This is a genomic window from Spiroplasma mirum ATCC 29335, assembly GCF_000565195.1.
Classification (GTDB): domain Bacteria; phylum Bacillota_I; class Bacilli_A; order Mycoplasmatales; family Mycoplasmataceae; genus Spiroplasma; species Spiroplasma mirum.
Genome location: NZ_CP006720.1, coordinates 634,386 through 692,056 on the forward strand (window position 1 = coordinate 634,386; position 57,671 = coordinate 692,056).

Genomic DNA, 57,671 nt, shown 5'->3' on the forward strand with positions numbered 1-57,671 from the left:
TCACCGGGTTTCCCCATTCGGAAATGTCCGGATCAAAGCTTACTTCCAGCTCCCCGAACCTTATCGCAGGTAGTCGCGTCCTTCATCGTCTCCTATTCCCAAGGCATTCACCATACGCCCTTTGTAACTTCAAATTTGATCAATCAATTGGTTTAAATAACCAAAGGTTTTTTTGTTTTGAGAATCATTTACAAATAAATAACTGTGAAATTTCAGTTTTAAAAGTTAATTTTAAAAATAACAGAAATTTGATTGTTAATTTGTTATATAAATAAATTTATATAACTAGATGTCTATTATCCAGTTTTCAAAGAACAATTCATAGCAATTTAAAAATACTGTTTGACGAGTATTGATTTTATTACTATCTGAGAGAACTAACCTCTCAAAACTAAACATAACACATCACTAAAGCCTTAATACTTAGAAGTATTTAAACTCCATAGAAAGGAGGTGATCCATCCGCACCTTCCGGTACGGATACCTTGTTACGACTTCACCCTAATCATCAGTCCTGCCTTGGGCAGCTCCCTCCTTGCGGTTAGGATACCGACTTCTGGCATTACCAACTCTCATGGTGTGACGGGCGGTGTGTACAAGACCCGAGAACGTATTCACCGCGGCATTGCTGATCCGCGATTACTAGCGATTCCGACTTCATGAGGGCGAGTTGCAGCCCTCAATCCGAACTGAGACCGGCTTTTTCAGATTAGCTCCCTCTTACGAGATCGCAACTGTTTGTACCGGCCATTGTAGCACGTGTGTAGCCCAAGACATAAGGGGCATGATGATTTGACGTCATCCCCACCTTCCTCTAGCTTACACTAGCAGTCTCGTTAGAGTATCTCAACTTAATGGAGTAACTAACGACAAGGGTTGCGCTCGTTACTGGACTTAACCAAACACCTCACGGCACGAGCTGACGACAACCATGCACCACCTGTCTCAATGTTAACCTCTACTGTATCTCTACAGCTTTGCACTGGATGTCAAGCCTTGGTAAGGTTCTTCGCGTTGCTTCGAATTAAACCACATGCTCCACCGCTTGTGCGGGTCCCCGTCAATTCCTTTGAGTTTCACTCTTGCGAGCATACTACTCAGGCGGAGTACTTAATGCGTTAGCTGCAGCACCGAACTTAGTCCGACACTTAGTACTCATCGTTTACGGCGTGGACTACTAGGGTATCTAATCCTATTTGCTCCCCACGCTTTCGTGCCTAAACGTCAGTGATAGGCCAGTTGACCGCCTTCGCCACTGGTGTTCCTCCATATATCTACGCATTTCACCGCTACACATGGAATTCCATCAACCTCTCCTACACTCTAGTCTAACAGTTTTCAAGGCGAACTGGAGTTGAGCCCCAGTCTTTAACCCCAAACTTGCTAAACCGTCTGCGCACGCTTTACGCCCAATAAATCCGGATAACGCTTGCCACCTATGTATTACCGCGGCTGCTGGCACATAGTTAGCCGTGGCTTTCTGGTAAGGTACCGTCAAACAAATAGCATTTCCTATATTTGCTGTTCTTCCCTTACAACAGACCTTTACAATCCGAAGACCGTCTTCAGTCACGCGGCATTGCTCCATCAGGCTTTCGCCCATTGTGAAAAATTCCCTACTGCTGCCTCCCGTAGGAGTTCGGGCCGTGTCTCAGTCCCGATGTGGCCGATCACCCTCTCAGGTCGGCTACGTATCATAGCCTTGGTAGGCCATTACCCCACCAACAAGCTAATACGCCGCACCCTCATCCATTAGTGGTCCAAACGGACCTTTCAACCTTCAAAGATGCCCCTCCAAAGATATCATGCGGTATTAGCAGTCGTTTCCAACTGTTATCCCCCGCTAATGGGTAGATTAGATACGTGTTACTCACCCGTTCGCCACTGGGTGCAAGCACCCCGTTCGACTTGCATGTATTAGGCATGCCGCCAGCGTTCATCCTGAGCCAGGATCAAACTCTCATGTAAAATAATTATTTTTTCCTAGCTTTAATGACGGATATAATCATTGATTAAATGTATATCATAATTGTTATGTTTAGTTTTCAAAGATCGTTCATGTTTGTTAGTGTCTCTATAAAACACCTTACAAATGATACAAAATTTAGTAATTATTGTCAACATTTTTTTAAACTTTTTCACAATTTTAATTAACTCTTTTGTACATTTGGTAAGCATTTTATACTAATAAATTATAATTCTGCATTATTTTTATTAAGCTTATCGAACACCTTAATAAGTATATAAAATGTTGAGTTTTTTGCAAGTGTTTTTTACAAAAAATTTAATTTTTTTTACTTTTTTTACTTTTTTAAATTCCCTTTAAAATTAAGGGTTTTTAACAAATAAAAAAAGTAACCCAAATGATTAAATATTTTTTTGATAAATACAAGGAAAAAGACTAAGATATTAAAAAATAAAAATCACTTATCAAAGATAAGCAATTAATGCAAAAAGATATTTAAATTATGGTGTGCATATTAATTTTAATTTAATTAAAATTTGTTAAATAGCTAACCCGATCGGCAATAATATCGTTGTAGTAACTCTTATCATCAAAATTATTTGCTTTAAAAGACTGAATCCCCGTCCTTTGACCACAATAATTGCTTTATCCCATAAACTATAACATCTAAATCATCAATATTGTTGGTTCATACTTTGAAATTAACAATATCTTCATCATAATTACCTTCCCGGTTTTTGAAAGGTCGTTGAACCTTTAATAAAAATTTCATTAGTTTGCGTTCTGTCTCTTTTTTGTCATAAACAATTTCATAAAGGCCCTCAACTTGACCAACTTACATTACTTGGTTCACTTCTTTTCATCCTTTCTTAATTAAAATAGCTTTATACTCTTGAATTATAAAAGGAATCACAATAAAAAAGCAAAAAAATTCCCCCGGTGCATAAATTATTTTAAGTAATCTGCTCCCTTTTGAATTTCAACTTTTGATAAATCAGGGTAATCTAACTGGTGCATAACTTCATAAGCCACAATTCCCACCGAAGACGCCACATTCAAACTCCGCACATTCGGATGCATTGGAATTCGAAAACAACGTTCTAAATTATCATGTAAAATTTCGTAGGGAATGCCAGTTGATTCCCGACCAAACATAATATAAATTGGTCCATTATGTTCTTTAAAATTAATGGCACTATGGGGTTGTTTAGCATAGCGTGTTGAACAATATAATACAGCATCTGGATTTAAAGTTAAAAATTGCTGTCAATCATTATATAATTGATAATCACTAACGTGAATATAATTAGCACTACTACGGGTAATAAAGCGTTCATCAAAAAAGAAGCCCAGAGGCTCAATTATATGTAATTTGGCATTGACAGCAACACAAGTTCGAATAATTGCCCCAACATTTTGGGCAATTTCTGGTTCATATAAAACAATATTTAATTTTTTACTTGTTGTCATGCTGCTCTCCTGATTGGGCATACCAATCCATAAATAGTTTGATTGCTTTACTACGGTGCGAATACTGATTTTTTTCATGTAATGATAACTCACCATAAGTTTTATTTAACTCTGGTAGTAAAAAGATCAGATCAAAACCAAAAGCATCATCTCCCCGTGGTTCTAAAGCAATTTCTCCGTTCGTAATTCCTAAAAAAGTTTTGGCAACATTACGCTGACTGTCAACATAACTTAACGCACACACCGCTCTCGCACTGCGGTCCGTTAAATCCTTACATTTCTCTAATAATAAATTATTAACAATCTTATTATCTAAAATGGGAGCAGCTCATCTTTTCGTATAGATCCCCGGAAAATTATCTAATTCAATAATTTCTAAACCCGAATCATCTGCTAAAACTGGGACCTTTAAAAACTCGCTTAAATACTGTGCTTTAATTAAAGAATTTTCTGCAAAGGTTGTTCCCGTTTCATCAATTTCGCTAATAAAGTCAAAATCTAAGAATGATTTAACATTAACATTTAACTGGGCAAATAATTCTTGATATTCTTTAACTTTATTGGCATTATTAGTGGCAATAATAATCTCTTGCATGTTTCTTTCCTCCTTTGGTTCTCCTAAATCATTAATAATATTGTATAATAAAAATGATTATTTTAGAAAAAGAGTTGAGAAGATGAAATTTGAACAAGGTGAAAAATTAAATAAGGGATTAACTAATATTAATTACCGGTGGGGTGAATTCTTTGTTCGTTATGAACAACCCTTTACCCGCTTATTTCTTGACCATGAAAATGAAATGAACGTCTTAAAAGCCTTACAACACCAAAATATTAATTTGAAGGTTGTGGAAACTGGTTATGATAATGATCATTTTTATGTAATCACCAAATATTACCCCAATTGTTTAACACTGGGACAGACCGGGTTGGGACGCAGTAATTTAACACGGGTTAGTTATTTAATTAAAAAACTGCACCAAGTTGATGTGCGCAATTATAATATTAAAACATTTAATCCCCGCTTGTTTTTACAAACCATGAAACAACATATTAAAAAAATTATTTATAATTTAGACCAAGAAGAAAATCTCATTAACCCCGCATTGTACCAACCAATTAATAATGCTGTTCTCTGCCATAATGATTTAACAAGTGATAATTTTATTTTTATTGCTAATCGCTTATATTTAATTGACTATGAATATGCGATGCTAAATGATCCCTTGTTTGATATTGCCAGTTTTGCTTCTGAGACCCTAACGCAGCCAGCAGATATTAAATACTGGTTTGACCAGTTTAATCTAACAACTGCTGAGCATCAACGTGTTGTGGATTGAATGTATTACCAAAATATCTTATGAATCTATTGAGCAAATTATATGTATGAACATACTAATAATGCAATGTTTTTAAAAATTATGGAAGCAAAATACCAAAAATTAAAAATTCCTACTCTTTAACAGGGGGATTTTTTTCTTTTGCCTGGGTTGCTTCAAAATCTTCGCGAAAACCTTCAATAATTTCATCCTCGGGATTTAACACCCGTCCTTCACGTTTTGCTTTTAAATATTCAGCAATATTACAAATTCACACCGCCATAAAAGTTCCAAAGAAAACAGAGAATATTAAAAATGCCATTGCTAATAAACAACGATATAAAACCTTATCTCATCCTCACCAGTAACCAGTTAAGTAAAACCCAAATAAAGTTCATGATAAGGTAATGTTGTAAGTAAACTGGTCAGCTTTATGGAATTTTAAAATAAAACCAAGTAAAGTTAAGAGAAAAACTCCCAGCACATATAATAACCCAAAGCCAATGCCACCCCCTACTTCGTAATGGTCAGCATATGATAAGTCAGGTGATGATAAGAAAAATAACAAAAAAAATGGGGCAATTCCTTCCACAATAATTGCTAATAAACTTTTTCAAAAAATAGTTCGCGTTGAATGAAATTCCAAATGTTCTTTTAATTCTGGTGCTAAATGATTATCATCGGTTGTGTTATTTTCCTCATTATTTTGCTTATCAATGATTTTCACTATCTTCTCCTACTTCTCTTTTATATTTGCTTTATTTTATCATAAAACCACACATTAAAATAAAAAAAAACTTGTTAAAACAAGTAAAAATAATGGAGCGGGTGAAGGGAATCGAACCCTCACAGTCAGCTTGGAAGGCTGAAGTTCTACCATTAAACTACACCCGCATCTTTAATTAACCTAGTAATATAATATATATACCATATTTACATCGTAAGTCAATTATTTTTAAAAAAAAATGGTACCCGAGGCCGGACTTGAACCGGCACAGTTGCGAGACTGACGGATTTTAAGTCCGTTGCGTCTACCTATTCCGCCACTCGGGCACATGGTCTCCTGTAAAGGACTTGAACCTTTGACCCACTGGTTAAAAGCCAGTTGCTCTACCAACTGAGCTAACAGGAGAACTAAATAAATAAATGGCTGGGCTAGCTGGATTCGAACCAGCGCATGAAGGAGTCAAAGTCCTTTGCCTTACCGCTTGGCTATAGCCCAAATGCAATGGTGGAGAGGGAGGGATTCGAACCCCCGAACCCGAAGGAACTGATTTACAGTCAGTAGCGTTTAACCACTTCGCTACCTCTCCATGTAATGGTGCTGGCTAGAAGAATTGAACTCCCAACCTACTGATTACAAGTCAGTTGCTCTACCAGATTGAGCTAAGCCAGCAATAAATGGTCGAGTGTAACGGACTTGAACCGCTGACCACCTGCTTGTAAGGCAGGCGCTCTCCCAACTGAGCTAACACTCGAAAAAATGTATTTGTTTATTGTGCTAAACCTTTTTTATTTTATATAAATCAACTATTTTTGTCAATTAAATTTCCTTTATTTTTTTAAGATTTTGATAATTTCTAACCGCCAGGTTTTTACCATTCAAAAAATAATAAACGAAAGTATTATGATTTTTTTCCAATAAAATAAATTTTTTTCTAAATTATGAAAAAACACTTGTTTTACTCCCTAATTTTAATTAGCATTGGAAATAAGAAAAAAATAATAAATCTTATCAATTTGACAGCTGAATCCCTAAATTAGTATTTGTTATTTTTTCTTGTTTTTAAGGGAGGGATATTTATTTAATGAAGAAGTTAATAGCAATTTTAGGAGCTCTAGGTTTAACAGCAACCGGAGCAAGTTCCGTTGTAGCGTGCAACAATAATAAAAAAGAAGATACAAATGACTTAACAAAATCATTTAAATCAAGTTATAACGCGAACAATACTGGTATTGATCTAGGTAATTATGGAATTGAGTAAAGTGCGGATTATTTCAATTTTACCTTTAGTAAATTACAAACTAATCTTCTTAAAAATATTATTATTCCTAACAAAGAAGCAACGGTGACAAAAGTTGATGAACCATAAATATTACAACAAGCTTCACTCGCTGCCAATAGTAAAATTGCAATTATAGAAGGTATTGACCAATCAAAATTGCATGTGGTCGATGGTATTTTACAAATTAAAATTAATTTGCAACTATACCAAACATTAGCGCAAAAAGATGGGACAATTGCCTACCAACAGCAAAATGAAACCATGATAATAACAATTAATCTAAAAGCAAAATTTAACATTCCCCTAATTGACACACCATCCCAGCAATTAGCAAGGATGAGAGTTCCATGTCCAAAACTACCAACAAGTTACCAAAAAAAGAGTTAGATTTAAGTTTTGCGAATAAAATTTTAGGGGTTGTTCGTCAGTATGTGCCCCGTAAAATTTATGATGATATTAATAATAATGTTGGTGACTTTAAGTGAACATGATATTTTGAAAACCACCAGGAGTTGGAAAAACCCCTAGATTTAACTACTTCAGTGGTATTTTTCATTAAAATATTGTCTGAACCAGCAAATGACCTTTTTAACGAGAGCAATTGATTTTATTAAAATTATGCTTTCCACTGTAAAATAATAAAAAGCAATTAATAATTGCTTTTTATTTTGCTAATTTTTGATAATTCTTGCTTTAAAAAAATAAATTTAACCCCGATTTCTTTAAAAAGTGATTTTTCAATTCTTGATAAAATATCGATTTCCCTAAAAATAAGATATAATAATTTTGTATCTAAAAACGACAACGAAAGGAAAAGTGATAACATGCGCCAACCAAAAAGTTTTGGTTTTACAAGGTTCTGAATTATCTTCTCTAGTATTTTTGGAATTATTGGGGTAGTTATTATGAGCATTGCTTATTTTTACTACTTAGATAAGTTCAATAACGGGACTCTTAACAATGTTGACCCTAATACTGCTGAGATCTTTTTAATGAATTCATATTCATACTTAGGAAGTTTTAAAGTAATCTTATTAATTGCCATTATGTTTACGTTATTCTCAACAATTATTTGTAACATTGGGTTGATCCGTTATGCTGCAAAAAGTACCGATGAAGAACTATGTGCAAATAAATGGAGTTTAGCAGTCTTGTCGCTATCTTTAGGAGGGTTCTTTGCCCCTTTTGCCTTAACATGATTACCAGATACAGATGTTAAAGCAACTAAAAATGCCCGCGTCACAATTGTGCGTTATTTAGGAACATCGTGATTATTAGGAGCCATCTTTAGTATTGTCGCAATTATGGTCTTTTATGCTCGTGCTAACGACCATTCATGGACAAAAGTTGGGGACTACTATCCAGCGAACCCAAAACAAGTTTTTACCGCAGTCATTGCAGTGTTAGCGGTTGCCAGTGCGTTAAGTCTATTATTTGTCCCTTGATTTTACAATCAAAATACTGTGGCCCATATGATTGCCGAAACTAGTTTAGGAAAATGATACCGTTTTATTTCAACCTTATATACAGTAATTGTAACAATGCTATTAATTATTCAAATTATCACCGCGGTGTTAAAATTGATTGAAATTTTTACAAGTATTTTCCAAAACAATCAAGGAGCAGGATCATCCTTTATCAGTATTATGCGTTTCACGATGTCATTAATTAGTACAATGTTTATGATTTATCTAATTGTCAAAGTTATTGCCGGGTTATGAAAACGTTCAGATAATTATATGATTTCAATTCCCCAATACCGGGAAGCTGACCAAACAAGAACAACATACTAGAACTTAAATTTAAAAAGAGTTTTCTTACCAAATAAGAAACTCCTTTTTTGTTATCAATTTAAGGCTAAATTATATAAATGATGAACATCATCAAAGAAGAAATAGTTATTAATATTTTGGGAATTACAATTATTAATATATGTTGTTTTAACATGTCCCGAGTACAAGACACTAACGAGATTTTCTTAATACAAGCATCCGTAATATTAAAACACTGTGCGAAAAATTGTTGTCGGTATTTATTAAAAGCTTTAAAAAGATTGTATGTTTTAATTTTGTGGGGATACTGGTGTTGTAATTTATTGATAATTTGACTTCACGGACTTTTATACTCGGTAGCTAAGTTGGTTGCCGTTTGTTCTAAAGGTGTTTGGTAATAACTAGGAGTTTTCCCCCATGTTGGGAACATTGGTCACAATAATGTGGTCGGCATGGTTAGCAATTAACTTTCTCAAAATTTTTTCTTGACTGCTTAGAGCAGTCGTAATAATTGCTTGTTGGTCATAACTATTTTTTAAACCAATTGCGGCAAACAGATCATTATTACCCCCTTCTACCACAATTAAATCTTGGGGTTGAATGGTATGTTAAAGCATTAAGGTTTATAACTGATTTGCCAGTTCAAATCGATTAGCAAAGAAATATTCAGTTCAGGTATTAACATCCCCAATATCACCACCACCAATGGCATAATTATTCCCATATTGTTCAAAAGTTTCAGTACCCCAAAAGGCGGAATATTTTCAACCCGGATTTAAGGATAAATGAAGTTTATCTGCTAAATATTGAACGGCAACCGTACCAATACTAAAAGAAACATGGTTATAAAAAGAACTGTCAAAAGTAATTGCTTTAATTTGGGGTAAAAACTCTATTTTCCTTTAAAAAGTCTGTTCCAGCCCCGACAAGACCGCCAGTATACGATAAACTATCATCCAAAACATACAGGTGCGAATAAGTTAAATTTCGATAGCTATCGTGATTATAACTACTACTAAAAGGATTTAATAATAGTGGAATCGTTGTAATAATACTTGTTAAGATGAAATGTGCTTTTATCATATTTTCCCTCCTAAATAAATAATTTTTCAAATTTAATAAATAAAAAGTGCCAAAATAACTATTAACTAGGTACTTTGAGCACTCCTTTATTTGTCTTCATTATAACTTAGGAATTTATTAATCGAACTTAATATTATTAAGCGTTGATAATGTTTAAAAAGATTAATCCATTAAACCAGCTTCGTATAATTTTTTAAAACGTCCCTCAACTTTTTTGAGCTCGCTGAAAGTTCCCGTTTGAATAATTCCTTTTCCTTTTTCAAGAACTAAAATTTGGTTAACATTTTTAATTGTACTTAACCGGTGAGCAATAATAATTGTTGTGCGCCCCTGCATTAACTTGTCTAGTTCACCCTGGATTTCTTTCTCCACAATATTATCTAAAGCACTTGTTGCTTCATCTAAAACAAGAATTTCAGGGTTGCGTAAAAACATCCGCGCAATTACTAACCGTTGTTTTTGCCCACCCGAAAGAATAAATCCCCGTTCTCCTAAAACGGTATTAAAGCCCTCCGAAAGTTCTTTAATAAAATTATATAATTCAGCTTTTTTAGCAGCCGCTTCGACTTCTTCATCACTAGCATCAAAGGTTCCATAACGAATGTTATCATAAAAAGTTCCGTATAAAATTTGGGGTTCTTGTTCAACATAACCAACATGGTCTAAATATGATTTTAAATTAACATCTTTTAAATTTTGGTCATTGTTAACATAAATATCCCCACTAGTTGGGTCATAATAACGAAGTAGTAATTTAGAAATTGTTGATTTTCCAACACCTGTTTCCCCAACAAAAGCATATGATTCGCCTTGTTTAAACTCAAAATTAAAATTATGTAAAATTAATTCTTCATCGGGATTATATTTAAAATTGACATTTTTAAAAATAATACTTCCTTTAATATCTGGGAGTGGTGCGGCATTTACATTCGGATTAATTTTTGGCACCTCTTGAAAAATTTCATTAACTCTGGTTGCCGAAGTTGAAGCAGTGGCTAAGTTTCCTAATAACCGAACAATTTGGATAATTGGAAAAATTAATGAGTTAATACTCATCGTAATTGATAACATAACTGTGGGGTCAAGTTTGTTTTGGTTAACAAATATAATCCCGACAATTAAGGCAATGGTATTCATACTTGTTAATGTGGTAATTACAAAGGCAATTACTAATGATTGCACCCGAATGGCTTGCATACTTACTTTGTAATAATCCCGGTGAATACTATGAAAACGTTGTTTTTCATATTCATTAGTTCCTGTTGATTTAATTAACCGAATGGCGTTAATCCGATCATTAATATCCCCATTAACATTTGAAACAACTCTTCGTTGTTTATAAATTAAGCGACGGATAAAAGTAAAACAAAAAGCCGTTAAAATTAGAATTCCAAATGAAACCCCTAAAATAATCCCCGCTAATTCAGCAACAGTTTGAGTACCGTTGATATATTGATTAGGCACAGGGCGAATTCCCCCACCGGGTACATTTTCAAAAACCTGCACTTTATTATCTAATGTGAACATAATTACCACACTACCAATAAAAGTGAAAATAGCATTTAAAAAGTTTTGGGGCACTTGGTAAGCCTGATCACCTAAAATTTGGGTATCAGAAATTAATTTTGTTAAGATATCCCCCATCTTTTTATCATTGTAGTAATTCATATCTAAATCAATTAGTTTATTTAAAACCTTGATCCGAATGTCAATTTCAATTTTTCGTGAAATTGAACCACCAACTCAACTTTGTAAATACAAAAAGATTCCTGAAACAACAAATGTTGTGGCAAAACCAATTGCTCAGTACATTAAAGCTGATCATGCCATTGCCGGATCGTCAATTGACTGACGACTCTGCATTCCCACTGACAAGTTGGTCATTACAATATTTGTTAACTTCGGAATTGCCACGGTAATTCCACAAGTAATCATGACAAAAATAATTAAACATAACCAACGAAATCAATAACGTTGGTAATAAATTGATATTAATTTAAAAAATCCAATTTTTGAAGCCTTATGTTGTTGTTCAGGATGTTTGGTTCCGAACAAATCTGGTTTGGTTCCTTCATGGTGTTTTTTCTCCATTTTTTTTACTCCTTTATCATTCTTAAATTATTGTTAAACATTTAACTAAATATGATTATATCTGTTTTCTTTTGAGTTGCAATAATAAAAATAAACTTTTATTTTTCACGGGCTAAACTGTTTAGACTTAATATCAATGTGGCTAAATCTTGTTCCAATAAAAGTTTTCGTTCTTTGGTAATTACTTGTTCGATATAAAGTGATAATTCATTCATCAGTCTCATAATAATTGGTTGAATTTTTTGTCATTTGGCAGTTGGTTTTAAATAAATAACTTTTTTATTATCTTCGGGGTGGTAACGATCTAAATAACCTTTTTCCGTTAAGCGCTTTGATAAAATAGTAATATTGGTGCGAGACTGGTTAGCAAGATTAGCAAGTTTATTCAATGTTTGGTGGGGATAATGTTCAACTAATTTTAATAACCACATATTACGGATTTGGAAATCATCAAAACCCGCTTTCTTTAACCGTTCTTCAACATAGCTACGACAAATTTTATTGGTATAAGCAATTAAGCGCAGAATATTCCAAGTTTGGGGATTTTTTCAATCCATATTATCAATATCATTCACTTTGCGTCACCACCTTATCACTTTATTTACTAAAATCATAACATAGATATTAACAAGATTAAAAAAAGAACATTTAATTAATAATGTTCTTTTTGATTATTAACCAAGAATTTAACCAAATTGTTAAATTATCATTAGTTGTAACTGATAAACTATCATCGGTTTTATTGCTAACATTAAATTGTAAATTTTCCCCACTTGCAGTAAGATCTTTCGCTTGCATAATATCATCAATTGTTTTAGCTGGTTGTCAAGTTGTCCCATCGGTTGTTATTAATACTAATAATTTTCCGTGTAATAATTCAACATTTGCATTTTCTAGGTGGCCTCTAGTCAACCCCTAATTAATATTGGAACAATTAAATTGCTTAATAAAGACATTGGTAATGGAATTTCCTGATCAATTTTAAAAGTTAAAAGTTTGCCTTTCACTTTAACAGTTAAATTACCATTTGCATTAATTGATCTCATTTTTGCTGATCATCTTTGCTTGTTAAATTAGGGTCTGTTGGAATTAAATTTAAAATTGTGGGGACCATGGGGTTATCCAATAAACTACCTAAGGTTAAATCAACACCAGGAATTGGTAATTTAACATCCACTAATTTCGGGTTGGCTTCTTGATTAATATTATTTAAATCATTACTAATTGCTTTAATATTCGCAATTTGAACAGTTGAATATTCAATATTGATTGGAGCAGTTAATACTTCAACCCCGTTATCGGTAATTGAATTAACAACTGCTGTCCCTAAATGTTTAAATGGCTCCGAAATTTTTTCAACCTTGTTAACATTGACAACCACGTCTTTTAAACTAAAATTGTGGTTAATCGCCGTTATAATCAACTACAAATTAATATTTTTATAGTCAACATCAAATAAATAATGGTTTTTGTGCATTACAATTTTGAATTTTTTTAATTAACCGTGCTACTTGTTTTTGATGAAATTCATCATTGTGGGGATTAACAAACAGATGGTTCTTCAGTTTTGGCATGATTACTACAAGCAACAACTGATGATGCCCCGGTTGCTGTTAATCCAACCACTCCTAAAATCGCTAATAATTTTTTCATTTAAAATCTCCCTCTCTCTACTTTATCAAAAATTACTACCTGTATTAAAAACATATAAAAGTAATTTTTAATTAAACAGAGTTGGGCAACAATAAAAACAAAACAATTAAGTTCTGTTTAACAAAATTGCTTTTAAACATTAATAATAATTGGTCATAACTTTTGCTCTTATATCTTAGCACTAAAAACTAAGAAAAAAACTTTTTTTATTTTTTTAACAAAAAAAGTGTTTAGAAAAACTAAAACTGGTCTTTTGAATTGCTATTAGTTAAAATTTCAATTTCAAAAATAACAGATTTTAATTTGACATTATTACTTTTCGTTTTTAATTTTTTTGTTTTTTCACGGTTAATTCGAAAAGCAAAATTATGGTAGACAAAATCTTCGGGTAGATCAGCGTTTGGGATAAATTCATAACCAGTTTGGGCGACATACCATTGATATAAGGTTTTACCCTCCCCTTTGGGGGGAACATTTAATTGTAAATATTTTTTAAAAACTTTTTTAATTGGGGTGTTTCCGTGCATCCAATACATATGATGGCCAATTTCTTTAACCTGACCAGTTTCATCATCCTCATCATAAATTTCACCAACTAATTCTTCAATGATGTCTTCCATGGTAACAACGCCGATAAAAGTTTTACTTTCACGATTGGGAGTAACAATTGCCATATGAACTTGTTCTTGTTGTAATAATTCTAAAGCATCATCTAATTTTAAATGCTTAGAAATATAAATTGGTTCACTAGCTAATTTCTTAATGTTAACTTCTTTTTTATCAATAATAGCAATTAACACATCCTTAATATTTAAAATTCCTTCTACACTACCATCAGTTCGCGAAATAATTGGCATTCTGGTGAAACGTTCTTCTTTATAAATTTTTTGTAAGTCTCGTCAGTTGGTATCATTAAAAACTGCTTTTACTTTTTCTTTATCCCGCATAACATCCCCAACATTTTTTTCATCAAAAGTAATTGCTGATTCAATTAACTGCTTTTCGTTTTTTTCAAGCACCCCTTCGGATTCAATTGTTGAAATTAATTCTAACAATTCATTTTCAGTTGTTGATACTTGGCCCGGTTTTTCTTTTTTTAAGACTAGTAACCATGTAAACGGATATAACACAATTTTTCAAACTCATAAGATATAAGAAGCAAAAATTGAAAATTTTTCGGGACTGCGCTTGGCAATAATTTTGGGCACAATTTCCCCAAAGATTAAAACAACAACTCCAATTACTGCTGTTGCTACTCAAGTGGCGGTGGCTTCACTACGAATAAAAGTTGCAAAAAATAAGGCACCAATGGTTGCTAAGGTGGTATTAATCAAAGTATTTGCCATTAAAATTGTTGCTAAAGTACGATCATAATCCTTAATAAATTTATAAACACGTTTGGCACTTTTAATTTCCCGGTTTTTACTCCGAACTTTGGTTCGTTTTCCCTTTGCTAATTGTTTTAGCCGAATAACATTAATTGAAGTAATCGCCGTTTCCGAAGCTGAAAAAAAAGAAGAAAATATTAATAAAATAATCATTAAGGGCAATAAAACAAATAACGCGGTCGAGGAATTTAACATTTAAATTTCCACTCCTTTATGTTAATTATAATATACTATATATTAACCAATATTAATAGACAATTTAAAAATAATTTATTGATTTTTTTAAAATAATTACTTTTAATTTACAAAATTTAAGGTATTATATATAGTGTATGATAATTTTATATGCAAGATAAATAATAAATTCTTAAGGAGGAATCCCCGTGAAAAAAATGCTAGCATCTTTCGCAGCAATTTCATTAATAAGTTCATCAGTTTTCAGTGTTGTTGCTTGTAAGAGTAAATTAGGGCTATATAATGCTTTTATTAGTGCTATTAATAATAAGGATAGTTTTATTATGCTAATCAGTGCCCAAAACTGTCCCCACTGTCAACCTTTAGAAAAAACAACAATTAATGAATTATATGATGGTGCCAAAGGTAACGCAGAATTTCATGCTTATTTAGATGGAAAATATGGAGCTGACTATAATTTAGCAACTTATTATGGTTCGCGATCATCAGCAAATGAAAATGAATATAAAACAATTGAAAATACTTATTTAATGAATACATGGAATTCGGTTGAAGATTATAATAAATTATGAGGTAAAAAATGAGCCAAAAAAATTCTCGACTGGGTAGTTGCCCAAGAACGCAATGATCATAAAATTAAAGGGGAAATTGACTATACCATTACCGCTGATAGTTTAAAATTAAAGGGTACCCCATTGTTTATTTATGTTAAACAAGGACAATACATGGGCTTTGAATCAGGAGACATGGGAAGTAGTTGAGTAAGTGGTGCCACTCCTCAGCAGTATATGTATTATTTTGTTCAACATCTCGTGAAAGAAGACTGGGATACTAGTCATGATTAGGCAAGTTAGTTAATTTAAAAAAATAATAATAAAGATAATTAATATTATCTTTTTTTATTGGCAAAAATAAAAAAAGAATTAAGAAATTCTATTTTCGTTTAACATTTGAAGTGTCGTGCTTATAATAATAAACAATGAATTATAAGCAATTTCGCTAAGTGACATCAAACTGTGTGTGGTTGGGATCAATGACATTGTCTGCTCGTTCATTGTTGTTTGCCTATTCAGCAGCTGGTTTGATGTCACTTGAAGTAAAAGTAAGTTCTGGAATAACATTAATCTTACTTTGAATTAAATTATATAAATAATTAGTTTCATCATGCAATAGAATGCCAATTATTAAATCGGTGGCCGATAGCTTTTCTAATAATTTTTTTGCAACATAATGATAAGTTGTAAAATAAGTATCATAACCTAAAATTAATAATTGATGGGTGGGGATGACGTCAAATCATCATGCCCCTTATGTCTTGGGCTACACACGTGCTACAATGGCCGGTACAAATAAAAATAATTTAATAAATTTAAATACCGATCATTACCAATAATATAAAATTTATTCGCCTTATTAATATTTTTAACAAGGTTTATTATTGGCTGCTCCATATTGTGATCTAATGTACTGGATACCAATAATGAATGGTTTTTAATAATCTTATTAATAATTACATCCGTATTACTTTCCTTAAGAGTTAAATAAGCTTTATTTTAATAAAGTTGTCGCCTTTTTTCAGTTTTTAAAAAAGCATAGAATTCTTTTCAACCAGCAAATCCTAAGTTTTTACAAAACTTGGTAATTGATGATACGCTGGTAAAATAAATATTGGCAACATCATTAATAATAAAATCATCACGATCTTTTAATAAATTTAAAATTGTTTTTGCAATAACTACCTTAACTGTTTTGTCATTAATTAAGACAATTTCCTCTAACTTTTTAATAATGTTCTTTTCTATCTGCATGTTTCCACCTATGTTTTCCAAAATTGTTACTATGAGAGTCCATACCCTTACCCTTGTTTTTTTATTGTAGTAAACTTACTGGAAAAATAGAATGAAAAAAAGTTGAAGGTTTAATAAAATTTTTCATTAATCAATGACTTTTGGCCGCTCATTAACGATTTCTTCAATTTTTTATAAAATCGCAAACAAATCTTCAAATTCATTTTTTTAATCTTATAACAAATATCTTGAACAGTGGCTGAGTCCATACGCTACTAACCTCCTTTCACTAGTTATTTACCAAGGCAATGAAAATTTTTCTTTTAAAAAATAAAAAAATCATTTTAAAAAATGATTTTTAGTTAATAACTCTATATTACATTGGGTGGACTAGCGATTGTTTGAAAAACTTCTGGTTTATCAGTAACAATATTTGTAAAAGTTGGTAATGATGTAAATTTAAAGAAGCCAACTGAATTAAATTTTGTAGAATCAACTAGTAAGATTTTGGTTTGAACCCGAGCAAGCGCTGCTAGTTCAACACGGCCCTCTTCTTCGTTGCTTTTATAAACATAACCTTCCTCATCAACATTGCCAGCACTAATAATTACTTTTGCAAACTGAATTAACGATAAGCTTTCTTCACAAAATGATCCATAAAAAGATTGGGATTTATCTCGTAACTTCCCACCAAATAAAACGTGGTAATGAACATTAGGGTTGTCTTTGGCTAATTGCAAAATTCGTAGTGAATTAGTAACAATTTTAACTGGTTTGGTAATTTGGCTTACAAATAATTCACAAGTTGATCCGCTTCCCACAAATAACACATCATTTGGTTGTATTAATTCATTGGCTTTGTTAGCAATAATCATCTTTAAGTCATAGTTACGGTTCCGGTGCATTAAGTCAATGCTACAAGCTTTGTTACTTAATCCTAAAAAGTGAATCCCCCCGTACGACATACTAATAATTCCTTCTTTTTCTAACTCTTTTAAATCGCGGCGAGCAGTTGTTGATGAAATTTCATAGTCATTCACAAAATCTAACACATGGTTCATCTCATGAAAACTATTTTTACATAGGTAAGATAATAATAAGTTTTTTCTCTCAACACGGTGCATGGAATCTCTCCTTTTAATTAGTATATAATAAATTATACCGAAAATTTCAATTACTTATCAAAAGATGCCAAAAATTTTTTTAAATTTTCAACCGTTGTTTTATTTTTTAAAATATTATATAATTGTTCATCAGTGGCGGCTTTAATTTCATTTAGCGAACCAAAAGACTGATTTAATTGGCAGATTTTTGTTTGCCCGAGCCCGGGAACTTGGTCTAAAACACTAGTAATTAATGCTTTGGTTTGGCGGGTTCTAAAATTACGGATCGTAAAATTATGAACATCATCTTGCATTTTGGTTAGAAAATGAAAAAGTTTGCTAGATTTATCTAAATTGATAGCTTTTTTGTCTAAATTTAAAAGATGGTCCGTACGGTGGTGTTCATTTTTAACAAGACCAATTACGGGAATTTGTAAATCCAAAATATCTAATTGTTTTAAGCAAGCATTTACTTGTTGAATTCCCCCATCCATAATAATTAAATTAGGTAAAGCCCGTTTTTCTGCTTTCGCATGTTGATAACGACGAAAAACAAGATTAGTAATCCGGTGGTAATCATCTTGGTAAGAAATTTCAATGTTATATTTACGATAATCATTGCGTGAGGGTAACCCATTTTTATAAGTAATAACTCCGCCGGTTACAAATTCATCATTAATATTTGCAATATCAAACATTTCAATTAAATACGGAATTTCGGGCAATTTTAATAAATTTTTTAATTCTAGTAGCAAATCTTCTTTGCTGCCCCGGTGATGGTGATATTTTTGGTATTGTAAATAGCTTTCTTGACTGTTAGCAATTGCTAACTTCATCACATGACGATCATTGGTATTCTTTGGATGTTTAAAAATCTTAGGATATAACAATGCTAATTCCGTTAAGTCCACCCTGGGGTCAATGATAATCTTTTTTGGTAAAATATTTTTTTGGTAAATATTTTGTAAATATAAACGTATGATTTCTTGAGGATCATCATCCTTGGTCAACATAAAATAATCACTATCTTTATAACTTAATTTCCCGAGACGATAAAATAAAACCGTAATTACTAACATTTCAGGTGTTTGGAATAATCCAACAATATCAACATTTTGGCTTTTATTTAAAAAATCAACATTTTGATCAGAAATTGTTCAGTCTAAGCGGTGAATTAACAGTTTTATTTTGTTAGCTTCTTCAAATTGTAAGTTACTAGCTGTTTGGTGCATTTTTTTGGTTAATAAGGCCTTAATTTGCCTTGTATTACCCTTAAAAAACTCATCCACATGCTGAATCATCTCTTCATAATATTCCCGGGGAACTTTTTTAAAGCAGGCTCCCGAGCACTGGTTAATATGATAATACAAGCATGGCTTTCCTAAGTTGCCCTTGCATCGGCGTAAGGGATATAACCGTTCTAAAATTTTGATGATTTCCCGCGCGTGGCTCCCTTCCGGAAATGGCCCGTAACTACAGGCATATTTTTTACTAATATTGCGGACATACAAATATTGGGGGTCACGTTCTTTTGTAATTACAATATAAGGATAGTGTTTATCATCACTTAATAGGATATTATATTTTGGTTTATATTGTTTAATTAAATTATGTTCTAAAATTAGGGCTTCTTTTTCAGTATTCGTAATAATCGTTTCAAAATGGTCAATTTCATTCACTAACCTGGTTGTTTTATAGTTATAAACTTTATTAAAATAAGATGAAACCCGAATTTTTAAATTTTTTGCTTTCCCAACATATAACACCTGATTATAAATATTGTAATAAATATAACAGCCTGGCTTGTCTGGTAATTTGCTTACTTGTTCACGCAGTGATAAATTGTTTGCCATTTAGTACCCCCCCTTAACTAATATAATTTTAGTAACTATTAATAAATTATGCAAGATTAATACAACAAAACTTTATTAGGTGTCTTGCGTAAAATTAATTATTTAATAAAAATTAAATTTATAATTTTAATTTAAAAATTATTCTTTTTTAGTATATCTTTTTTAGTATAATAAAAATGGTTATAAAAAAATGAGAGCTAACCATTCCTGATTGCGTTGACTATCCTATTTGGATAGTTTTTTATAATTAAATATAACTGCAATAGTAGAGTAACTATTTTCAGAATCAAAACAATCGCTTGTATCAATTCCATCTAACCACCACCTAACCATTCAAAACAATAATTCAGGAGTAGTTATAAACTCTCACCACTATCATAACAAACGTGATCTTAATCTAATGAAAAATATTTATATAAAACATATTTTAATATTGATTATTTTGCTAATTTGTTTTGTTATAAAGCATAGCAAGCTAACGGCTCACCTTTAGCTAGCATGATAAAAATCCTGAAAAATAAAAAAACATATTTAAATAAATATGTTTAAAGATATTGTTAATTTTTTAATGCTTTTTTTGATTCCTCAACTAATACTTTGAATTCAGTGGGATTATTAATTGCTAACTCTGATAACATTTTACGGTTTACTTCAATGTTTGCTTTGTGTAAACCATTCATAAATTGTGAATAAGATAAATCATATTCACGAGTTGACGCATTAATTCTTTGAATTCATAATTTTCGAAAATCTCTTTTTCGTTGTTTACGATCACGATAAGCATAAGCTAACGACTTCATTACTTGTTCTTTAGCTTTTTTAAAATGAGTTGATTTTGTTCCAAAATATCCTTTAGCTTGTTTAATTACTTTTTTACGACGTTGTCTTGTCGTTGGTCCACCTTTTACTCTTGCCATTATTCTCTATTCCTTTCCTACGATTCTATTGAATTAAATCTTTCAATCTTTTTTGATCAGTTTTGTCAATTAAACTTGCTTTTCGTAAATGACGTTTTTGTTTAGTTGATTTATTCTGAGCTAAATGTGAAGTATATGCATTTGCTCTTTTTCATTTTCCTGATTTGGTAACTTTAACACGTTTTGCTAAAGCTCTTTTTGTTTTCATTTTTGGCATAACAATTCCTCTCCTTCTTAATTATGAACTTTTAAAATTATTATTTTTTTGGTACGACATACATATCTAAAAACAAACCATTTAATTGGGGTTCTTTTTCAATTTTTGCTAAATCTTCAATATGACTATAGAATTTTTTTAAAGTTTCTTTTCCAAATTCGGGACGAGTAACTTCTCTTCCCCGAAATTTTAAAGAAATCTTAACCCGATCACCATTTTCTAAGAATTCCCGCACTTTTTTAGCTTTGAATTCAATGTCATGGTCACCAATTCCTGTTCGTAACCGCATTTCTTTGTTTTCGGTAACGTGTTGGTGTTTTTTGGACTCGCGTTCTTTTTTCTTTTGTTCATATTTAAATTTCCCATAATCAACCAACTTAGCAACAGGCGGGTTAGAATTCATTGAAACTAGCAATAAATCTAGTCCCTTTTCTTCTGCGAATTCCAAAGCCTCATTACGTGATAATGGTCCAATTTTTTCCCCATTTTCATTAATAATTAGTACTTCGCGAGCACGAATATCTTTATTAACAATGTCTGATTTTAGGTTTTTTCCAGTTGCTTGATTCATTAAGACCTCCATCATCAAAATAATAATTAAAAAAGCACCAAAAAGTAGCGCTAGAATTTCAAGACTAAATTTTTAATTAAGAATTAGGTTCCTTGAACTTAAATAACCCAATTACCACATTTAAGGGTGTGGGTGAGCAATACTACTTTTGTTCTTTTTCATAATGAATTATACTGAATAAATAATATTAATCAAGATAAATGACTGATTTTCTCAAAAATGTTTATATTTAAAACTTAATTGCAAAATTTTAAATCTTAATCTAAATATTTTTAAATTTCAAGATAAAAAATAAAAACATTATTATTTTATAAACTTTTTTATTTTGGTAATTATTAACTATATATTCTCACGTAAATATTTATAAATGTTATTTAGTTTTTAGTTAAAAATAAATTGACTCAATATGGTGTCGTAAAATATTCATCCTAATTTGTAATTTAGCCTAGTATTTAATTTTTAAAAAATGCTCAACATCTTTATCTACAATGGCAATTTGATAGTTAGAATCAAATGATTTTCCGGTTTGTTGTTCATATAAATGCATATATTCATTAACTTTTGTATCTACTCGAAGCATTAGAACATTAGTTACATCATCTAATAGATCATGAACTCTTTTAATAACAAAATCAACATTCCTATTCTTAATTGAAGAATGCAAGCTACTAATTTTATGTTGTAAGGCAAAAATTGGATTGGTGGAGTTTACAAACTGTTCGGTTGAAACAATAAGGGGTTCAACTCTCAATGTAATTAGTTAAAATATTGTTGTAATGAATTAAAATTAATTTTTGGTTTTAAATTTTGATTAACATTCATTAGTTTCACTTCCCTTATCTTATTAAAAACATTAATAATTAATATTTAATGTTATAGTTGATAAGTTTGGATTCTCCTAGCTAGTTTTGTTAATTTATTTTGTCTCTTTTAACTATAATGATAAAAATGACAATTAACAATAATTTTCAACAAAAAAAATATCTAAAATAATGAAGTTAGTGGTTACTTAATTTATAAATCTTATCTCCAAAAGCAAAAATATCACCCTTGTTAACTTGTATTAAAACACTAACTTGATCAGTAAAGTTTTTTGTTAACGGTTGGTCAACTTTTAATTTAACTGATTCATCATCATTTAATTGATACAGTTCACCAAGATTATTTAGAACTGTCTCTCCATGCGCTGCTAAGATAGTATCATCTTGTAACTTTCAAAGAGCAAATATTCGAAAACTAGTATAGGATGAATCATTTTGAATGACACCTTGATTATTTAATTGGTATATATGTCCACTTGCATTAATAAATAAAATGTTGTTTTCTGAAACTTTAAGCATATTTTTCAGCATAATTCGTTGCTTTATTTAGTAATTGTTTTAAATCATATTGTACTTTCCTAACTGTGTCAATTGTAATATTTATTTCATAAAGAGAGCCACTTCAAGTTAATGCTCAAATTTTATTTTGGGTAATTTTAATCATTAAATAGATTGCATCATTAATTTGTCCAGCATCAATAATTTTATCAATAATTATAACCTGATTATTTATTTCGTAAACCTTACCTTGTTTAGTACCAATAAGATTACAATCATTCTGTACTTATACTATTGAATAAATATAATCATTAATCTCTTTTGTTTGCTCTACACGAGTAACTTCTTTTTTAGAAATATCAAATTTCATAATCCCCTGACCCACAAGTAATGCAAAACTATCATTAATATTAATTCCTTTATATATATAATTTGAAACTGTCAGTTGATATTCATTAATAATAACTCCAATATTAGGATTATAGACCTGATAATAAATTTGAACTTGATCAGTTAAAAGATATGAACCATCTTTCTTTGCTACTACTAAAGCACTAGTATTAGTAATTTCTGTTAGTTCAATATCTTCAGTTTTTAAATAACTCCCCAAGAACTAATAAAGGGTTTTTATTTTTTAACCCCGCTAAAATATCAGTCTTCTGATTATCATTACGCACTTTTGCACCAATAATTTGATTTTGGAGATGAGTTTGTAAAGTTAATTTTGATGCTAAAAATTTAACTGTCACACTTAAATTATAGTTATATGCCCACTCGCTAATTTGACAACTAATGTTGCTTGCGTTGCTGAAATATTTTTTAAGAAAAGATCATTAATAACAACCTTCTTATTGTTTGTTTTCATAGAAGATAAAATTGTGGCAGTTTGGTTATCAGGAATAATTCCTAATTCTAAATTTGTTAGCTCGTCACTCAAATCCACCCGGTTAACATTTTGGTTATTAACTGCATTGGCAACTTCTTTAGAAATTGTAAAATAAAACCCTAACCCGCCTGTTAATCCTGCCGCAGCTAGGATAATCAAAACTAATAATGCAATTAAAAAATTACGGCGCATCTTCGACATATGTTTCATATTATGTAGGTGCATCATCCCCAATTAATTAATTTTATGATCCATATTTTTCATAAAATTAATATTCGCTTCATTTAAGTTAGAAGTCGTCAAATTATTTTGTGAATCAACACTCATAACGCGGTTTTCTTTCATTTTCATTCCCCATTAAGACATAAGATTTACGGGGAGCAACAAGTGATTGGTCATTATTAACCACATTTTCTAAGACAATATTTTATAGCTACCATTTGTATCAAACAAAGTACTTTTTACAAATAACCCCAAATGGCAATTAGCACAGCGTAAATATAATACTTTTTTAATAACATACTCTTCTTTTAACTCTACTAAACTCTTAGCCTTTATTTCTAAAAATATTAAATTCTTTAAAAAATCCGGACGGGTATCTTTAATAATTCTTAACTTATTTTTTAGTTTTTGTGTACACCAACGACACAAAAAATTAATATTAGCATTTTTCATCTTTAATATGTTTACTCATTCACAAATTATTTACATAATAACTAATATGTGTATTTTACAAAAAAAAGCAACTAGTTTTAAAATTTATTCAAAATTAAAAAAAAGACGGCAGCATTAATAACACCCATCTTTTTTATTAAATATTTTGATAACCTATCATTATGATATTGCTTTATCCTAGTAGTAAACTAAAAATTTTTTTATTTAAAAGTAATATTTTCAATATTTGCGTGATAAGAACAACCAATAACGCTATTGGAAGAACTTTCAACCACTGAATGTCCTCAATAAATATTATGATTATCATGTCACAACCCAAGAACAAAACTTAATTCTTGGTGAGCAAATCGTCATGCTCCGGAAGATGAGACAACTCATATTGCTTGCGTTGAACTTACATCACTGCTAATATCACTAGTAAAAGCTTCAATTTTAGTAAGATCTTTGTCCTGGGTTCATGCGTGACGTGAACATTGATAGAACCACTAATAACAGTAGTTAGATATTTGTTATTGAAATTTTCTTAACTATTGGCATAGTTTAAAAAATTAAGAATAATATGGGTTTCACCATATGATGCCTCTAAAGAAGTACCATTAAATGAATCTTCTTTATAAAAGTTAAGATCAATTTTTAGTCTTTCATCAGCTTTTACTTGATTAGTAGTTTTTACTGATAATTCATTAAGATTTGTTTTTGGATGCATTGTTGCACCTAATTCAGTGCTGATTCCAATCACACTAGTTCCTAAAAATGTTAATAAATTTTTCATAATATAAATTTACCTTTCCGATGTTTATTTTCTGTCCCACCCACAAAAATATAAATAATTTTATTTAATAAAGTTTGATATTTTCCCGGCCAAAATACATTGTGTTTTATTAAAAACAATATTTTTAAATTTATTATCATTAAGATCTGTTAACTTACCTTCTAACCCCATTATAATACTTCCAAATCTAAAAACAATATTTTTTATAAAAAATTACAAAAAATAACAAATTATTTTACAATATTGAATAAAATATTTTTAATTTGTTGATAACTTTGCTTATTATTTATGGAACAAAAATAACAAGTAATGAAGCTAATTTTCACTCAGGCGGATATGCGAAACTTTTTTAAGAAAATCTTACAGTGTAAATAATTTAAAAGGTTACAAAAAGAACTCTAAAATTAAAAAATGTTTGTTAATTTTAGAATTAAAAATAACAAACAAATAAAATATCTTTATAATAATTATTAAAAACTATTAACGGTGATTAGGGAAATTTTCTAATGATACTTCCAAAGAATCTACCTGTATTTGAGTTAATTGATCATGAACTTCTTGTTTACGTTTTTGATTATTAGTTTTTTTAGCTTTTAGTTCAGCTGTTGATGATAAACTATCAGGGTTCCTGTCAGAACCTATTGTTAACAGAACATCTTCATCTGTGATTTCTACTATTGCACTATCATCTCCTAAACTAGCAGGTGTTTGTGCGGTCACTGTTTCGTATGAAGGAACCCAATCTTGATCATTTAATAAAGCAGTATGTTCAGAAGGTTCTGAATTAATTGAACTATTAGCTTCTAAATCATTACCTGCTTGATGAATAGAATAAGCAGTTATTAAATTTTGGGTTGTGGTGTAAAGTTCTTTTCCAACTCCTAAAATAGCGGGTAACGCCGCAGGAACAATTCCTAAGCCAATAATATCTTTGGCATTTTCAATTCCTAATAAATCAATTTGTTGGTAAGTTAGGATTGAAAATCCAACAATAGCTAATACTGGGGGTGCTAATTTTCTAACTTTATCAAAAGCTTGCTTTAACATTGGGTCATCATTATTGGTTGGACATAAATAATCAATTCCAATATTAACTAAATCAATAACTTGGGCAGTTGTAAAATAACCACTAATTTGATTAAAAAAAATGTTTTTAATCGCAGATAATTGGGTTAGATCATATTGTGGTCCTTTGTTATAAAAATATGTTTGAACAGCCCCAGCAACGTTACCAATCACAGTATTAAATACTGACATTACCCGATTGGCAATTTTTGTTTTCATCCCCATTGTGGCATGGTTAAGATTATAGTAATCTTTTAAGATTGAGTCACAAATTAATAAAATTGGTTCTGGCATCCGGGCAAATTCGGCGGTTCTTGTTCATAACCCAAATTTTTCCATATAAACAGTTCCCATTAAACTACCTGAGGCTTGTAAAATATTCATAATTCTAGTTTTTCATGTTTCTTGTAAAGTTTGATAAAATTTTTCAAGAAAACCTGGTTCTGTGGGTTCTTCTCCTAAATTTTGATCATTTTCTCCTACTATACTATTTTTTCTAGAATCAAGATTTACCTCAACAAATTTATCTTGTTCTTCTTCACTAGTTAATGATTCTTCTTGTTCATTACGTGTTGGCATAATTAATAAATCTCCTTTAACTATTTATCTGTCAAAAAAAATTTCATAATTTTTTAAAAAGAAACTTTAGAAAATAATCTTAAAAAAGAACACCTATAAAATTTTAATTTTATAGGTGTTCTTGACACTCAAACAAAAATTATTAACAAATTTATTTATTTCCTAAAGTCATTTTAATTTTATCATAATTTTAAAAATAAAAAAGAAATCTAATTCCTTTTTTAAAATTTTATTAAATAATATCCTAATTTTATCGATTATCTTCTTTGTTGCTTATTAAATCAACAATTTGTGATTATCTCATTTGATTATTTTCTAAAAAATCATTCTCTTTTTTCTGCTGATTTTCTTTAAATAATGCTGAAATAAACTTATTACTGACACTAATATTTACTGGCTTATATTATTTTAGCAAATAAGGTTGGGCTAAGTTATAATAATCATTTTTACTTACAATCTCAGCATTTTCTTTTCATAATCATTAAATTTCTTTTTTTATTATTTTCATATAGTTTGGCATCATTAAAAATTTTTTTATTTTTAGTTAAAAAACTTTAACAATAAATAACACATTTATCATATTCAATTAATTAAAAATTATGTTTAGAATTAGTACTATTAAAAATTGGATCAAAAAAATTTAATATTTCAGATATATCCTTTTGGGTAAAATTAAAAAAGATATTATCATTAATAAACTCATTTTCTTCTTTTGATAACTCAAAATTATCAAAGAAGGTTCTGGGGGTTGTTAAAAAATATCAAAAAATATTCAGTTTTTCACGATATTTTAAAAGTTTATTAACTTTAATTGAAAATGGTTCAACTAAAAGTTTACTAATTCTTTTTTTTCTTCAAAATTAAGGATTACTTTGAATTGGGTTAAAAATTCTTGTGTAACACTTTTATCTTGAAATATTCATAAATTCTCTTTATTTTTAATAAAAATTTTCAAAATAAATTCAGCATTTAGCCCATAACAGTCATATTTCATCCAATATCCTTTAAAATATTTAAATTTACTTGTTTAGTAATTTCGTACTTTGAAAATAATGTAAAAAGAAAGGTATTTTGTAGGGTGTCTCTTTTTTTTATTTAATTTTTGTATTTCAATTGTTAATTGGTCAAAATTTAAATCCTTAATTTTTATTTTTTTATCATAAGCTATTTTTTTATTTTTCTCATTGTTAAAAAGTTTATCTACTGTTTGAATAGCACTATTCTATTCCTTAATTTTTATTATATTAATCTTTTCAAGCATTGGTGCTAGTTCTAAATATGCCACAATAAATTTAAGTGCTAATAGAGTATTATAATCAGCAATTCTTTTTGCAAGTGGATATGAACTTTTTAAAGCATTATCTTTGGTAAAAAAAATTCATTAATTTAGGAGCTATTACATTGTTAGGCGTAGTATTTTATATCTTATTAAAAAAAATTGCTAATTAGTTTGTGGAAAAATGTTTGGCTTTATCATCCCAAGGATGTTCTCTACTTGGATAAAAATTTCTTTGGTAATATCTTTATCATTAAGTTTTAGATATTTAGTAATATTTTGATTAATAAATTTTTCGGTTTTAAGAACGAAATTATACATTTCAAGATATTCCTTTTTAAAATTATTAACTATGTTATATTTTTTTCAAGTATTGAAAGTTCTTTTGGTATTGAATTCATTTATATGTCTCCTGTTCTGATCATTAATAAATATTATTTTTTTAAATATTAATTAAATGTTTTAATTATTGGTTATGATTTTAAATTCCAAAATTTTGGAACTTTAAGTACTAAAATTAAAATAATAATTTATTAAAAATCTTTTTTAAACAATTTAAAAATTTCAAAACAAGGATAATATAAAAATTATTAATTGATTATTATTCTAATTAAATTGATTGAAAGTTATTAATGGTTATGACCCAAAAATAAAAAAGGAATTTTTTTCCTTTTTTATTCTTTACTGGCGACTATTAATCCGATTATTTAATAAAATAATAAATTCATCAAAACCAACAGTTACCTGGTCTTCTTGACCGTATAATCGATAAGTAATTGTATTATCATTCATTTCATTATCTCCTAAAACTAGTTGATACGGAATTTTAGAAACTTGGGCATCGCGAATTTTGTAGCTTAAACGTTCATCCCGGAAATCAATGAAAGTTCTTAATTTTAAGGTTTTTAGTTTTTGATAAATTTCTTGGGCATAAGGAAAATGAGTTTCATTAACCGGAATAATGGCAATTTGACGGGGTGCTAACCATAATGGTAAAACTCCCTTCGTTTGCTCTAATAAAATTGCAATAAACCGTTCATAAGTCCCAATCAAGCCGCGGTGGATAATTGTTGGTGTTGCTTTTTCACCATTTTGGTCAATATATGATAAATTAAATTTTTGGGGTAATAAAAAGTCAAATTGTAAAGTTGACACCGTAATTTCATGGTTTAAAGCAGTTTTAATTTGGATATCTAATTTTGGTCCATAAAAAGCCGCTTCTCCAGGCATCGGAACATATTTAATTTTTAATTCATCTAGAGCCTCTTGAAGCATTCTTTCCGCATGATCCCACATTTCATCATCATCATAGTATTTTTCTTTGTCATTAACATCACGTAAGGATAATGAATAATAATCTACTTCAATATTAAAAGCTGTTAAAGTTTCATTAATTAGTTTAAAACAACGTTTAAATTCTTCTTTAATTTGGTCATTGCGAACAAAAATGTGCGAATCAGTTAATTGCATCATTCGAACGCGTTCTAAACCTGTTAAACTTCCTGATGATTCATAACGATGCATAATCGCATGCTCGGCTAATCGCAACGGTAACTCTCGATAACTACGAGGTTTTGAATTATAAATAGCAATATGGTGTGGACATGACATTGGTCGTAAAACACTTACTTCGTGGTCTTGCACCATTGGTGGGAACATATTTTCTTTATAATGATCCCAGTGGCCAGAAATTTTATACATTTCACTTGTCCCAATTACCGGAGTATCAACTTCAATGAAATCATACTCTCATTCTTTTTCCCGAATAAAATCTTGAATTGCTCGTTTTAAACTCATCCCGTTTGGTAACCAAATTGGTAATCCTGGGCCAACTAGTTTATCAAAAGTAAAAATTTCTAAGTCTTTACCAATTTTGCGATGATCACGTTCCTTGCGCTCAGCAAGCATAACTAAAAACTCACTAAATAATTCTTTTGACAAATGGGCAGATCCATAAATTCGCTGCAACATTTTATTTTTACTATCATCTTGTCAGTAGGCCCCCGCCAACGATAAAATTTTATATGCTTTGACATACTTCGTATTAACCGCTGCAAAAGTATTATAGACATATGTTTGATCATCTAACAAATAAGAACATTTTTGGGATTTATCTGGTGGTAAATTATTTATTAAATCTAATACATAAGAATTATCTTGATAAATCTTTTTTAAATCGTTAATTGGTGAACAAACGCGAGTGATTTTAATATTGTTTTGAATTAATTGTAAAGTTGTTTGTTCAATATTATCCAAATCGGTTTCTTTGACACTAATTTCCGCATCAAAATCAACATAAAAACCATCATCATTTAAACCAATCTTAGCAATTTTTATCGCGGGGTCTAAATTAACTAATGCTTTTGCTGTTAATAACCCAGCCGTATAGTTAATAATTTGTCATCCTTCCGGGTCTGATTCTAAAACTAATTTGATGTTGGCATCACTGGTAATTAAATAATCATATGAACGCATTTGGTCATTAACAATTGCCCCTAAAGTTCGTTTCCCTAAACTAATAGCTAAGCTAGTTGCTAGTTCTTTCACAGTTAGGGGGTTCGCAAATTCTTTTAAACTACCATGTGGTAACGTAATTTTAATCATTGTAATATTTTCCTTTCTAATAAAAAACGCTCATATTGAAATCTTGGTCAGATTAACAATAGGAGCAAATTATCGCGGTACCATCCCGTCTTAAATTAAAAATTAACTTTTAATTTATCTTTAACACTTAATATTGAAAAGTGCTTAAACGTAAACTACTGTGGTGGGTAGTAGAAGCGGGATTTAATTGCTAAGAGGTTTCATTATCCTTAACTTCCTGTAAATTAATGTTCCCCGAATCCGTGTCCCTTTCGTTTAATTATTTAATTGTAATTTCACGTAATTCTTCATTGCGTGCGAAGAGAATTTTGCTGCCTGGTTTTGCCCCTCATTTTTTGGCAACTTCCATAATGGCATTATCATCTGTTTTAAAGCTTTCATAATTAGCTACTTTATTCATAAAGATTGAGTGTCATACTCCAAAGGCAGTGTATAAGTGTTCAATTGGCGAAACTCCTAAGATTACAACATTTGGGCGGAATTTTGAGATTGTTTTTAATAATTCCCCGGTGTTTGAAACAACAACCGCATATTCATAATCACCATCTTTTGATTTTTCGGCTAATTTTCGAGCAATTTCCGCACGAATACCTTTTGTTGATGCACAAGCATTTTCTAATTGCTTTTCATAATATAATTTTGAATAAAATTCATGTTCAGCACGTTTGTTAATTGTTGCCATGGTGTTAACGGTAATAAATGGATAGTCCCCATTAGCTGATTCTCCTGATAACATTGTAGCATCAGCTCCTAATTCCGTTGCAAAATAAACATCAGTAACTTCGGCTCTGGTTGGATGGGGATTATCTGTCATTGTTTCTAACATTTGGGTTGCAACAATCACAATTTTCCCAGCGGCACGACACTTACGAATAATTACTTTTTCTCAATATGGCACATCATAATATGGGATTTCTAATCCTAAATCTCCCCGGGCAATCATAATTCCATCGGCAGCTTCAATAATCGCATCAATATTATTAATTCCAATTTGTGATTCAATTTTTGCAATAATTTGAATATGTTCAGCATTGCCTTCTTTTAATAATTGACGAATTTCTTGAATATTCGCTGCCGTGTTTACAAATGAGGCCGCAATATAATCAATCCCTTGTTCAATTCCATATTTTATATCATTAATATCTTTTTTGGCCAAGAATGGTAAGGTAAAGTCAACCCCCGGTAAATTAATCCGTTTGTTTGTTTTAACTAAATGATGATTAAAAGCGGTGGTTGTAATGACCCCTGGTTTTACATCATTAACATTTAATTGTAATTTTCCATCATCAACTAACACCATATCTCCGACTTTTAAATCTTGCGACATGTCATATGAGACAGTAATTTCGGTTCCGGTTCCTTGGCGAGTTTGGTAATCTTCGGGCATTGAATAAATGATTACTTTATCCCCCGCTTTAATTTCTTGCTTACCATCTTTCATTTGGCCAACTCTAATTTCTGGTCCTTTAGTATCTAGTAAAATTGAGATTGGTTTTCCAATTTTTTTCACGAACTTGTTTAGCCCACACAATACGAGCTCCTTGTTCTTTATGATCCCCATGTGAAAAGTTTAAGCGGATAGTTGTCATTCCACAATTAAACAATTCTTCAATTGCTTCAGCTGAATGCGTACTTGGTCCAATTGTTGTGATAATTTTAGTACGTTTCATTTTTTCTTTTAAATCAATTGTTGTCATTCTTTATTTTATCTCCTTCTTCAAAAATTTACTTACAAAATTATTGTATATTAAATTTCTTACTTTTTATACATATTATTATTATTTAATTCATCAAATTCTAACCAAATATCTTTGCGACTAGCCCGTGGAATACTTAACGCTTCCATAATAGGGCGCGCCACAATCTCATCACCAATATTACCAATTGCTAAACCTCCCTTGTTCGCAATTAACTGGTTCACCGCAAATTGCGCCATTCGAAAAGCACGATAGCGCTCCATTGCCGTTGGAACTCCTCCCCGTTGGGTGTGTCCCAACACTGTAGCTCTTGTAATATAACCACTTGTCGCTTCCACTTTTTTAGCTAACGCATGAACATCCGGGTAAATCATCTCACTTACAACAATAACAACACTTCGTTTATTAGCTAAAAATAACTGTTTAGCACGCTCGGCAATTTCTTCTTCGGTTAAAGCTGCTTCATTAATAGAAATAATATCAGCCCCTCCGGCAATTCCGGCATATAACGCAATATCTCCACAAGCATGGCCCATTACTTCCACAATTGAACAACGGTGGTGAGATTGCATTGTATCACGTAAGCGATCAATTGCTTCAACTACAATATTGATTGCTGTATCAAACCCAATTGTATAATCAGAAGAAGTAATATCATTATCAATTGTCCCTGGTAACCCAATACAGTTAATCCCCATATCCGTTAACTTTTGGGCTCCTTGATAACTACCATCCCCACCAATCACAACTAAGGCATCAATCTTACGTTTTTTTAAATTAGCAACTGCTTTTTCACGGACACTAACTTCTTTAAATTCTGATAAGCGCGCGCTTCCAATAATAGTTCCCCCTCAGCGCATGATGCTATCGGCAAAGTTATTATCCACACTCTCAATTCAATCATTTACTAGTCCTAAATAACCATCACGCACAATATATGTTTCTAACCCTTTTGCGTGAGCTGTTTTAATAACTCCCGCAATAGCAGCGTTCATTCCTTGTGAATCACCACCTGAGGTTAAAATCCCAATTCTCTTAATCATTTTTTACATCTCCTTTTATCTTTTTTATTTACACAATTATTATTTTATTCTTAAAAAAGACTTTGTAAAGAATTTCAAGAAAATATTTCAGAAAAACCAAATTAAAAAAACCATTTAAGAAATTAAATGGTTTGGTCGTTATTGTTCTGAATTTTCACTTGGTGGGGTTGGTTCATTAGGTTGGTCATTTTGTTTTGAACTTGCTGGTCCTGATTTAGTTACCAACAAATGTTGGTTTAATAATGCTAAGTTATTTAACACAAATTGACCAGATTGACTCGCTAACAAAAATTTACATTTCTTTTTACTACGTGAACCTTCGGTATAGTAGATAATAATTTGTTTTAAGCGGTTATTTTGTTCAACTTTGGTAATTTTACGAATCAAAATCCTTTCTCCTAAAAAAGCAATTTCTTTATCATCAATCCCAATGGCAATTGTTTGTAAAAAGAAGAAAATATAAATTCCCACAATAATTGTAATTGCAAACGCAATAACAATTAACACAATCATTGTTGCTTGATTTGTACTATCAATTGCAAACCCAAAGACATAGTTAATAACTAAAATGGGAATGTTTAAGGCTAAAACACCAGCCATAAAAATTAATACTTTTTTATTAATAAATTTTTGGGTAAAATCGCGTTTATTAAAACTAACTAAATACCCAACAATTGATAAGCTAACAGCGACAAACAAGAAGGTTGCCATTGCTAACGCAATTAGCAGTCCCTTTTGATCATCTAAATATGCGTTAAAATATAGCATAAGTTACTCACACCTTTCGTAATGTTATTTTTTATTTACTTGAGCCATAACTTCAGCGGCAAAGTTAACAGTTGATTTTTCAATCCCTTCCCCAACTTCGTAACGAATAACTTTGACAATAGTCCCCCCGTTATTTTTTACAAAATCACTAACTTTAAAATTAGGATCAACAACAAATTGTTGGTCTAATAATAACATTTCTGATAATTGTTTGTTTAAACGACCTTCAATCATTTTTTCCAAAATATTATCTGGTTTTCCGGCATTTTTAGGGTCATTTTTTGCTTCGTGGGTTAAGATTTCTTTTTCTTGGGCTAAGTATTCTTTTGATACTTCATCACGCGAAACAAATTTTGGATTCATTGCCACAACGTGCATTGCCACTTGCTTTCCGTGTTCTTCTTGCACTTTCCCATCAAATAATACTAAAGAAGCAATTCTTTTATTTGAATGTCAGTAGATACCAAATGATTGGTTATTGTTTTTTTCGACAATTGCAAAGCGACGAAGGGTAATTTTTTCCCCAATTGTCGCAATTGCATGGGTAATTACTTCTTGTAAAGTTGTCCCATCAATTTTAATTTGCATTGCATCTTCAATATTTTTAACATCTGAATTAACCAAGGCATCCCCAATTTTTTTCACTAAATCTAAGAATTTTTGGTTGTTAGCAACAAAATCAGTTTCGGAATTTAGTTCATAAATAACTGCTTTGTCCCCTTTTTGGACAATTCCAATTAACCCTTCCGCAGCAATCCGATCCGCTTTTTTAGCGGCTTTGGCAATTCCTTTTTCGCGAAGTCATTTGATTGCTTCGTCAATATTACCATTTGTTGCTTCTAACGCTTTTTTAGAATCCATAATCCCAGCGCCAGTTTTTTCGCGTAATTCTTTTACTAATTGTGCTGAAATATCCATTATTTCAACTCCTTTCTTAATTAAATGCTTGTATATTATGTTAAAGGTTAAAATATTTATCCTTTGTTAATTATTTTGTTGTGATTTTGCCATCCACAATGTTTAAGTGCGGAATTAAAGCACTGATCATGTTGGCTTTTTTTCCTTTTTTAACAGCAAAGGGTTTACCAATTGTTTCTAATTCAGCAACTGTTAATTTTGCTAAACTTTTTTCTAAATCATTGTCAACAACAGTGATAGTACTTAATTGGTTATCTTCTGCTTTTGTTGGTGCTTGTGGTTCGACAGTTGGTTTAACTTCTAACTTTACAGTTGGCTCGTTGTTAACTTTCGCTGCTGGTTGTTCTGAGTTATTACCAGCCGGATGGTTGTTACGGGGTTCACTTACATTGCGATCTTCTGATCTTTGATAATTACCACGGCGATCATTGTTATTACGATTATCATTATTAAACTCACGTTTAAATTCCGAAGGTTTAAATTGGGGTTCTGGCATTTTAAGACCCATCGCATCACCATATAAGTCAGCAACATAATGGGTTAAAATGGCAATACTACGAACAGTATCATCATTTCCCGGAATAACATAGTCAATTCCATCAGGATCAACATTGGTATCACAAATTGCAATGACCGGAATTCTTAATTTCCGTGCTTCGCGAACAGCAATGTGTTCTTCTTTAGGATCAACTACAAATAATGCTTGGGGTAATTCTTTCATTCCTTTAATTCCCCCTAAGAATTTTTCTAACTTATCTTTTTCCTTTTTAATTAATATTTGTTCTTTTTTTGGTAATCACTTTAACTCACCACTTTTTTCTTGGCGTTCAATGTTTCACAATCTTTTTACCCGTAAGTGAATAGTTTTTAGATTGGTTAAAGTTCCTCCTAGTCAACGTTGGTTAACATAAAAGTTTTCACTTCTTTCTGCCGCATCTTTAACAATTCATTTTGCTTGTTTTTTAGTTCCGACAAATAGGATTTTCCCTTTTTTGCTAGCAATGACAGCCATTAATTTTTTAACATCTTCTAATCGTCAAATTGTTTGTTGCAAGTCAATAATATGAATTTTATTTTTTTCACCATAAATATATGGTTTCATTTTTGGATTTCAACGTTTTGTTTGATGTCCAAATTGTGCTCCTGCTTCTCATAGCATTTCTCTTGTCAATTCTTTTACCATAATATATTTAATTCTCCTTTTCGTTAAAACTTCCATTTACTTCGAACATTTACCACTTATTAATTCAACTATAAGCACTCGGTAAATGAATTCATAAATGTGTATTGTATACCCGATATATGAATACAAGCAAATTCATTATAACATAAAAAGCAAATTATCCTAGTAAAAATAAAAAATGCTAAAAAGTTAGCATTTTTTTAAAGGCTGTTTTTTAAATTAATATTATTATTCGGTCCGACTTATTATTTAAATCTTTCTTAAAATAGTTTGTTTTTTTGAAATAATTATATTAATTTAATTTTATAGATTTAACGCCTCTTTTCACCCATTCACAAATATTTTAATATCTTTATTCGGAATAAGCAAGATATTTTGCACACTAATTTCCCCAAATAAATTATTATCAATATCAGTTGCAAGATAATTAAGTTGCTCTTCATTTTCTTTTTGCTTGTTTAAAATTGCCATTGTGCTGGTATATAAGAAATAAATAAAGCCAATTCCATAACCAAGACTAATTGCTTCGCTTAATAAGTGAGCAAACCTAATTTCATTAAACATTAACGTTGAGGTGTTAATTCGGCCAAGTTTTTTAAACAGCGTTGTGATTAATAATAAATAACCAAATTTAAAAATATTACTTTTTTCATCACTACGAGCAATTCAACCACATAACTGTAAAATTAGGGCAAAAATCACCATTACTGCTAAAGTTGATAAAATGAAAGTTCAGTTAATCCGAGTAGAATTAAAACGCGAAAGATTATTAATTATTTCCGGAACCACAATAATAAAGGGTAACCCATAAATTATGTATAATAAGGAATGCACTAGCTTCCGATTATTAGCTAAAATCGCAAAGGTAATTAGTAATTGAATATAAGAATAAAAAGTTAGGAGTGAAAAATAATACTGCTTATCAAGCACCAAATTAATTAAAATTCTTCAAATAACATTGCCAAAGATAAACATCCCAAACCCAAAAATTATCGCAATTATTTTACTGATAGCATAAACTAACTGCTGACGTTTATACTGGCAATTATAATAAATAAAAATTCATGATGATAATAAAGTAACAAGAAAAATTCCGGCCAACACAAACATTCATAAAAATAAACTAAAAGTTCCGGTTTCCAGACGGTTGTGATCAATTCACTGACCTAAGTTTGGACAATTGAAGATATTCCTGATTAAAATATCTCCTAAGAAAATTTTTCCCATTTCCTCACCTACTTTACTGTTAACAATTATTCATTCTTGATATTATTGTATCGTTTTCTTAAAAATTTACAACTTTTTCTCACCAAAGTCAGGAAAAAAAGCAAAATTTTTAAATATTTTTAGAAAATATTTATAAAAATAGTTAACAAATACTAACTATTTTTCAGATAAAATTGCCATCCCCACACTGTATTCTTCTTCATGACTTAAAGAAATGTTTAAAAACTCATTTTTAGCTAAGTTTAGTCCTGTGGCCTTTAGTTTATTGTCATCCCCTCTCGCAATACAAACGGTATTAAGTGGAAAATTATATTCTAAGGCCTTAATTAAGGCTTCTTTAACCACTCATCTTCCCGCTAAGTATTCTCGTTTACGGGTTTTACTATCAACACTACTATAATACTTAAATTCTTTTTCCGCTAGAATTTTACTGGCAAACTGGTCATTAATTTTAATGCGCTTATTTTTAATAATATCTATTCCCACATTTTTAATCATCTTTTTTCCTACTTTCTGATATTTTTTAACATTATAACATTTAAAAACGATATAATAAAAAAAAAGAAATATGGAGAAAGTTATGACAAGTTGTAGTTTTAAAAGAGTTGATGATAAAGTAATTGCTAACATTCAAGCCGCTTACCAAGCATATCAAATCGCTAATAAAGATCCCAATAAAGTGGCAGTATATTTCGTTAATAACATTAAAATTAGTATTTATCACACGAAAACAGTTCTTTTTCAAGGAGAACATTGTGAGCAAGAAGCCAAAAAGTTTTTTCAAATTAATAATCCTAAGTTAACCCACACAAAAACTAGTCTTAATTATTATAAACCAGATGTGATTGGTAACGATGAAGTTGGCGTTGGGGATGTTTTTGGACCCTTAGTAGTAACTAGTTGCTTTATTGATAAGAATGTCATTCCGCAATTAAAAACATTGGGAATTAAAGATAGTAAAAAACTAAGTGATTATCAAATTATGAAAATTGGGGGTCAACTAAAAAAAATTGTCCCCTACCATAGTGAAATTATTGATAACCAAACTTATAATTATTGATATAATCAATATCAAAATGCCCATGTTATTAAAGCAATTGCCCATAATAATGCCATTAAACAGTTAATTAAAAAATATCATTGTCAATACCGTCAAATTATCATTGACCAGTTTGTCAATGAAAAAAAATATTATGAATATTTAGCAGCCCAGTCGGAAGTTATTAAGCACAATGTTGTTTTTGTTACTAAGGGCGAAGACAAATCACTAGCTGTTGCTTGTAGTGCCATTATTAGCCGTTATCTGTTCTTAGAAGCAATTATGAAGTTGGAGTATCAATTTCAAATTGCCTTACCATTAGGGGCAAGTGAGCAAGTTAAACTCCTCGCAAATACTTATAAAAAACAATTTAAACCAGCCGAATATCGCCAGTTTATGAAAATTCACTTTAATTTAGCAAAAAAATAAAAACCACAAGTTATTTGACAACTTGTGGTTTTTTAATAATTACTTCTAAGGGGCTAATTGCACGGAACTTAACATTTGCTTTGGTAAACATTAATTTTGCCGCTTGGTTATCTTCAGTTTGATCATACTTATCATTATCATAAATGACTTCCGTAATACCAGCCTGGATAATAATTTTGGTACATCCCGAACAAGGAAATAAGGTGGTATAAATTTTACAACCACTTAAATCGACCTTGGCACTTAAAATGGCATTTAATTCCGCATGAGCCACATAAGGATACTTGGTTTGTAAATATTCACCTTCACGATCCCACGAAAATTCATCATCATTTAAACCGCGGGGTAAACCATTATAACCGGTTGCAATAATTTGTTTAATCTCATTAACTACACAACTGCCAACTTGGGTCATCGGATCTTTACTACGCATTGCGCACACATGCGCAACACTTAAAAAGAATTCATCCCAAGTTAAATAATCTGTTCGTTTGTGCATAATTATTTTCGATTCCCAAACAGATTAAGCAAATTAGAAAAGAAATTACCGGTTGTCCGTAATCCTGGTGGTCATTCATTACGTGGATAGTGGTAATAATTTAGGAGCATATCCTGAATGGTTCCTTTTGAAGTTAACCCCGCATTTCAATAAACAATTAACGCATTAACCACGGGAGCATTTAACGGTGGTGAATAACGGTGAATTGATAATAACACAATCCCAATAATTAGAACGGCGGTTAATATGAAAATTGGGTATAAAATTGACAGGTTAATCTTTTTAATTTTAAATTCAAATAAGAAACCTAACGCACTACCAATAAAGAATCCACTAAAAACAACTAAATATAATGGAAAATTGCTAGTAATTAACGGTAAAATAATTAACCAGATTGGAACAATAATTGTTCGTTGGTTAGAAACTAAGGAAGCTAAATCTTCTTTTCCAAAATTATAACTAAATAGTGCGCCCCACAAAATTGCTAACACCACAAATGAACCCGAAAAAATGGTATTGGGCATTGTTGCGGATAAGAATAATCCAGCTAACGGAACGCCAATAATAATAATCAGTGCTAATTTTCACCTTCCTAAGACCGCTTCGTTATAACGAGAAATATTAAATAAAATAAAGATATTTAAGATTAATAAAAAGATATTACTATCAAACAAGGGATAAGTTCATAACCTTCACCACTGTTGGGACCATACGAGTAAATCACGAGTAATTCCCCCATACACAAGGGTTACCGAGTCTGCATCAAGCCCTTTGGTTTGGAATAGTTGATTACCAAAGAAAATTTGAATAATTGGAATTGCTAATAATAACATGGCAAAAATTCAAGTGACCATTAAGTTATTCATACTTAATTTATCACTTAACTGTTTTAAATTTTTTGTTAACTTACTATTGGGGTCTTTAATATCCTCTAAAATTTGCTCGGCGGACATATTTTTTAAGTTTTCTTCTTTCCCACTATCATTTTGTTGTAAACTAGGGAAGAATTCCGCCACTTTATTTTGATAATTATTATTATCAACAAATAACGTAACATCGCCATTATCATTGCGAATTTGCTGAGAATTATTGACAATTAAAACAATTGATAACACATTCAATTTGGCACGCTGAAACTTTTTGGTTAAATATTCACGCAATGAAAGGATAACTTCATCATCAATTTTATACCGCACGGGATCACTGTTAAAATTATCAACAATTTTAATGATCTGAAACTGCTTATTATCAACTTTATATAAATAAACATTATTATTACTACGCGGTTTAACCTTATAAACATTGTACTTTTCAACTTTTATAAAGTAGTCAACTAATGATAATTTTTCTTTATCAAAACTATTCATATGATGTTCCTTTCTATGCTAACTCAGCTAGTTTATCACGAAACTCCACGGGGAGTTGGGAAGTAAATGTTAGCTGTTCACCCGTATGGGGCTGAGTTAAGACTAATTGGTAAGCGTGCAAATATTGTCCAAACGGAATGTTTTTATCTTCAGTATAACCATATAACGGATCACCGAGAACTGGATGGTTAATATATTTTAAGTGCACCCGAATTTGATGGGTTCGGCCAGTTTCCAAATTACATTTTATATAAGTATAATCTTTAAATCTTTGAATTACAACAATATTTGTAATTGCATTTTTAGAATTTTTACTAGTGACACTCATTTTCTTGCGATCATTGGGATCGCGGCCAATTGGAGCAGTTATTTTCGCTTTCTCCACCGCAATTATACCATGCACAATTGCTAAGTACTGGCGATGCATTGTTTTTTGCTGAATTTGTTCTTGTAAGTGTTGGTGGGCAAAGTCATTTTTTGCGACAACCAATAGTCCAGTCGTTTGGCGATCAATCCGGTGGATAATTCCGGGGCGTTCAGAACCCCCAATTGTTGACCATTTGCGATCTAATGCCAAAAGGCCATTTACCAAAGTGTCTTCATAATGTCCCGGAGCAGGATGGACAACTAAATTATTGGGTTTATCAATAACCATTAAATCCTCATCTTCATAAAGAATTGACAGTTCCATTGTTTGGGGTTTAATTACAGGCGGTTGGTCTTCTCCTAACGGCACTAAAATTTGAATGTGATCAGCAATTTTTAACTGATAATTATTTGTAACAATGGTGTTATTAACTAAAATTTGGTGGTTATTAATTAATGTTTGAATTTTGGTACGAGATATTGGCTCTGAACTGTTACTAAAATATTGTTGTAAATACTTATCAATCCGCATTTCTTGGTCACTAATAATTTCTTTGTTATTCATTTTCTTCCTCTTCTTCTTGGTGATGACGAATATAATAGTAGCGAATAATTTCAACAATAATGGCAATTACTAACACGACAACCCCTAATGTTACACACATATCCGCAAAATTGAAAATACTATAGGGGGGGAATAATTCCCACGTGAGAAAATCAACCACACCCCCATCATTTCACATTCGGTCAATTAAATTACCAAAGCCTCCCGTGGTGATCATAATTAACCCCACCGTGGCAATTTTGTTATTTAAATATAAAAATAAACTAAAAGAAATTAAAGTGATAAAAACAGCGCCGTTAATGGCCCCTGCCAAATTATCACTGTTCACCCCAAAGGCAATTCCCCGGTTAATAACAAATTTAAAATTAATAAAACCATCAATAAACTTGACCGCGGGGGCGAATTCGTCATGGGAAAGATATTTAAAAGCAAGTTGTTTCGTAACAATATCAATGATTAATAAACCAACAAAAATTGGCAAGCAGACAACTAGTTTATACTTTCACCGATAATCTCGTGTTTTAAAATGTTCTTTAAGATCAATCCCAAACTGCTTAATTCTTTCTCACATTAATGTTTTCTCCTTATTTGATAAAAATATTATCTCATATTTTACTTATATAATACATCAAAACATCTTTGACAAATTTCATTATTTTCCGATAATTTATCAACAATCATCCAACAACGGGCACATTTATGGCCAACTTTTTCTTGAACTTTCAAATAACTAGTTGGGTATGGTGTTAACCCTTCCTTATTATTAGTAAAGATAATTTCACTGACAATAAAGATTTGGTGTAAATCTTCAATGTCCTGTAATTCTTGGCAATCTGATTGTAAGTGAATTGTTAATTGACAAGCTAATGATTTTTTAATTGCTTTAGCTTCCCGTTGGACTTCTAACTCCTTATTAACATCATCCCGTAGTTTTAAGACTTTATCTCATTTTGCAATTAAATTATCATTAACAACAACGGGAATGTCATGCTCAGCTTCTAAATGAACTGATGGTGCTTTGTGATCATAGTTGATAAAACGATGGGCTTCTTCAACCGTATGGGGAAGCAATGGTTTTAAAACATCAATTAAAGTTCGGTAAATATGGTATAAAGTTGTTTGAACTGCACAACGACGGGGTGCTTTTGCTTTTTCAATATATAAAATATCTTTAATAAAATCTAAATAAAATTTTGATAAAGTGTTAATAACAAAGTTATTAATTAAAATATAAACATTATTAAAATTATAATCTTCATAAGCATTATCAACTTTTTTCTTAAATTGTTGTGTTAAATGCAAGGTATATAAATCAACTTCGGCTAACTGTTCAGTATAATCTTTGTCAACATTAAAATCATTTAGATTAGCTAAAATAAAGCGTAAGGTATTACGAATTTTTCTGTATGACTCGGCACATTGTTTAATAATTTCAGGCCCAATTTTAACATCATCTGTGTAGTCAACCGAAGCAACCCACATTCGTAAAATATCACTTCCATATTCCTCAACAATATCTAGCAGAGAAACTGTATTTCCGAGCGATTTCGACATTTTACGGCCTTTTTCATCATTTACAAACCCGTGCGATAGCACTGTTTTATAAGGAGCATGGTTATTATCAATTACGCCGGTAACTAACGAAGAGTTAAATCAACCGCGGAACTGGTCATTTCCTTCTAAATACACATCAACGGGATAATTAAGGTGGCGGCTTTTAATGACTGCTAAGTTGCTAACCCCACTATCAAATCAGACATCCATAATATCTTGTTCTTTTCGTCATCCTTTATGTTGATAAGCAGCTGGTAATAAATCATCTGCTGATCAGGTAAACCAAATATTAGTTGTTTGTTCTTGTTTAAATAATTTTAAAACATGGTCAATTAGTTCTAAACTAAATTGCGGATTATTATTTTCATCATAAAAAGCAATAATTGGGACTCCCCATAATCGTTGACGTGAAATACACCAATCATCACGATTAGCAATCATATCCAACATTCGTTTTTGAGCCCATTCGGGATTTCAATTAACTTTTTTAATTTCCTTCAATAATTGTGGTTTTAGCTTTTCAATTGAAACAAACCACTGGGCAGTGGCACGATATATGATTGGTTTTTTTGTTCGTCAGTCAATTCCTTGCCGGTGTTTAATAAATTTTAACTTTAATAAATGCCCAGTTTGTTCCAATTTTTGTCCAATAATTTTATTAGCATCCTCATAAAAGATACCAACTAAACTAGGGTCATTAATTTCCTTCGTATATTTCCCCTGATCATCTAAGGGAGCATAAATTTCAACTCCGTTAGCTTTCACAATTAAATAATCATCTTCTCCAAATCCAGAAGCAATATGAACAATTCCGGTTCCACTGTCAGTTGTTACATGGTGACCAGCGACAACTTTTGAAATAAGGTCGGGATTCCAAGCATGTTCAGTTTCAATGCCAACTAAATCTTTACCACTAATTTCTTTTACCACATGGTAGTCTGCTCACCCAATTGTGGTGCTTACCGTTGTTAGTAAATCACTAGCAACGACATATTCTTGTCCATCGACCTTAACCACACTGTAAGAAATTTTTTCACCAACTGCCAATAACTGGTTCATTGGTATTGTTCAAGGGGTTGTTGTTCAAATAATAATTTTACTATCTATAGCTAAGTGTTTATTCCCTTTAATAACTTTAAAAGTAACATAAATTGAGGGAGTCGTCACATCTTCATATTCAATTTCAGCTTCCGCTAGTGCTGATTCGGATGTTGGTGATCAATAAACTGGTTTTAAATAACGATAAACTAAATTTTTTGCTACCATTGTTTTAAATAACTCTAACTGGCTAATTTCATAGTCCAAGTCCAAGGTAACATATTTATCATTAAAATCTGTTAGTAATCCTAAACGACTAAACTGGTTGATTTGATTATTAATTTGGTTAAGAGCATACTGCTGACAAATTTCTCGGAATTCACCCGGAGGAGTTGCTTTCCGGTCCACTCCGCTATTAATAACGGCACTTTCAATTGGTAACCCGTGGGTATCTCATCCACAAATTCATGGGGCATAATATCCCTTGTTGGTATAATAACGCACAATAAAATCTTTTAAAATCTTGTTTAAACTATGACCAACATGGAGATTTCCATTAGCATAAGGGGGGCCGTCATGTAAAATAAACTGATGGTGTTTTTTATTTTTGGTTAAAATTTGGTTAACGAGGTTAGTTGTTAATCATTCCTGCTGGATTATTGGCTCTTTGGTGTTTAAATTTGCTTTCATTTCAAATAACGTTGTTGGCATTAATAAAGTGTCTTTGTAATTCATTGTGAAGTCCTTTCTGAATAAAAAAAGTAAGTGGTGTAAGAGTGTTCAAAACACGGTACCATCTTACTTCATAAACAAATATAATTGTTTATCTCAATTAAACCTTTTGCAATTGTTCATAAAAGTAATAATTAAATCATAATTATAGTTAGCTTCCATCATCCTAACCTTGCTGAAATAAGTACCTGATTTAACCGTGGCTTTTACTTTATAAATTAAATATACACTAATTATTTAATTTTGTTAATAATTTCTTTCTTAATCATTTCACTAATTCGCTCCCCATCATTGACCGAAAAGGCATAAATGCGCTTGTTACGTTCTAAAAAATCATCAATTGCTTTTAAAACATTCTGGAGATTATGACGGTTCGCATCAATTTCATCTAACAATCAGGCAATTTCTTCTTTAAAAGCATAAGAAAAATCAACCGCTTTCATAATAATCCGCCCCGCGTTATGACTAGCTACTTCAAATGCTTCGCGTGATTTTTCAACATTATAGCGCGAAACATGTTCTAAATGCTGGAGTTCTTGGATTTGGTGGATTAATTTCTGATTATCTTTTGTTAACTTAGCAATAATTTCACTTTGTTCTTGAATTATTTGTTTTAAATCTTGACTCATAACCTGCTCCAATCTATTTAAATTTAGCAATTGTTAGACGATAGTTATCATTTTTATTTTTGATAATTACCACAATCGGAAAACGACCATACTTTTTTATTGATATTATATTATCATAAGATACTAAAAATGTCTTGGTGTTGACCGCGGAAAAATTAACAAAAACATTATTTTTTTGGATCATGGTTTGGACATTATCCCGCGAAAAATGACAAATAGCACTAACAACCGCATCAAGGCGAGGCGTAAACTTTTAACATTTTTACTAAATTCATCAAATTGATAATTAATAGTAATTTGGTCGGTAGTTGGTTGAAAAGTAACGACCTGGTTATTAATTACTAAGGGCTGTATTGTTAAAACATTGGTCACTTTTGTTAAACAACTAAGCGCAATCATTTCGTAAGTCACATATAAATCACCAAAAACACTGAGTTCTAAGCGCAGTTCATTTAAGAGATAGCCAAGAACTTCATTGTGTTGTAAAAGTGCACTGGGATTTTGTTTAGAAACCAGCACCACAAGATTAGAAGTTGGGGTGTTAATTGTTATTGTTAAACAAAAACTATTCACCTTTCCCGGATGCTGATAATAATTAGTAACACGTTCTTTTTAAAAAACGGCTTTCAGAATTTCAATTTGGCGTAAATCAAGAAAATCGGTCTAAACAACCAAGTTTTGTTTTGCCTGTTCACACCAACCTTTTAGTTTATTAATAAATTGATATTCTATTTGAAAATGCGTTAGTAAAAATTCTTTATTAACCATCTTAACCTTGCAAGATAAATTCGTAAGTTTTATTTGCTAACTTACTAACTTTTCCATTCAAAGCATACATTATCCCACTTAAAAAATCTAGTAACCGGATTCGTTCTTCTTTCGAGAGATTTGTTAATTGCACTTGTAAATGACGAGTTTTAATTAACTGATCCGCTAATTGGGCACCATCATGAAAACTGGTTGGAATAATGCTGTTATCTTCAGCATTATCAAAGTTTGCTATGGGATTATTAGGAGTTGTGTTGTCATCTTCTTCAAATTCAACGCGGTTAAGGTTACTAGTTTCGATATTATCATTGGTTTTTTCATAGTCAAGATCATTATTATCACGATTAGGATTTTCCGAAAAATCAATGCGGTTGGCCGACTGGTCCACCACTGTTGAACGTTTCTTTTTAAAAATTCCCATAATTATCAACTTCTTCTCACAAATGGTGGTAAGTCATCGTCATCATCCTCTTGACTATTTTCATAAACTTTTCCTGAAACATGTTCTCTTCACGCGTTAATGCGACGATTAGCATTCTCATGACCATTACTTTCTGGATTGAAATAACTTGGTCGTTTGCGAACAACTTCGGGATCACCAGCTGGTTCTTCCTCGTCACTAACTGGTTCCTCATCATCTTGGTGGTACTCTTCTTCACTAGCACGGTAATTAGTTTCTCCCGCGCCAAAATTATGGTAGTCATCATCAAAACCAGTTGCAATAACTGTCACAATCATTTCATCTTCTAAGTGTTCATTCACAGCGGTTCCAAAAATAATATTAACTTCCCCTCCAATTGCTTGTTTAACAATATCAACCGCATCATTCGCATCGTTTAGGGTTAAAGTGTTCCCCCCCGTTACGTTAATAATTGCATCTTTAGCACCCCGAATTGAGGCTTCTAATAATGGTGAAATAATTGCTTTATTGGCCGCTTCAATCGCCTTGTCTTTCCCCGAACCAATTCCAATTCCAAATAAGGCGTTTCCCTTGTTTTTCATCACAGTTTTAATATCGGCAAAATCTAAGTTAATTAACGAAGGAACAGCAATTAAATCGGTGATTGTTTGAACTCCCTGGCGCAGAATATTATCGGCTTCTTTAAAGGAATCTTTTAATGGTACGCCCCCAATTACTTCTAACAAGCGATCATTCGAAATAATAATTAATGAGTCAACATGCTGGCGAAGTTCTTCGGTTCCCTGAATGGCATAACTATTTCGTGCACGTCCTTCAAAAGTAAACGGCGTTGTAATAATTCCAACTGTTAAAGCACCCATTTCGCGGGCAATTTTCGCAATAATTGGGGCAGCTCCGGTTCCAGTTCCCCCACCCATTCCAGCGGCCACAAAAACCATGTCTGCTCCTTTTAAGACTTCTTTAATTTCATCCGTTGATTCAATTGCGGCTTGGCGACCAATATCAGGATTAGCACCCGCTCCCAAACCTTTTGAAGTTTCCTTACCTAGGACAATCTTTTGTCTTGATTTAGAAACACTAATAATTTGAGCATCCGTGTTGGCCACAATAAATTCTACTCCCTGCACTCCTGCTTCAATCATCCGGTTAACTGCGTTATTACCAGCACCTCCGACACCAATTACTTTAATTGATGCTACTTGCTCATAATTATCAAAATTTTCGATTGTCATAATTTTACCTCCATAATATATGTTTTATTTTTTCTTTTGAATATATTGTACTATGTTCTTTCTAAATTTGCACGCTGTTTTAATTTAATTGCTTTGGTTAATAATTGGTTGGTTTTGATAACCTTTGTAGGTTGGGTGGGGATATTCCGGTTGTCGTGCAACTGCGGTGATTGGTTGAGGTTGGTGGTGGGGAAAACTAACGTATTGTTCATCCACGGATTGAATATTAACACCACTAACTTTGTTTGCTAAATGTTGATAATAGATGTTTCCTAATAAACTAGTACATCAAATTTCCTTTGCCCCAACAACTTCTGGTAAGTACACAGAAATCCGTTGCCCTGGATTCATTTTTAATAACATTTCTTTGAATCCACTAATTTTTAAAATTGTCCCGACCACAACGATTGGATAGTCATATTTTTCTAAGGTTGTGGTTAACTTGTGGTTTAAATGTTCTAATTCCCCCGCAATTGTCTGGTTAGCGATTGCTCGTAAATCCGCGTGAGTTAGTTTTATTTGTTGTTTTGTTTGCGGATTATATTTACTATAGATAATTAAATTATCGCGTAAATCATTATTTAAATTTATTATTTTATATAAATATTTTAAGGCTTGTTTATTGTCACAATTCATTATTGTTCTTAGTTTGTTAAGAATTTTCTTAACACCCCCCGGAATTACTACTTGTTCACATAAGGTTTCACGAACAAAGACGTGGGATTTAATTGCATCATAGTCCCAGTCCACAATAATAATTCCGTTTTGTAAATCATATTGCGAAGCAACATTTCAAGCTAAACTAAATGACGATGGTAGGATACCCATAATTTTTACCTTAGCATACTTTAACATATTAAAGATGCTTTTAATAATACTTGTTTTAGTAAGATAAACAATTGATTTGATGCTAATTTTATGTGCCGCAAATCCAATTGGAGGTTGTGATAATGCTTTTTGTTCATTAAGAATATAGCGATATGGACGGATAAAGAAAGCAGTTTGGTCGTCTAACGCTGGAACTTCTTTGGCCATACTAATTAAAGCATCAATGTCATTTTTGGTAATTAAACGATCTTGAGTTAAATTTAACATTTTAGTTGATGTTTTAATTTGTAAATGATCATTTGGAACACTAACCGCAATGCGTTGCAAACTAATTCCTAACTGTTTATTGGCATCTTTAATGATATATGCTAGTTCTTTCGCAACATTTTTTTCATCAATAATAGTTCCAGCGTTGCAAAAACGATATTCCATGTTCTTTTTGTATAAAACTTTAATTTGTGATTCATGGTAAATTCCAACCATAAAATTTAATTCATAGTTTTTAACTTCTAACACCCCGTAGATTTCTTTAAGTTTAAATTCCATATCTTTCACCTCCTTTGTGCAAAATATCTTTAAATTTTAAAAATATTAAGTCACCCGTTTTAATATTCTTAACTTGGCACTCTTACTTCTCCGATTTTCACCCGTTTCTTGTTCGGAAGGAGTAATTGCTTTTTTCGTTATAATTTGATAATCACTTTTGTAGTTACTCATTATTGGTAACTTTTGATTAACAGTCTGGTTCGGATCAGTTATTAAAGTCGTAAATAATTGTTTAACAATCCGGTCTTCAATTGAATGAAAGGTAATTACCACTAAGCGACCATTTGGTTTTAACAACTTCACCGCTTGGGATAAGGATGTTTTTAACACAAATAACTCCTGGTTTACTTCAATGCGAATTGCTTGAAAGACTTGTTTCGCTGGATGTTTTGGTTTTTTTAAAACTTTTTGGGGAAGCACCTTTCTAATAATATCCACTAGTTCAAAAGTAGTGGTAATTGTTTTAGTAGCGCGTGCCAGCACAATTGCTTTGGCAATTGGATGCGCAAATTTTTCTTCACCATATTCTCAAAAAATCCGTGCTAATTCTGCTTCTGAATAAGTATTAACAACTGTTTTTGCTGTTAATGGTTGGTTTTGGTTCATTCGCATATCAAGTTCACTATCATAGCGGTAACTAAACCCCCGATGGTGATCATCAAACTGGGGTGAAGACACTCCCAAGTCATATAAAATACCATCAACTTTTGTTACCCCCCGCGTTAATAATTCGACGGTAATGTTGGCAAAGTTAGCATTAATAATCTCATAATTTGATTTGTTTAGCCCTTGTAATCTAGTTTGAGATTCTTTAATTGCTTGACTGTCTTGTTCAAAAGCATACAGTTTTCCTGTTGTTAGTTGGTTAAGAATCGCAATACTATGTCCAGCACGCCCTAATGTGCAGTCAACATAGATTCCCGTTGGTTTAATGTCTAAACCAGCAATTGATTCTGCTAATAATACTGAATAATGTTTAAAGGCCATTGCGTTAAATTTTTTCTTCAAAATTTTTCGCGGCATCTTCCATTGCTGGAGCACCATCAATATATTGGTTTCAAACAGCAGGATCTCATAATTCTAAGTGATCATTATTACCAATAATAACGACATCTTTTACGATCTGTACTTTTTCTTGTAAAATACTAGAAAGTTTAATGCGCCCGGCATTATCGAAAGTAGTTTCATCAGACATTGACATTACTTTCCGCGCTAGTGCCCTTCCTTCGGCAGTCGCTTGGCCAGTTGAACTAATTTTCGTAGTTCACTTGGTTCATTCTTCTTTGTTACGAACATCAATACAACCATCAAAACCAAGAGAAATAAAGACCTTATTATCTTTAAATTGCTCTCGTAATTTCGAAGGAATTGTTAATCTTCCTTTGTCATCTAGTGTATGATTGTAAGTTCCTAGAAGTGCCATTGTCTCCCACTTCACCCCACTTTCACACATATTATATTTCACTTTTTCCCAAAATGCAACAATTTTTATCGATTTTTTGCATTATTTTCTGGTTTTTAACTAGTTTAATATTAATTTCTTGGAAATTTTACCCCACTTTCTCCCACTAATAAAATAAAGGTACAAATTAGGAAAAATAGCAAAAAAAAAAAAAAACATTAATTACCAGAGACTAATGTTCTAATTAATTCGAAAGATAACTAATCAACTTTCACAATTTCTTTATTTTTATAATACCCACATTCACGGCAAACACGGTGAGGTTTAATTGTTGCGCCACAATTACTACATGTAGTTAAGGTTGCCAAGGCTAATTTAAAGTGTGTGCGACGTTTTCTTTTAGCTTGTTTCGATGTCTTACGAAATGGAACTGCCATTATTTTTCCTCCTTATTCTTCTGTTCATATTGCTGTTTTAACTCTTCTCAGCGTGGATGATCTACTTTATTAGCTTGATATTCATCAAATTCCTGGTCCGAAATAACCTGTCAAGATGAATCACCACTAATTATTGTATCATTATTAATTGAAAAATTAATAGGAATATTCATAATAATTTCGTCAATTGCATATTTTATTATATCAAAATTATTTTCATTTAAATAATTTATATTAGAATTTTCACTAAATTCAAAAGAATATTCATTATTTCAATCCAATACCAGTGGATATGGAATAATTCGTAATATTCTGGCATCCATGATCATTGTATTAGTTACAATTTTAATATTAACTTTAATAACTCTCGTTGACTGGTCATAATCAACTTTCCCTTGTAAATCAAGTTCAGTAATCGCTTTTAATGGCTCGTAACTAAAAGAAGTCTCATTAACTTTAAAACTATTATTAATGGTATAATGTGGGTTAGCGATTAGATCTTTTTCTGTTAAAACAATAATTATCACATCCTTATTTTTCATAAATCAACAGATATTATTATAAACTATAATATCCAATATTTAAATTTTTTTGTCATTGAACAGTTCGATCATATTCTTTTAATAATTGTTCATAATAATTTTTTTGGTTTTTTAATGTTCCAATTTTTGCATTGGCATTAGCATTTGCCATTCTAATTGGTTGATAATTCGCCATATCATCAATTATTAGTTGGGTCGAAGCTTGGTTAAAGGCAAAGAATAATTTACTACTAGCTTCTTTTTCTTGGTTAATAAAGCCAGTTAATTGACTTACTAATTTATTAACTGGCACTTTGAAAACCAGTTATTACCGCTGATGAACCACCAATAATAACCGCTGCTAATATACTTAATAATCGTTTCATTATGTAATATCCCTCTGTTAATACAAAATATTTTCTATTCTTTTTAAATAACATCTTTTAAGAAAAATATCATTTAAAATAGTGTAATTTTTTCTAAAACAGTCTTTATTTATTGTTTAATACTTAATATGTTACCTTTTAAAAACCTGTCGCCTTCCTTTTTTTACATCCATTGTACAACTAAATATAAAAAAATTAATTATTTTTTAAATTTTTTTACAATTTTTTTATTATTTAAATTTCTGACTTTCCATAGTATAATGGTGTTTTGATTAACTAACAACTAATGAAAAACTAGTTTGAACTTTATTAACAATAGTAAAGGAACAACTATGCAAACAATTCTCAAAATTAATAATCTAAGAAAAAACTATGGAAAAAAAGAAGTCTTAAAAGATATTAACTTAAATGTTTATCAAGGTGAAAATATTGCCATTTTAAGAGCAAATGGAAGTGGAAAAACCACTCTTGTTGAAATTATTTGTCAAACTATACTAAAACAACTAGTGGTGGAAAAATTCAATACCATTTTTCAAATAATAAAATCAAAGAAAATATTGGGATTCAATTCCAAAATGGTGATTGACCAGATGGGTTATCTGCTAAAGACAATCTTAATTTTTATTGGACTTTATATACCCCCCATGTTAGTGAAGAAGAAACAACAGATTTAATTAAAGCATTTGATCTAAGCGAATTTTTTACCTGTCCTTTAAATCCTTTATCCGGCGGACAACGTCAACGGTTTAATGCTTTATTAGCAGTGTTTCATAAGCCAGAATTAATAATTTTAGATAAAGTCTCAACAGGCTTAGATATTCAATTACGATACAATATTTTGAAATTTTTAAAAAATATGACCCAGGACCACAAAAAAAAAAAAAAACAATTATGTTAATTAGTCATAATCCCGATGAAGTCGAATTCTTATGTGACCGGTTAGTTATTTTACACGAAGGAAGAATATATTTTGATGCCAAAATTAAAAATGTGATTGATAAATACCAAGGTGTTGCGAAACGGATGGATTTATACTTTGAAGGAGGATTAAAATAATGGTTAATAAAATTAAAAAAACTAATGCTAAACAACTTGGGGAGTTTATTTTTAAACAACAACCATGAGGGTTATACTGAAAATTAATGTTGCTCTTCTTAAAAAGTTTTCGTCGTAACTTCCAAAATATTTTCTTTGTTTTTATTATGTCAGTTTTCTTTATGGTAATCTTTTATTTTGTACTACGAGATATTTATCAAAATGGTACCAACATGATTAAAGCTAATTATATCTTACTAGCACCAATGACAGCTGGAATTACTAGTTTGGCAACAACAATTACCGAATAAAAAAACTCGATCTTTTTAAAACGTTTAAATGTTATACTCCCATTAAAAAATGACATTTTATTAGTATCTTAATTATCTTTTATTTTATTATTTCAATCTTATCAACTTTTTGAACAATGTTATGAAAAATTATTGTTGATCCCCAACAAACAGTTAATTATTTGGCAACCATTAACTGAGGTTATTTTATCTTAGAAGTTATCCTTTTTATCTTTGTTTCAATTGGGATTGGAATTTTAATTGGGGGTGGGGGGTTAGCAAAATCAACGGGAACGGCCCAAGCGTTAACGTTAAGTATTTATTTCCCCTCAATGTTCTTATCAGAAATTATGAACCCCGCCTATGTTATTGCGGAGGCCCGAAATATTTTTAATGATATTGGTTATATTTTCCCCCATAAATATGCCGCGACAATTACAATTTACGGGTGAAATATTAATGCTAATCCTTACATTTATGATAATCCTGGTGATTTAACTAATAAGGTTAGTTTAATCCAAGCAATGGAATTTCCACGATTTTACATCCCAATTATAGTAGCTTGTTGGTAATCGGCCGGATTGTTTGTCCTAAGTGGGTTAACTTTTAAATGAGAAGTTAAAAATTAAAAAATAAAAAAACATACATATTATAATGATGTTTTTTTATTTTAAATTTCGGTGCGAGATCGGAATCAACTTTCACCTTGCGAATTTGTTGAATTGCTTTTTTCATCCCACTTCTTCAGCATACACAATAAACTCGTTAATGAAGATTACAAAGGTGTAAATAATGATTGGAATAACATAAGCCCAATAATATCAAGTTGGTTTTTAAATTATTTGGGGTGCTTTTGCGGCAATAAAAATATATTGGATAATTGGTGTCCAGAAAAACATTAATAACTGGGTAACGGTTGTCGCAAAAACCCCATTAAAATTCCCCCCGCAATAAAGATTAAAACATAATTATAGTATTGAAAATTTTGAAAGATTACATAGCCATAGGCAAATCCGTGGTGCGAAGCAACTGCTGCTAAAGGGGGTCCCAACAAGACTATAATAATCGCAGAAGTATCGGTTTTAATTGAAACAGTTGCCTGGTTCGAAAAGTTAATTTTGGGAAACCCGCATTAACTGGTACATTCCAACTGCTTCAATGGTATATAAAAACGCCGTGATTAAGGCTAAACTCATTCCTCCAACTGATTGTCAGGTTAACCCCTTATCAATTGCAAAGTTAATTCCCATTCCAATAATTAACACGGTTGAAATTATTAATGCTGTTTAAGTATATTTTTGTTTCGCGCGGAAAAAAATCACTGATTCAATCGCGACTAAAATAACATTTAAGTTTAGTAATAAACCAGGAACGGTCCCATCATTTCCATCCGACGCCATAATTATTAACATTACTGATAGTTGGAAGAAAACCATTGCCACTGGTTTTTCTAATAAACCATATAACACAATTAACCAGGTTTCTTTATGTTTTAACATTTTAAAATAACAAATAAAATTTGTGGGCTTGTAAAAAATAAACATTGTTAAAGCTCCCAAGATTTCTTGAATTGTAACAAAAAATGTTGAGTTTGAAATTGAACCCAAATCTCCATAAGGACCATTATTCGGAATTAAATATAACATCAGTGGTACAAATGAATAGCCAAAAGCGACGATTAAACCATATACAATCCCAATTTCTTTTCGATTCCGTTCAACTAATTTTCCTCATTCGGAAGAACTAATCCCTTCTGTCTGCTGAGCGGAATCTGTCTTTTTGTGAACCATCCTTACTCACACCTTCTTCCCATCTCGTCATGCTATTAACTAAATTATAGTTTTTACTAATTTAATCAATACCTTATTTTTAATAAAAAAGCCTTGATTACAAGAAAAAAGAACTATTTATCATAAATAATTCTGTTTAATTATTGTTAACGAATAGTAATTCCTAATTTAGTTAAATTATTTTTAATTTTATCATATTCATTATTCACATCCGCTTCAGTTAACTGTTGATCATTACTATTAAAAGTAAACCGAACGGTTAGGGAGCACATATCAGAAGCAATGTTTTCTCCTTGATACTGTCCAACAACTTCAACATTTGTTAAATGGTTAAGATCCACAATAATTTTTGGTTCTAAATCACCATAATTATCCGTCTTTTTAATTAGCATTGAAATATCGCGGGTTGAAGCAGAATATTTATTTAACTCGCGAAAGAATGTTGTGATCTTATGAGGATAGTTAAAAATCACTTCTAAATTAATTTCACAGAAATAAGTATCAATTTTATTTGCAAGCAAATTGGGATGAACTTTTCCAATTACTGCTAATAATTGGTTATCTAAATAAACTTCACTAGTTTGGTAAAGATGAAAAATTGGTAATGGTTGTGCTTTGCGATATGTTAACTTTGTTAATGGAATTTGTGCTTTAGTTAGGAACCCTTCCAATAATCCTTTCATATAATAGTAGGAATTAGCCAATTTATCCGCTGTTAAATTACTTTTAATAACATCTGCTTGCGCTACAAAACTAGCATGGTAATTTTCCTGGTTCTGATTAAAATAAATTTTTTCAATTGTAAATAATTTTACATTATCCAGATTACGAGCATTATTATATTGCACAGTAGTTAGTAAACTATTTAATAAACTTAACCGCATTGTTTGGTGATCTTGTGATAAGGGACTTAGTAAATGGTAAGGGTTTTGATAACCAAATAAATTAAAGTCTTGATTTTCCTGGTCATTCACTATTGAGTAAGTTTTTGCTTGGTAAAAACCATTCCCTAATAATCATTGTTCTAAATCCGCGATAACTTTTGCTTTGTTATGACTAGTTTTTTTCACATGAGGAACAACTGGCGGAGTTGCAATAATGTTATCATAACCATATAGCCGGACAACTTCTTCTACAATATCTGCGGGTTGGTGTAAATCAGTTCGCATCGCTGGTGTTTGGACAACAAAATAATTATGGTCTTGTTCATTAATAACAAAGTTTAAGGGTTCTAATAAGTCCTTGACATCTTTTAAGGCAAACTGGTACCCAATCAAACTATTTAAATAACTTAGGGAAACCATAATTTGGTCATTTTCTAAGTATTTTTCTTTAACAAAATTAATTACTGATACTTTCGCTAAATACTCGTGAAGTTCTAATAACTTAATAAACCTTCCCAATCCAATATTCACCGTTGCTGAAGACATTGGTTTAATGTAGCGTTGTAAATTTAAATTACTAATGCCTACTTTTCGTTGTTGACTGCGCATTTTTGTAAAGTTAATATTTACAGCCAAGATTGTAATTTCAGTAGTTGTGTTCGTTATTTCATAGGCCGGATTAGTTTTCACCCCAATTAGTTCTACAAATTGTTCATCATCAACAACAACTAAATCCCCCTTGGTAATCCCAAATTCTTTATTTTCATAATTATCGGTAATTTTTAATGTTCCCGTAATTTTTTGTCGATCATATCCTAATAAGGGTTGGCCAGTTTCAATGGTTGTAACTGCTAATAAATCATGAATTGGTTTGGTGATATCTGATTGGTATTGATTCATTTTTAATCAAATTCGTTTTTTGGTCGCTAAGGGATGGCGGTTTTCTTTTAACTGAATATTAGCACTAACTGCGACATTAACATCATTAGTATCAATGACAACTTTTAAATTATTTTCATATTCAGTTAATTCACCAGGATCTTCTAACTCTAAAGGTTCTAACTTACGATTGAAGTAATTAGCTAATTCACGAGCTAGTTCATAAGCACTTAACCCATCACTACGGTTTAAAGTTAAATCAACTTCAAAACTAGAATCATCTAACCCCAACATTTTGCCAATGGCACTGGTTCCTAAATTTTCATAATGAATATCAATATCTTCAGTTAAGGGCAGAATTTCATCTAATTCCGCGGTTGTTAAGGTTCCCTTTGGAATTCGTAGTTCTTCTAATGAACAAATTATTCCTTCCGAAGCAAAACCACAAATATTAGTCGCTGCAATGTCTGCCCCATTTGCTAAGTGTGCTCCTGGTTTGGCAACCACCACATACATTTCTTCGGCCACATTACTTGCGCCACACACAATCGGATCAACTAACTCACCCTTGGTATCTACTAAACAGAAGTTCAAGTGGGTGTCTGGAATCGGATTTACAACTTGGACTCTC

General features: G+C 31.2%; 65 protein-coding genes, 7 tRNA genes, 2 rRNA genes and 2 pseudogenes (2 of these 76 cut by a window edge). 12 read left to right on the top strand and 64 right to left on the bottom strand.

The genetic code is table 4. From position 1 onward, the window contains the following. From P344_RS03105 to rdgB, 5 genes are all read right to left on the bottom strand, one after another. A 23S ribosomal RNA gene (locus tag P344_RS03105) occupies positions 1-134 on the bottom strand (it extends 2,783 nt beyond the left edge of the window). A gap of 312 nt (positions 135-446) precedes the next feature. After that, positions 447-1,968: ribosomal RNA gene (locus P344_RS03110) — 16S ribosomal RNA — on the bottom strand. The 16S and 23S rRNA genes sit together here, the layout of an rRNA operon. Before the next feature lie 602 nt (positions 1,969-2,570). Then, the gene (locus P344_RS07440) at positions 2,571-2,738 is read right to left on the bottom strand and encodes a hypothetical protein (RefSeq protein ID WP_236681345.1); all 168 of its coding nucleotides are present in this window, start codon (positions 2,736-2,738) and stop codon (positions 2,571-2,573) included. 176 nt (positions 2,739-2,914) lie between these two features. Beyond that, the gene (locus P344_RS03120; protein ID WP_025317442.1) at positions 2,915-3,436 is read right to left on the bottom strand and encodes a tRNA (cytidine(34)-2'-O)-methyltransferase; all 522 of its coding nucleotides are present in this window, start codon (positions 3,434-3,436) and stop codon (positions 2,915-2,917) included. Continuing rightward, a complete protein-coding gene (gene rdgB, locus P344_RS03125; protein WP_025317443.1) occupies positions 3,423-4,031 on the bottom strand; it encodes an RdgB/HAM1 family non-canonical purine NTP pyrophosphatase in 609 nt (202 codons plus the stop codon). Before rdgB ends, P344_RS03120 begins: the two co-directional genes overlap by 14 nt. Before the next feature lie 82 nt (positions 4,032-4,113). On the opposite strand from rdgB, the gene P344_RS03130 reads away from it, so the two are divergent. Further along, complete coding sequence (locus P344_RS03130) at positions 4,114-4,899, top strand: phosphotransferase (RefSeq protein WP_025317444.1); 786 nt, start codon at positions 4,114-4,116, stop codon at positions 4,897-4,899. On the opposite strand, the gene P344_RS03135 is transcribed toward P344_RS03130, so the two are convergent. The 8 genes from P344_RS03135 to P344_RS03170 form a co-directional block, all read right to left on the bottom strand. Then, positions 4,889-5,482 (bottom strand): DxFTY motif-containing membrane protein, encoded by a 594-nt coding sequence (locus P344_RS03135; RefSeq protein ID WP_025317445.1) that lies wholly within the window; start codon positions 5,480-5,482, stop codon positions 4,889-4,891. The genes P344_RS03130 and P344_RS03135 overlap by 11 nt on opposite strands. Before the next feature lie 93 nt (positions 5,483-5,575). Continuing rightward, positions 5,576-5,649, bottom strand: a tRNA-Gly gene (locus tag P344_RS03140). Between the two features lie 72 nt (positions 5,650-5,721). After that, positions 5,722-5,808 (bottom strand) — tRNA-Leu (locus P344_RS03145). Between the two features lie 3 nt (positions 5,809-5,811). Next, positions 5,812-5,887 (bottom strand) — tRNA-Lys (locus P344_RS03150). A gap of 15 nt (positions 5,888-5,902) precedes the next feature. Then, positions 5,903-5,977 (bottom strand) — tRNA-Gln (locus P344_RS03155). Between the two features lie 7 nt (positions 5,978-5,984). Next, positions 5,985-6,068: transfer RNA gene (locus P344_RS03160), tRNA-Tyr, on the bottom strand. A gap of 6 nt (positions 6,069-6,074) precedes the next feature. Further along, positions 6,075-6,151, bottom strand: a tRNA-Thr gene (locus P344_RS03165). Positions 6,152-6,157: 6 nt separating this feature from the next. Next, positions 6,158-6,233 (bottom strand) — tRNA-Val (locus P344_RS03170). A gap of 330 nt (positions 6,234-6,563) precedes the next feature. Between P344_RS03170 and P344_RS06730 the strand changes: the two genes are divergently transcribed. The 4 genes from P344_RS06730 to P344_RS03185 all read left to right on the top strand — a co-directional run bounded on the left by P344_RS06730 (position 6,564) and on the right by P344_RS03185 (position 8,554). Then, positions 6,564-6,740, top strand: coding sequence for a lipoprotein (locus P344_RS06730; protein WP_156028542.1), 177 nt, complete (start codon positions 6,564-6,566; stop codon positions 6,738-6,740). Positions 6,741-6,923: 183 nt separating this feature from the next. Further along, positions 6,924-7,148 carry a hypothetical protein gene (locus tag P344_RS03175; RefSeq protein WP_038677580.1) on the top strand — a complete coding sequence of 75 codons (225 nt, stop codon included), beginning with the start codon at positions 6,924-6,926 and terminating at the stop codon, positions 7,146-7,148. Continuing rightward, positions 7,109-7,375, top strand: coding sequence for a hypothetical protein (locus tag P344_RS03180; protein WP_025317447.1), 267 nt, complete (start codon positions 7,109-7,111; stop codon positions 7,373-7,375). The genes P344_RS03175 and P344_RS03180 overlap by 40 nt, the downstream gene beginning before the upstream one ends. 210 nt (positions 7,376-7,585) lie before the next feature. Next, positions 7,586-8,554, top strand: a complete 969-nt coding sequence (locus P344_RS03185; protein WP_025317448.1) for a hypothetical protein — start codon at positions 7,586-7,588, stop codon at positions 8,552-8,554. Between the two features lie 64 nt (positions 8,555-8,618). On the opposite strand, the gene P344_RS06735 is transcribed toward P344_RS03185, so the two are convergent. The 9 genes from P344_RS06735 to P344_RS03220 form a co-directional block, all read right to left on the bottom strand. Then, positions 8,619-8,963, bottom strand: coding sequence for a hypothetical protein (locus P344_RS06735; protein WP_148552309.1), 345 nt, complete (start codon positions 8,961-8,963; stop codon positions 8,619-8,621). Beyond that, a complete protein-coding gene (locus tag P344_RS03190) occupies positions 8,935-9,114 on the bottom strand; it encodes a hypothetical protein (protein ID WP_025317449.1) in 180 nt (59 codons plus the stop codon). Before P344_RS03190 ends, P344_RS06735 begins: the two co-directional genes overlap by 29 nt. A gap of 292 nt (positions 9,115-9,406) precedes the next feature. Further along, a complete protein-coding gene (locus P344_RS03195) occupies positions 9,407-9,616 on the bottom strand; it encodes a hypothetical protein (protein ID WP_025317450.1) in 210 nt (69 codons plus the stop codon). A gap of 162 nt (positions 9,617-9,778) precedes the next feature. Then, a complete protein-coding gene (locus P344_RS03200) occupies positions 9,779-11,707 on the bottom strand; it encodes an ABC transporter ATP-binding protein (RefSeq protein ID WP_025317451.1) in 1,929 nt (642 codons plus the stop codon). A gap of 98 nt (positions 11,708-11,805) precedes the next feature. After that, positions 11,806-12,282 carry a MarR family winged helix-turn-helix transcriptional regulator gene (locus P344_RS03205; protein WP_025317452.1) on the bottom strand — a complete coding sequence of 159 codons (477 nt, stop codon included), beginning with the start codon at positions 12,280-12,282 and terminating at the stop codon, positions 11,806-11,808. 73 nt (positions 12,283-12,355) lie between these two features. Further along, positions 12,356-12,619 (bottom strand): hypothetical protein, encoded by a 264-nt coding sequence (locus P344_RS03210; protein ID WP_025317453.1) that lies wholly within the window; start codon positions 12,617-12,619, stop codon positions 12,356-12,358. A 103-nt stretch (positions 12,620-12,722) separates the two neighbouring features. Then, on the bottom strand, positions 12,723-13,130 hold the full coding sequence (locus P344_RS03215) for a hypothetical protein (protein WP_148552310.1): 408 nt from the start codon (positions 13,128-13,130) through the stop codon (positions 12,723-12,725). A 119-nt stretch (positions 13,131-13,249) separates the two neighbouring features. Further along, positions 13,250-13,360: a lipoprotein gene (locus P344_RS06740; RefSeq protein WP_148552311.1), complete on the bottom strand. Its 111-nt coding sequence runs from the start codon at positions 13,358-13,360 to the stop codon at positions 13,250-13,252. 239 nt (positions 13,361-13,599) lie between these two features. After that, the gene (locus tag P344_RS03220; RefSeq protein WP_025317455.1) at positions 13,600-14,943 is read right to left on the bottom strand and encodes a hemolysin family protein; all 1,344 of its coding nucleotides are present in this window, start codon (positions 14,941-14,943) and stop codon (positions 13,600-13,602) included. Positions 14,944-15,131: 188 nt separating this feature from the next. Between P344_RS03220 and P344_RS03225 the strand changes: the two genes are divergently transcribed. Next, positions 15,132-15,788: a hypothetical protein gene (locus tag P344_RS03225; protein WP_025317456.1), complete on the top strand. Its 657-nt coding sequence runs from the start codon at positions 15,132-15,134 to the stop codon at positions 15,786-15,788. Positions 15,789-16,496: 708 nt separating this feature from the next. Here the strand turns inward: P344_RS03225 and P344_RS03230 are convergent. The 23 genes and pseudogenes from P344_RS03230 to P344_RS03335 form a co-directional block, all read right to left on the bottom strand. Beyond that, positions 16,497-16,751 carry a hypothetical protein gene (locus P344_RS03230; protein ID WP_025317457.1) on the bottom strand — a complete coding sequence of 85 codons (255 nt, stop codon included), beginning with the start codon at positions 16,749-16,751 and terminating at the stop codon, positions 16,497-16,499. Between the two features lie 350 nt (positions 16,752-17,101). Then, positions 17,102-17,854: a DeoR/GlpR family DNA-binding transcription regulator gene (locus P344_RS03235; RefSeq protein ID WP_025317458.1), complete on the bottom strand. Its 753-nt coding sequence runs from the start codon at positions 17,852-17,854 to the stop codon at positions 17,102-17,104. 50 nt (positions 17,855-17,904) lie between these two features. Continuing rightward, entirely contained in the window at positions 17,905-19,686 is a 1,782-nt protein-coding gene (uvrC, locus tag P344_RS03240) for an excinuclease ABC subunit UvrC (protein WP_038677583.1), read from the bottom strand. Positions 19,687-20,243: 557 nt separating this feature from the next. Beyond that, positions 20,244-20,603 (bottom strand): 50S ribosomal protein L20, encoded by a 360-nt coding sequence (rplT, locus tag P344_RS03245; protein WP_025317460.1) that lies wholly within the window; start codon positions 20,601-20,603, stop codon positions 20,244-20,246. A gap of 25 nt (positions 20,604-20,628) precedes the next feature. Further along, entirely contained in the window at positions 20,629-20,820 is a 192-nt protein-coding gene (gene rpmI, locus P344_RS03250) for a 50S ribosomal protein L35 (RefSeq protein WP_025317461.1), read from the bottom strand. Between the two features lie 40 nt (positions 20,821-20,860). Then, a complete protein-coding gene (gene infC / locus P344_RS03255) occupies positions 20,861-21,391 on the bottom strand; it encodes a translation initiation factor IF-3 (RefSeq protein ID WP_025317462.1) in 531 nt (176 codons plus the stop codon). A 445-nt stretch (positions 21,392-21,836) separates the two neighbouring features. Continuing rightward, positions 21,837-22,142 carry a hypothetical protein gene (locus tag P344_RS03260; protein ID WP_025317463.1) on the bottom strand — a complete coding sequence of 102 codons (306 nt, stop codon included), beginning with the start codon at positions 22,140-22,142 and terminating at the stop codon, positions 21,837-21,839. 247 nt (positions 22,143-22,389) lie between these two features. Further along, on the bottom strand, positions 22,390-22,731 hold the full coding sequence (locus tag P344_RS03265) for a hypothetical protein (RefSeq protein ID WP_047797223.1): 342 nt from the start codon (positions 22,729-22,731) through the stop codon (positions 22,390-22,392). After that, on the bottom strand, positions 22,724-22,876 hold the full coding sequence (locus tag P344_RS06745; RefSeq protein ID WP_156028544.1) for a hypothetical protein: 153 nt from the start codon (positions 22,874-22,876) through the stop codon (positions 22,724-22,726). Before P344_RS06745 ends, P344_RS03265 begins: the two co-directional genes overlap by 8 nt. A 120-nt stretch (positions 22,877-22,996) precedes the next feature. Next, positions 22,997-23,320: a hypothetical protein gene (locus P344_RS03270; RefSeq protein ID WP_025317465.1), complete on the bottom strand. Its 324-nt coding sequence runs from the start codon at positions 23,318-23,320 to the stop codon at positions 22,997-22,999. Between the two features lie 141 nt (positions 23,321-23,461). Next, positions 23,462-23,824, bottom strand: a complete 363-nt coding sequence (locus tag P344_RS03280; RefSeq protein WP_156028685.1) for a hypothetical protein — start codon at positions 23,822-23,824, stop codon at positions 23,462-23,464. A 186-nt stretch (positions 23,825-24,010) separates the two neighbouring features. Continuing rightward, positions 24,011-24,271: a hypothetical protein gene (locus tag P344_RS03285; protein WP_025317468.1), complete on the bottom strand. Its 261-nt coding sequence runs from the start codon at positions 24,269-24,271 to the stop codon at positions 24,011-24,013. A gap of 523 nt (positions 24,272-24,794) precedes the next feature. Next, positions 24,795-25,043, bottom strand: coding sequence for a hypothetical protein (locus P344_RS03290; protein WP_025317469.1), 249 nt, complete (start codon positions 25,041-25,043; stop codon positions 24,795-24,797). Between the two features lie 480 nt (positions 25,044-25,523). Continuing rightward, positions 25,524-26,687 carry a hypothetical protein gene (locus P344_RS03295; protein ID WP_025317470.1) on the bottom strand — a complete coding sequence of 388 codons (1,164 nt, stop codon included), beginning with the start codon at positions 26,685-26,687 and terminating at the stop codon, positions 25,524-25,526. Positions 26,688-28,128: 1,441 nt separating this feature from the next. Next, positions 28,129-28,284 carry a hypothetical protein gene (locus P344_RS06750; RefSeq protein WP_156028546.1) on the bottom strand — a complete coding sequence of 52 codons (156 nt, stop codon included), beginning with the start codon at positions 28,282-28,284 and terminating at the stop codon, positions 28,129-28,131. A gap of 360 nt (positions 28,285-28,644) precedes the next feature. Beyond that, entirely contained in the window at positions 28,645-30,567 is a 1,923-nt protein-coding gene (gene thrS, locus P344_RS03300; protein ID WP_038677586.1) for a threonine--tRNA ligase, read from the bottom strand. Positions 30,568-30,826: 259 nt separating this feature from the next. Continuing rightward, positions 30,827-32,264: pseudogene (gene pyk / locus P344_RS03305) on the bottom strand (pyruvate kinase). 59 nt (positions 32,265-32,323) lie between these two features. Next, positions 32,324-33,307 carry a 6-phosphofructokinase gene (pfkA, locus tag P344_RS03310; protein ID WP_025317472.1) on the bottom strand — a complete coding sequence of 328 codons (984 nt, stop codon included), beginning with the start codon at positions 33,305-33,307 and terminating at the stop codon, positions 32,324-32,326. A gap of 138 nt (positions 33,308-33,445) precedes the next feature. Then, positions 33,446-34,075 (bottom strand): hypothetical protein, encoded by a 630-nt coding sequence (locus P344_RS03315; RefSeq protein WP_025317473.1) that lies wholly within the window; start codon positions 34,073-34,075, stop codon positions 33,446-33,448. Positions 34,076-34,099: 24 nt separating this feature from the next. Continuing rightward, entirely contained in the window at positions 34,100-34,993 is an 894-nt protein-coding gene (tsf, locus tag P344_RS03320; RefSeq protein ID WP_025317474.1) for a translation elongation factor Ts, read from the bottom strand. Between the two features lie 70 nt (positions 34,994-35,063). Then, a complete protein-coding gene (gene rpsB, locus P344_RS03325) occupies positions 35,064-36,176 on the bottom strand; it encodes a 30S ribosomal protein S2 (protein ID WP_025317475.1) in 1,113 nt (370 codons plus the stop codon). Between the two features lie 303 nt (positions 36,177-36,479). Next, positions 36,480-37,403: a hypothetical protein gene (locus P344_RS03330; protein WP_025317476.1), complete on the bottom strand. Its 924-nt coding sequence runs from the start codon at positions 37,401-37,403 to the stop codon at positions 36,480-36,482. 156 nt (positions 37,404-37,559) lie between these two features. Continuing rightward, a complete protein-coding gene (locus P344_RS03335; RefSeq protein WP_025317477.1) occupies positions 37,560-37,901 on the bottom strand; it encodes a holo-ACP synthase in 342 nt (113 codons plus the stop codon). Between the two features lie 82 nt (positions 37,902-37,983). Here P344_RS03335 and rnhC point away from each other — a divergent pair, with 82 nt between their 5' ends. Further along, a complete protein-coding gene (rnhC, locus tag P344_RS03340) occupies positions 37,984-38,871 on the top strand; it encodes a ribonuclease HIII (RefSeq protein ID WP_025317478.1) in 888 nt (295 codons plus the stop codon). A gap of 10 nt (positions 38,872-38,881) precedes the next feature. On the opposite strand, the gene P344_RS03345 is transcribed toward rnhC, so the two are convergent. The 15 genes from P344_RS03345 to P344_RS03415 all read right to left on the bottom strand — a co-directional run bounded on the left by P344_RS03345 (position 38,882) and on the right by P344_RS03415 (position 52,089). Beyond that, positions 38,882-39,370 carry a deoxycytidylate deaminase gene (locus tag P344_RS03345; protein WP_025317479.1) on the bottom strand — a complete coding sequence of 163 codons (489 nt, stop codon included), beginning with the start codon at positions 39,368-39,370 and terminating at the stop codon, positions 38,882-38,884. Between the two features lie 2 nt (positions 39,371-39,372). After that, positions 39,373-40,737 carry a rhomboid family intramembrane serine protease gene (locus tag P344_RS03350; protein ID WP_025317480.1) on the bottom strand — a complete coding sequence of 455 codons (1,365 nt, stop codon included), beginning with the start codon at positions 40,735-40,737 and terminating at the stop codon, positions 39,373-39,375. 13 nt (positions 40,738-40,750) lie between these two features. Next, positions 40,751-41,668, bottom strand: coding sequence for an RluA family pseudouridine synthase (locus P344_RS03355; RefSeq protein ID WP_047797224.1), 918 nt, complete (start codon positions 41,666-41,668; stop codon positions 40,751-40,753). Beyond that, positions 41,661-42,239 carry a signal peptidase II gene (gene lspA / locus P344_RS03360; protein WP_025317481.1) on the bottom strand — a complete coding sequence of 193 codons (579 nt, stop codon included), beginning with the start codon at positions 42,237-42,239 and terminating at the stop codon, positions 41,661-41,663. Before lspA ends, P344_RS03355 begins: the two co-directional genes overlap by 8 nt. Positions 42,240-42,280: 41 nt before the next feature. After that, positions 42,281-44,995 carry an isoleucine--tRNA ligase gene (ileS, locus tag P344_RS03365; protein ID WP_038677588.1) on the bottom strand — a complete coding sequence of 905 codons (2,715 nt, stop codon included), beginning with the start codon at positions 44,993-44,995 and terminating at the stop codon, positions 42,281-42,283. Between the two features lie 230 nt (positions 44,996-45,225). Beyond that, positions 45,226-45,621 (bottom strand): hypothetical protein, encoded by a 396-nt coding sequence (locus P344_RS03370; protein ID WP_038677590.1) that lies wholly within the window; start codon positions 45,619-45,621, stop codon positions 45,226-45,228. 123 nt (positions 45,622-45,744) lie between these two features. Further along, on the bottom strand, positions 45,745-46,194 hold the full coding sequence (locus P344_RS07450) for a hypothetical protein (protein WP_236681346.1): 450 nt from the start codon (positions 46,192-46,194) through the stop codon (positions 45,745-45,747). A gap of 196 nt (positions 46,195-46,390) precedes the next feature. After that, on the bottom strand, positions 46,391-46,810 hold the full coding sequence (locus tag P344_RS03380; RefSeq protein WP_025317483.1) for a cell division protein SepF: 420 nt from the start codon (positions 46,808-46,810) through the stop codon (positions 46,391-46,393). 2 nt (positions 46,811-46,812) lie between these two features. Beyond that, entirely contained in the window at positions 46,813-48,042 is a 1,230-nt protein-coding gene (ftsZ, locus tag P344_RS03385) for a cell division protein FtsZ (protein WP_236681347.1), read from the bottom strand. Between the two features lie 84 nt (positions 48,043-48,126). Continuing rightward, positions 48,127-49,416: a cell division protein FtsA gene (locus P344_RS03390; protein ID WP_047797225.1), complete on the bottom strand. Its 1,290-nt coding sequence runs from the start codon at positions 49,414-49,416 to the stop codon at positions 48,127-48,129. A gap of 45 nt (positions 49,417-49,461) precedes the next feature. Then, positions 49,462-50,403 carry a 16S rRNA (cytosine(1402)-N(4))-methyltransferase RsmH gene (gene rsmH / locus P344_RS03395; RefSeq protein WP_025317485.1) on the bottom strand — a complete coding sequence of 314 codons (942 nt, stop codon included), beginning with the start codon at positions 50,401-50,403 and terminating at the stop codon, positions 49,462-49,464. A 4-nt stretch (positions 50,404-50,407) separates the two neighbouring features. Continuing rightward, positions 50,408-50,839: a division/cell wall cluster transcriptional repressor MraZ gene (gene mraZ / locus P344_RS03400; RefSeq protein WP_025317486.1), complete on the bottom strand. Its 432-nt coding sequence runs from the start codon at positions 50,837-50,839 to the stop codon at positions 50,408-50,410. A gap of 239 nt (positions 50,840-51,078) precedes the next feature. Beyond that, on the bottom strand, positions 51,079-51,255 hold the full coding sequence (gene rpmF, locus P344_RS03405; protein WP_025317487.1) for a 50S ribosomal protein L32: 177 nt from the start codon (positions 51,253-51,255) through the stop codon (positions 51,079-51,081). Further along, positions 51,255-51,797: a DUF177 domain-containing protein gene (locus tag P344_RS03410; RefSeq protein WP_025317488.1), complete on the bottom strand. Its 543-nt coding sequence runs from the start codon at positions 51,795-51,797 to the stop codon at positions 51,255-51,257. The genes rpmF and P344_RS03410 overlap by 1 nt, the downstream gene beginning before the upstream one ends. A 16-nt stretch (positions 51,798-51,813) precedes the next feature. After that, complete coding sequence (locus tag P344_RS03415; RefSeq protein ID WP_025317489.1) at positions 51,814-52,089, bottom strand: hypothetical protein; 276 nt, start codon at positions 52,087-52,089, stop codon at positions 51,814-51,816. Positions 52,090-52,494: 405 nt separating this feature from the next. On the opposite strand from P344_RS03415, the pseudogene P344_RS08090 reads away from it, so the two are divergent. The 5 genes and pseudogenes from P344_RS08090 to P344_RS03430 all read left to right on the top strand — a co-directional run. Further along, a pseudogene (locus tag P344_RS08090) lies at positions 52,495-52,608 on the top strand (hypothetical protein); the annotation flags it as partial. A 35-nt stretch (positions 52,609-52,643) separates the two neighbouring features. Next, on the top strand, positions 52,644-53,060 hold the full coding sequence (locus P344_RS07455) for an ATP-binding cassette domain-containing protein (protein WP_051477555.1): 417 nt from the start codon (positions 52,644-52,646) through the stop codon (positions 53,058-53,060). Beyond that, positions 53,054-53,218 (top strand): hypothetical protein, encoded by a 165-nt coding sequence (locus tag P344_RS06755; RefSeq protein ID WP_156028548.1) that lies wholly within the window; start codon positions 53,054-53,056, stop codon positions 53,216-53,218. The genes P344_RS07455 and P344_RS06755 overlap by 7 nt, the downstream gene beginning before the upstream one ends. Beyond that, positions 53,218-53,508, top strand: coding sequence for a hypothetical protein (locus P344_RS03425; protein ID WP_025317490.1), 291 nt, complete (start codon positions 53,218-53,220; stop codon positions 53,506-53,508). The genes P344_RS06755 and P344_RS03425 overlap by 1 nt, the downstream gene beginning before the upstream one ends. A gap of 116 nt (positions 53,509-53,624) precedes the next feature. Continuing rightward, positions 53,625-54,059, top strand: a complete 435-nt coding sequence (locus tag P344_RS03430) for a hypothetical protein (protein ID WP_025317491.1) — start codon at positions 53,625-53,627, stop codon at positions 54,057-54,059. Between the two features lie 326 nt (positions 54,060-54,385). Here P344_RS03430 and P344_RS07460 read toward each other — a convergent pair whose 3' ends face one another. The 4 genes from P344_RS07460 to pheT form a co-directional block, all read right to left on the bottom strand. Then, the gene (locus tag P344_RS07460; RefSeq protein WP_245565515.1) at positions 54,386-54,541 is read right to left on the bottom strand and encodes a hypothetical protein; all 156 of its coding nucleotides are present in this window, start codon (positions 54,539-54,541) and stop codon (positions 54,386-54,388) included. 58 nt (positions 54,542-54,599) lie between these two features. Then, on the bottom strand, positions 54,600-54,752 hold the full coding sequence (locus P344_RS07465; RefSeq protein ID WP_236681350.1) for a hypothetical protein: 153 nt from the start codon (positions 54,750-54,752) through the stop codon (positions 54,600-54,602). 21 nt (positions 54,753-54,773) lie between these two features. Next, entirely contained in the window at positions 54,774-55,277 is a 504-nt protein-coding gene (locus P344_RS07470) for a hypothetical protein (protein ID WP_236681351.1), read from the bottom strand. Between the two features lie 146 nt (positions 55,278-55,423). Continuing rightward, positions 55,424-57,671, bottom strand: partial view of a phenylalanine--tRNA ligase subunit beta gene (pheT, locus tag P344_RS03440; protein ID WP_025317492.1) — the 3' portion only. 143 nt of this gene lie beyond the right edge of the window; the window shows 2,248 of its 2,391 coding nt (coding positions 144-2,391); the start codon falls outside the window, past its right edge; the stop codon is at positions 55,424-55,426.